The sequence below is a fragment of the Nocardioides luteus genome, assembly GCF_015752315.1.
GTDB lineage: Bacteria > Actinomycetota > Actinomycetes > Propionibacteriales > Nocardioidaceae > Nocardioides.
Map to the genome: position 1 here is coordinate 789064 of NZ_JADOVJ010000001.1, position 55987 is coordinate 845050.

Here is a 55987-nt window from a genome sequence, read left to right on the forward strand (position 1 = left end):
CCCGACGAGAGCCGCCCTCGGCGAGGCCAGGATCGAGGCGGCATCGACCACCGGCCCGCCGAACTCCTCGAAGAGCGCCACCTGCTGCGGCAGCCCGAGGTCCTCGAGCGTCGGCTCCTCGCGGACCTTCGCGTAGGAGGTCAGCACCCGCTCCGGGTCGCGGACCAGGAACGCGTGCGAGAGCCCGGCGAAGGCGCCGTGGTCCATCTCCGGCAGCAGGTGATGGGTCATGTGCTTCTGGTACTGCACCTCCGAGCCGACCGGACCGGAGGTGATCTCCTCGGCCACGACCCGCCAGTCGTTCGGCTGGGAGGCGAGCACCTCGTCACGTCCTGGATGGTCGAGGCCCGTCGCCGAGAGGTAGGCGGCGTAGAGCGGCTCGTCGACGACCGTGCAGTCCGGCCGGTTCTCGAACGAGCGCATCAGCGCCGTGGATAGGTTCCTCGGGCCTGACCACATGGCGATCCGCACTGTCACGGCGCCACGCTAGCCGGATCAGGCCTGGTCCGCGGGCTCCAGCGAGATCGAGATCGAGTTGATGCAGAACCGGTCGCCGGTCGGGGTGCCGTAGCCGTCGGGGAAGACGTGGCCGAGGTGGGAGCCGCAGTTGGCGCAGCGGACCTCCACCCGGTCCATCCCGTGCGACTTGTCCTCGACGTACTCGATCGTGTCGCTGATCGGCTGGTAGAACGACGGCCAGCCGCAGCCGGAGTGGAACTTGGTGTCCGACTCGAACAGCTTGGCCTTGCAGGCCTTGCAGGAGTAGACGCCCTTGGTCTCGGTGTCGGTGTATTCACCCGTGAACGCCCGCTCGGTGCCCGCCTGGCGCAGGACCGCGTACTCCTCGGGCGTCAGCTCTGCCCGCCACTCCTCGTCGGACTTCTCCACGTTGTAACCCATGGTTGAAATGGTACGTCTGGGGTGGGAGCAGCCCGCCATTGTCAGAGCCATTGCTAAAGTAGAGTGATCTACTATACTTAAACGTACGACGCTTCTGGAGGAGGCCACCATGAACGCACTTGCCACGCAGCCCCTGCTGGACGCCATCCGCACCTACGCCGACGAGGACCTGATCGCGCAGGTGCAGCCGCCCGAGACCGGGCGCGAGTTCCACCTCCTCCACCGCGACGACGCGGTCGAGGTGTGGCTGATCGCCTGGGCGCCCGGCGCCAGCACCGGCTTCCACGACCACGGCACCGCGACCACCGCCTTCACCGTGCTCACCGGCAGCCTGGTCGAGCACAACTGGCTCGGCGGCCTGCAGCTCGCCGACGTCGGCCCCGGCGATGCCCGCGCACACGCCGCCGGCCACGTCCATGACGTACGCAACGTCACCTCGCGCCCGGCGCTCAGCCTGCACGCGTACGCACCGCGGCTGGACGCGATGCACAACTACCACTTTCGCGGTGACCGAATCACTCTGATCGGCGCCGAGCCCGGGCGCGACTGAGCTGGTTGGGGGCCGGTCAGAAGCCGGTGATGCAGTAGGGCAGCGGACCGCCGTCGGCCATCGCCGCCCAGGTCTCGATCGCCTCGGGCGAGCCGGTGATCCGGCCGGCGGCCGCCAGGGTGCGTACGTCGACGCCGCCGAGATACAGGGCGCCGAGGGTGTCCGCGGCCAGCTCGACGGTCGGCGCGGCATCGGTGCGGGTCACCTCGGCGACACCGTCCGTGACCGTGATCCGCCAGGCGCCGTCGGCGTGCCCGAGCGGGTCGTCCACGCCGAGGACGATCTCGCCGGCGGCGTACCACGGCCGGGCCTGCAGGGCCGTCGGGACATCGAGCACGCGCAGCCACAGCATGTCGTCGAGCTCGGCGCTCTTGACCGCGAACGGCTCGGCGAGGGCCCAGTAGAGCGGGTCCTGCAGCGGAGCCCGGCGCCAGCCGACGCGCTCGACGAGGTCGATGTCGGCGAGGAACCGCCACAGCCGCAGGTAGGCCGCCGGGGTGAGCGCCACCAGGTCGACGACCCGGGCCATCCGCAGCCCGGAGTCGTTGCGCTCGTCGGCGGTCTTGTAGATCGCGTAGCCGTCCGGAGTGCCGGAGGCGTCCAGGTGCAGCACGGCGCGCTGCTTCGACTCACCCTTCGAGTCGCCGTCGAAGTCGTAGGCGCTGGAGAGCCACGGCTCGTAGAACTGCGGCCGGGTGACGGAGCCGCGGGTGCGCTCCTGGAACGTCGCGTAGATCTCGGCGACCGTCTTCCAGGCCTCGCCCGGCTCGATCAGCGTCACCGAGCCGTCGTCGGTCGGCACCTCCGGGCGAAAGCGGAACTTGGAGGTCACGTCGACCTCGATCTGGCGCAGGTGAGTGGCCGTGCCGAACCCGAAGCGACCGTAGATCGAGCCCTCCGAGACGGTCAGCGCCGCCAGCGGCACCCCGGCCGCGACCGCGTCGGCGAGCGAGACGGTCATCAGCTTGCGCAGCAGCCCTTGGCGCCGGTGGGTGGGGGAGACGGTCACGTCGCTGATCAGCAGCGTCGGCAGGCTGGCGCCACCGCCGACGTTGACCGGTGCGGTCCAGGAGGAGAACGTCGCGACCGGGATCGTGGCCGAGGAGAACTCCGAGCTCTCCGTCCACGCCCCGAGCAGCGTCACCGAGTCGGCGCGGGTGTGGTCGCGCCAGACCTGGATCCCGTCGTCGTTGCCGCGCGACTGGTGGAAGCCGCGCCGGGTGGCTTCGTACCAACCCTTCAGCTGGGCCTCGTCCCCGTCGAACGGGTCGAGGCTGCGGAAGACGAGACCGGGGTGCTCGAGCGCGCTCATGCTCAGAACGTACGCCGTCGGCACCCCGATCTCGACCGGTTATTCCTCCGCCGGGCCGGCGGCCGGCGCCGTCGCGACCACCTGCCTCCGGCGCCGGGAGAGGAGCCAGACGGGCGCGGCCAGGAGCAGCACGACCGGCGTCCACGGGATGATGGCGCCGAGGGCGACCGCGAGGACACGGGCCGAGGCGCCCAGGGCGTCCCAGCCGGCCCCCAGCCCGGCCAGGAAGCCGGGGTCGTCGTCGCCGGAGCCGCCGGGGCCGACGCGATCGATGCTGACGGTGATGGTCGACAGCGAGGTCTGGTCCTCGAGCGCCGCCTGCTGGGCCAGCAGCGAGTTGAGGTCGGCCTCGCGCCGGGCGAGCTCCGACTCGATCGAGATGACATCGCCGATCCGCTCGGCGCGGGAGAGGAGCGTACGGATCCGCTCGATGCTGGTGCGGGCGTTCTTCACCCGCACCTCGGTGTCGACGACCTGGGTGGTGACGTCGGTGGTCGTGGTGTTGGAGTCGACCAGGGTGGCGGTGTCCTCGAGGTCGGCCATCGCGTCGTCGAACGACTTCGACGGGATCCGCAGCACCATGCGGGCGAAGCGCGGACCGTCGTCGTCGCTGTCGCTGGTCTCCTGCTCGGTGACCTGTCCGGCGTACTTGTCGGTGACGTGCTGCACCTGCGTACGCGTCTTTCCGACGTCCTTCGCGCTGAGCGAGACGGAGCCGGTGGAGATGATCGATGGCTTCACGACGGCCTGGTTCGGTGCCGCCGCATCCGCATCCTGCTCGGCCATCTCCGGACCGGCCGCCTTCCCGGCCGATGTATCGGCCAACGACTCGACCGGAGCCGAGCCGGCGTCGGCGGACTCTCCGGAACCGTCCGACCCGCCGCACGCGCCGAGGACGAAGATGCTGACAATCACAAGGGCCGCACCCGAGATAGGCCTGACCTTTGCTGGTTTCATGCTCTCAGTACGCCCGGGGGCATGGAAACGGTGCGGGATCCGGCTGGTTTCTTCGGGCTATTTTCAGTTCGTCGCTGCCGCCACCACCAGGGCGAGGGTCTGGGAGACGATGTCGGCCCGCATGTCGGCGAGCGGCTCACCGCTGGAGTCCCCGGACAGCACCGGCACGTGGATGTGCCCCTGCTTGGTGTCCGCCTCGAGCGCGTCGCGGAGGGCAGTGGTGCGGTAGGCCGACTCGTTGGACAGGTAGTCGCCGCCACCACCGGCGACCGCCGTGGAGCCCGGCGTCGGGTCCTCCCGGGTGACCGGTGTGGTCGATCCGGCCGGGATCTCGGTGATGACCCGGTTGATGTTCACCGGGAAGGTGCCTGGGACGGCCGCCTTCATCGCCTCGACCGGCAGCGTGGTCCGGGTCCACTGCGGCTGCGGGTCGGTCCGAGGTACGTCCTCGGGGATCGGGATCGTCTCGTTGACGCTGACCCGGTCGTTGTCGGGGAAGGTGCCGCGGTGGGCGCCGTTCCAGACCTCGAGGTCGAAACGGCCCGCGCGCCCCTGGCTGATGGTGACGGCGGTGTCCACGTCGCGCTTGCCGGGGACCAGGTGCGGCAGGAAGGCGCGCTCGACGGTGCCCTGCGCGAACGGTCCCCACAGCACCGGGAACACCACGGCCTGGATCTCGACGGCGCCCTTCGCCGTCTGGACGACGCGCCCGTCCATCGCGAGCGCTGTCGCGCCGGACGGGTTGGACTGCCGGATGTTGCGGTCCAGGGTGAACGGGTCGAAACCGGAGGCGAGAACCTGCCGCTGCCTGCCCTGCTGCCCACCGCTGAACCGGGTCGTGTCGATGCCCCGCGAGGCCCGGTCGAAGGCCTGCGCCACCTTGCGCCGGGCATCCTCCGACCAGGTCGGGAAGCCCGGGGCCACCCGGGCGATCTCGAGCTCACCGGCGAGACGCGCCCAGTAGAGAGGCCGGTCGTCGCTGCGTGGCAGGTCGCCGCCGGCGTCGCCGCGGCCCTGCACGCGATCGACCGCTCGCTGCCAGAGCGCCTTGCCGGCGAGCCGTGCCGCAGCGGTCGCGGTCTTGCTGTCGCGCGCCTCGCAGAGGGCCGCCCGCACCGCGCCGGCGACGTCGTCGAAACCGGAGCGGGCCAGGATGTCGGTGACCGCCGGGTTGGTGAGCCGGGTGTGCTCCACCCGGATGTCGGGCGAGGCGACGGTCCCGCAGCCCGGAGCGGCGCCCGCCGTCGCGGGCGCGCCGGCGAGGCCGAGGGAGATGGCGGCGGCCAGGGCCGCCGTGGCGGCGGTCAGCGCCGTGGTTCGAGTCGACATGTGGGGGTCCTCCGAGATCGTGGCAGTCGCCGTACGTTGGAGCGGATCATGCCGGTCTCGAGACGTACTGGCCAGTGAGTTGCGGAAGTCGGCCGGGCGATTTCGCTGGGGGAGGGGCCTGGGGCGGGTTAGGTTGGCGCCATGGCGAAGACACCGGCGGCACACGTGCAGGCAGGCGAGCGCGAGGTGCGGATCTCCAGCCCGGACCGGGTGATCTACGAGCCGACCGACCGCACCCCTGAGGTCACCAAGCTGATGGTCGCGGAGTTCTTCGCGTCGGTCGGCGAACCGCTGATGCGGGCGCTGCGCGAGCGCCCGACCGCCCTGGAGCGCTGGCCCGACGGCTGGCGTGAGGGCATGAAGCTGGCCACCGGCCCCACCGACAAGGAGGGCGACGGCTTCTACCAGAAGCGCACGCCCAAGGGCGCGCCCGACTACCTCGAGGAGGTCGAGATCACCTTCCCGAGCGGGCGTAAGGCGCGAGAGATCTGCCCCACCGAACTTGCGATCCCGGTCTGGTGCGCCCAGATGGGCACCCTCACCTTCCACCCCTGGCCGGTCCGCCGCGCGGACGTCGACCACCCCGACGAGCTGCGCATCGACCTCGACCCCCAGCCCGGCACCGACTTCGCCGACGTCGTGCGGGTCGCCGGCGTCGCCCGGGAGACCCTGGAGGAGCTCGGCCTGCGCGGTTTCGCGAAGACCAGCGGAAACCGCGGCGTCCACATCTACGTACGCATCCGGCCCGAGTGGACCTTCGAGGAGCTGCGCCACGCCGCGATCGGCTTCGGTCGCGAGCTGGAGCGCCGCGACGGGGGAGTGACCACCGCGTGGTGGAAGGAGGAGCGCGGGGAGCGGGTCTTCGTCGATTTCAACCAGAACAACCGGGACCGGACCATCGCTTCGGCCTACTCGTTGCGCCCCAAGCCCGGCGCCCCGGTCTCCACGCCGCTCACCTGGGAGGAGCTGGCCGACCTGAAGGATCCGCGCGAGCTCAACCTCTTCACCGTCCCCGACTTCCTCGCCGACGGCGACCGCTGGGCGCAGATCGACGACGAGGCGTACGACCTCACGCCGCTGCTCGAGCTCTGGGAGAAGCTGCCCGGGGGCGAGCTCAACTTTCCGCCCGACTACCCGAAGATGCCGGGCGAGCCGCCGCGCGTGCAGCCGAGCAAGAAGGTCGCGTCCCACTGGGACGAGCAGGGCAACCGGATCGGCGACACATAGTAGAAGTGCCCGCTCAGCGCGGATCCCCCGATCGCACGAGCAGGCACTTCAGTCCGCTGGATCCCCCCGGAACAGCGGACCCCAAGATCCTAGGCGACTGCAGGCTACAACTGCCACGTGAAGCCGGTAACAGAGCGGTAACCTTTGATGTGGCGCCTATCACTTTTGCGGATTTCGCGGTAGTGGAGGCGATCCGCCTCACATTCCGTTGATTCCTTCGCCTTCGCCGGCCTGTTCGTCGAAGTTCTCGTGCTCGATCAGATGCAGCACCGGGACGTGGAGGTGTCGGCGGGCCTGGTGGGTCCAGTCGACGTGGAAGAACTCGGCCACGACGTGCGGCCGGGTCATGATGATCGCCTCCCGGCCGTCGACCGCGGCGACCTTGGCGCGCAGCGCCTTGACCGGGTCCTGGACGAGCTCGCCGTGGGCGGAGGCGCCCGAGGTCTTGAGGACCTTCAGGGTCTGGGCGAGGGCCTTCTCGGCCTCCTCCTTGGCCTCCTCGCGCACCGCGTCGAGGTCGATCTCGTTCATGATCATGGCCGAGCCCAGGTATTCGGCAGCGCTGAGCGTGCCCATCGCCGACTCGATCCGCGCGGCTGCGTCCTCCAGGGGCAGCAGCACGTGGTAGACCGGGTCCTCGACTCCCTCGTGGAGGGAGTGGACCCGGGTCGCGTCGTCGAGAGTGATTGCCTGCTCGACCAGGAGTACGACGTCGTAGCTCATGTCTCCGACACTAGCCGGATTTAACGGTGCTGTTTAGCGGGGCGCTCCGAGCACCTCGGACAGCTCGTACGCCACCGGCTCCTCGAGCTGCTCGTAGCCGCACGACTCCGGGTCGCGGTCGGGGCGCCAGCGCTTGAACTGCGCGGTGTGCCGGAACCGGCGCCCCTCCATGTGGTCGTAGCCCACCTCGACCACCCGCTCCGGGCGCAGCGGGGTGAAGGACAGGTCCTTCCCCTGCGACCAGCGGCTCTGGGTGCCGGGAACCCGGTCCGGGTTGGCCGTGAGGAACTCCTGCCAGCGGCCCCACGGGTGCTCCTCGATGGGGACGACCAGCTCTTGCAGCTCCTGCCACAGCTCGGCGCGTCGCGCGGCCGTGAAGGAGGCCGAGACCCCGATGTGCTGCAGCTCCGGCCGACCGTCCTCCCCGGGTGCGTACAGGCCCAGCAGCAGGCTCCCCAGCAGCGGCTTCTCCGGCGTGGAGGTCTTGTGCTCGCGGTAGCCCGCCACGACCACGTCGGCCGTACGCGAATGCTTGATCTTCAGCATCGTCCGCTTGTCGGGGGAGTAGGGCGCGTCCAGCGGCTTGGCCATCACCCCGTCCAGCCCGGCGCCCTCGAACCTGGTAAACCAGTCCTGGGCGACCGCGGGGTCGGTCGTCGTCGTGCACAGATGGACGTTGTCCGAGGTCACGGTCGAGAAGATCTCCTCGAGCGCCGCCCGTCGCTCGGTCAGCGGCTTCTCCACGAAGCTCTCCTCGCCGATCGCGAGCAGATCGAAGGCGGCGTACGCAGCGGGCGTCTCCTCCGCCAGCAGCGTGATCCGGGACGCGGCCGGGTGGATCCGCTGCTGCAGCACCTCGAACTCGAGCCGGTTGCCGATCGCCACGAAAATCTCCCCGTCGAGCACGATCTTCTCCGGCAGCGCCTTCCGCATCGCCTCGACCACCTCGGGGAAGTAGCGCGTCAGCGGCTTGGTGTTGCGCGAGGCCAGCTCCACCTCGTCGCCGTCCTTGAACACGATGCACCGGAAGCCGTCCCACTTCGGCTCGAACGCATAGCCGCCGTCGGTCGGCACGCCCTTCGCGGGCTTCGCGAGCATCGGCAGGATCGGCGGCATCACAGGGAGGTCCATGATCAGGACTCTAGTTCTGTAGACGAGATCGTCCACTCATGCAACTGTCGTTGCGGAAATGAAGTTGATCGGGCCAGGCTTCTCGATCCCAGTTTGAGACGCACGCAGTGTACGCAAACTCAAGCTAGCCGACGGGGTGCTTTGCGACTATTGACCACCTCCGGCCTCGGCTGCAAGGCCATCCAGGTACTCCTTCATGAGCAGGTTTCCACGAAACCATCGAACTGCGATGTTGCTCCAGGCATCAGTGTCGATGATGCCGTCTATGCGAAACACCTTTCGGTAGCGCGCGGCTGACTCACGGCCCGTCATGTAATTCTTGCTCGTGCGAATCTCGTACTGCTCGTTGGTGTATGCACGGACGGCGCCGTCGCAGTGAATGAAGAAGCCTTGCTCGATATCGCGGATCGCGTGCAGATACCGCACGAGACGTAGTCCAGCTCGACTTGAACCAGGATGATCCGAAAGTTCTTCGATTTGGACGACCTTCTGCCCCTCCTTGTTCATCGACCAATCGACGTATAGACGGGGGTACTCGTGCATAAGGCCAGATTTGGGATCGCCGTGTACGGTGACTCCGACGTGGTGACGATTGTCAAGCGTCTCGCGTGAGAGTGGCGGGCCCCACCAGTGGTCGCGTTCGAAGTAGGCGGAGAATGCTGATGCGGCCATGAAATGCTGCTCGTTTAGCGCCAGCCTCAGGGCCGCCGTTCCGTTGGACGCGACGCCAAGCAAAGTTTGGATGAGCTCGTCATTGACGTTGCCGTCGAAGTGACGGCGCAAGAATGGGTGATACGGAACCGCTGAGCCCCCATGGAACAGCACCTGCGGCTGTGCGTTGTAGTTGGCCACGCGAAGCAGACCATCCTTGTCGGTGTGGGTCGCCAATTCCGGATGGTTCAGGTAGAGGCGATCCAGCGGGTCGGCGGCAGAGAAGACGGCAGGATCAACGTTGTAGAAGCCATCCAGGGTGGCTACCTCTAGGATCGCGGCCAACAAGTGTCGGTCCTCCACCTCGGCTAGATGCCACGGTAACCAATCCCGGAGCTCGGATACCTCGTTGAGCGGCATGGCCGCGAGGTGTTCCTTGAGCCGACGTGCGCATTGGTCAAACGCAAGGACGAGGGCAGGCTGCCTCACTGAGATGTCATCTCCAGGTGGCAACATCCCGGGTTGGGTGAGGTGGTCGCGCATGGAGAATATGAGGTCGTCTAGCAGTGACCCGCATACACTCCGTACCAACCGCTCGATCTGCGCCTGGCCGCTATTCTTGGCGCTGTGTTCCTTCATGGCGGTCACGCCCTCTCCCTGATGGCCGCCTCCTGCTGCGGCGCTGATGTCGGCATCTCGAATGCTGAGCGCCCTACCTGTTGTTGGTCAGCGCGGCTGAGGACACCACCCGTACTGGTCTAATCGCGAACTAGGTGTAGCTGGGGCCGCGGGTCGGACTCTCCTAGTACGTCACTGAGGTGCGATGTCGCCCAACACAGTTCGTTCGCGAGGTCTGCTCGTGTGAGGCCGTGCTGTTCGGCGAGTGTCAGCGCCTCCCGCAGCAGGGATGGAACCTCTCCGGGGTAGGTAGCGATCGGCTCATCCCGACGGAACTCGGCCATGCTTCTCAGTCGTTGATACGCCCGACGCATGGAGACCTCGGACACGACTCTCAGCTCAGCCATCCTGCGGACAAGGGATTCGATCGACACACCCCATGTCTGGCTCAGTTGCTCCAAGGTGGCTAGGCGCATGGTGCGGGGCAACAATGGCTCGATCTCCGTGCGTGGTGTCAAAAGCTCAGCTGCGAACTCGTCGGCCTCGCGTTCCTGTTGACGATCTCCTGGAAGTGGGTTCGGGTGAAGCAGCAGATGTCCGACCTCGTGTGCACATGTGAAGCGATACCGCGAGACTGATACCGCGCGCTCTGGGGTAACAATGATGAGAGGTCTGCCAAGTGCATCTGTGGAGTATGCGCTTACCCTTGTAACGGCCGCGTTGGTGAGCGGGATCAGTGTCACGACGATGCCGTGGGCCTCGATCGTCGCTGCCAGATGGGGGAACGGACCAGGTCCGACCTCCCACGCTTGGCGTAGCAGTTGCGCAGCTTCGGCAGGCGTCGTTCCTTCCGGGATTTTCGGGAGGTCTACGTCTGGCAGACGAACGCGCTTCTCAAGGGCATACGTCAGTTCCCACACCTGTTCGGCATGGGTCGCTGCCTTCGCGCGGTCCTTCGCCCGGGTCGAGCGTAGGCTGCGAAAGTGAGCGTTGGCGGCGTCGAGCCGACCCAGGGGCCGTCCCGCTGCAAAGAAGTCGACTGGCACCTTGAGTTTGTTTGCCAAGAGCGGGAGCAGGTCAGCGCGAGGGGTCGATGCGCCCGCCTCATACTGTCCAACAGCTGCTGGTGAGACGCGGATCTCCTCAGCCAGTTCGGCCTTGGTCCACTCGCGGAGTACCCGTGCCTGAGTAAGTCTCGCGGGATCAAACGCCCTCGCCACGCCCGTATAACTACGACCGGGGGACGAGAAGAGCTCGAACTTGCCCTGTTTCTCGTCAGCCATCGCTAGATTCGCCGGAGGCCTGCTCGTCCTCATCCTCGCTGTGGAGGCTGATGTCCTTCTGTGGCAGGTCGCCACTCGTGAAGGTGCGCTCTTCGTCGGGAACTGCATTCGGCTTCGACTGGGGAGTCGGCTTTACATCCAGGAGACTCTCGCTGTAGCCAAACTCCAGGCAGCCGTCACTCGTGAGTGACACATCTCCCCACGTGATCTCGAACAGTCCGCTCGGTGAACTGGAGATCGCAACAACAACCACCTGGTCAGAGGTCACCAGATTTGACTCGCGGGTCTGCTTGAGAAGGTCGGCCAGCTCCTGCTCTTCCGCCGTGAGTTCAGGAGTGTGGATGCCAAGGTCGATCTCGCTCTGCACCTCGAGCTGGCTCAGGTCGAACATCGCCTCGCGTGCTGGGGACGTGGAGAACGGCGTGGTTGTGAAGTGACTGTCGCGGCTCTTGCTGTAGCGCCAAGGGAAGAGGGGCACGCCTTCGATTACAGGAATTCGGTACGGGGCATTGCCAGGCCGAAACAGCGTGGCACCGGGCAGGTTGCCGAAGGCCTCGAACTTCTCCAAGATGCCGCGCCAGAACTCGCCGTAAACGCCGAGGCTGCGGTGGCCGGACGCCTCCTGGGCATCAGCGGAGGCGATGTGCTCCGCACGAACCAGTTGCGGTACCTGTTCGCGAAGGTGGACCCCCTGCGCGCCGAACGTCTCGATTGCCCAGCGGCGACCCTTGTCCATCTGGCGTTCCTCTCAAGTGGATTGATCAGAAGGTACCAGACCGCTTTAGAAAATCTCAAGATTGGCACGAATTTGCTTCAGTCAGGCGTTTCGGTCGGGCGCCGGCGCGGTGGGCAGTCACGGACTTTCGACATATTCATGAGCCCGAGGCACCCAAGCTTCTATCAGCTCGGGTGCCTACTCGGCGGCACCGGCGGCCACGCGGTCATGTACGACTGTCCCCGACAGCGAGGGCCTCCAGCGCATCACCCGCGAGATCTTCGAGCGTGGCGGCATCGTCTCCTCGGTCTGCCACGGCTACTGCGGTCTCCTCAACACCCGTCTGTCCGACGGCTCCTACCTCATCGCCGGCCGGAAGATGACCGGCTTCGCCTGGCAGGAGGAGGTCCTCGCCCGGGTCGACAAGCTCGTCCCGTACAACGCCGAGGAGGAGGCCAAGGCTCGCGGCGCTCTCTACGAGAAGGCCAAGCTGCCGTTCGTCTCGTACGCCGTGGTCGACGGCAACCTCGTCACCGGTCAGAATCCGGGGTCGGCCAAGGAGACGGCCGAGAAGGTCGCCGAGCTTCTCTGATCCCGCTCGGGTCAGCGTTCGAGTGGACTCGGGTTGAGCAGGGACACGTCCAGGTCGCTGTTGCGGAGGCGATAGACCTGAAGCCTCAGGTCGTAGTACTTCTCCGTCTCCCCGACCCAGTCCATGCCGATGCGGCGTGCGGCGCGGATTCCGTGCTCGTTCCGGGGGCGTACGACGGCGAAGACCTCCTCCTCGCCGTTGGCGAACGCGTAGTGGGCGAGGGCGTGTCCCGCCTCTGAGCCCAGTCCCCGTCCCCATGCCCAGGGGGCGAGCTGGTAGCCCACCTCCAGGTCCTCGCCTTCCGGAGGGAGGGGGAGGATCTGGGCCGATCCCGCGACACGGCCGCTCTCGATCTCTTCGACCGCCCATCGGCCGCTCGCTCGGCCTGCGGGGCCGGGAGGTGCCGTGAGCCAGCTGCTGATCGTCGCGCGCATGGAGTCGAGGTCGGTGACCCGCTCCATGGCCGGCGCCAGCCAGCGGGAGACCTCGGCGCTGCCGTAGATCTCGAGTGCCCCAGGAGCGTCGTCCTCGCGCCATGGTCGAAGCCGCACCCGCGCCGTACGAATGATCGAACCGTCGATCGTGACTTCATCAGCCAACGTGAGCTCCTCGAAGGGGTGCGCCGCGTCCGCCGATCGCGTCGAGGAGGCGGTGCGACACAGGAAGTGACTCGACGATAGCGCGCCCCGCCCAGTCCGGCGATGGATCGTGCTGAGTCAGTGCGGTGAGCGCAGCCTCGGCCGTCTACAGTTGTCCCGTGCGTTTCGGCGTACGTTCCCCGGTTGGTCTGCCGGCAGGGCCCGCCTGACTTTGAATCAGGACTAGCGACGTAGGTTCGACTCCTACCCGGGGAGCAGGGAACGGCCCGAGGTCAGATGACCTCGGGCCGTTCGGTCTCTACAGATCTATGGGGAACCAGATGGAGGCCAAGCCGCATCGGTTTGCAGTGCGCTTGCCTTCCTCGAGCTTCGCGTAGAGTCGGCTGATCGACACCTTGTATCGACCAGGCGCAGCCGACTTGAAGTCGTGGCCGTACATGTCGCGGTCGTACGGGAAAATCTCCACGTACTCATCGAAATCGTCGTCCGCGTGACTAACGAGACACAACAGATGCCAGTCGGCATCCTCGGGAGCGGCCGTGCCCTCCACCCAGCCCTCAGCAGAGGGGAAACGTTCGCGATAGAAATCCAAGAGGTCCGCCTCTTGGGCGCTCCCCATATCGATCACGACCTCCCGGCCCCGCATGGGGTCGTCGTCGTCCCAGCCCTTCGCTTCCGCAACGACCGTCCCCTCAGGCGGGACTGGCGGCTCGTTCGGGTAATCGAAACCCACACCGAAGATGGGACCGCAGGCGGTCAGAGCGGTCACGGCGACGACGCAAGCAGTCAAGACAAGCGCGTGCAGTGGTTCGCGACTCCTCACACGGTCACCCAATCATCCGGGCGCGAACTGCGCACTCGAACGGCACAAACGCGCGAGCCCGTGCTGGTAGGGCCGCCAGACTTTGAATCAGAACTAGCGACGTAGGTTCGACTCCTACCCGGGGAGCAGAGAGCCGCCCTGACCTGCGCTCTGGCAGCTTGAGGCCGGCCTTGACCTTTCGGATGGCACACGGATGGCACACGGCGGCTCGGAAACGGCCCCGGTTGCTCGCCCTGGCCGACTCCAACCTGTCGCGCTGCAAGAAAGCTTGGCGATCGGGCCGCAGCGTACGGGATCGTGATGTCTGTGGAGGAGGACTTGATCGACTGGCTCATGTCCAGCGTCATCGAACCAATGCTGAGCAGCGTGTTCAGCTCGGCAGAGCGGCAAGGGTTGAAGGTCTCGACGATGCTGGGTACTGAACTCGATCCGACCCGCGAGTATGGAGGACCCGGTCCAGAACTCGAGGACTACGTCTGGCTGTCGCTGAAGGTCCGTTCCGCTGGTGACGCGGGAGCGTGGCGGATATGCCAGGTCATCGAAATTGCCGACGTCGACGAGATCTCCAACCGGGCATTGGAGTTCGGTTGGCACCTGGAGCAGTGGATCGCTGAGTCGTCGACGTGGTGGGGGCAGGAGCGACATGTTCATCTCCCGGAACTGGGTGGTCCCTGAGGTTCGACGCGTGCGACGCGGTCGCGGCGCGACAGGACCCGACAGCTCACCTCGGGTCTATCGAGCTCGCGACCGTCGCGCTGTCTTGTACGCGGGCGCTCGTAGGCGGCGGTGCCATTCGTAGATCTCGAGCCCGGGTGGTGTCGAGCGGGTCGGGTCGAAGGAGAGCAGGGAGTCGTGGTCGGACTCGGCGGTCAGCTCGAGCGTCGCAAACCACGTCCAGTCCGTGCCGGGTCGTGCCCACGCCAGCTGCCACGTGGAATCGCCGACGAACTGGGCTCCGAGCCAGACCGGTCCGGCGGGCGTGCGGTACGGGAGCAGCGTGCTGAAGAAACCGTGGGACAGCCGGGTCCGGGGAGCCAGCAGGAACCGGGTCCATCGACCGTGACCGGTGGTCGCGAACAGGAGATCGGCGTGTTCGCCGTGGGTGGTGGGAACGCGCAGGGCGAGCCCGTTGACATCGGGCACCGGCTCGGGCAGACCCACCGCGCGGGAGAGTCGTACCACCACCTCGTCCGACCCGCTTTCGTCGAGGAACGCCGCGCCCGTGGTTTCTCCGGGGTGCCGCCGGAGCACGGCCAGGTGCACCGTGCCCTGCGGGTGCAGGGGCTTGTCGGCGGGGCGCAGGTGGGCGAGTACGCCGACGCCGGCCTGCAGCACGCGGCCGGCCGTTCGCGCGATCGAGCCGGTGACGGCGGGGGCCAGCCTGTGCCTGCTCGGACGGTCGTCAGCAGGAACCACAACATCGGCTGGTTTCACGCGGTTGGCCTTCCTGAGGAGGCGTGGTCACCTCGAGCGGCACGCAGGATGAACGTCGATGCTCGGATCGGTACCCGTGAACGACGACGTCATGTGCGGCGGAGGAAGAAGCGGAGGATGTCGTTGAACGCCTGAGGGGCCTCGAGGTTGCTGACGTGGCCGCAGCCGGGGATGACGGCGAGGTCCGCGCCCGGGATGAGGCGCTCGAACTCGTGGGCGACGGAGAGGGGTGAGCGGGCGTCGAGGGCACCCCAGACGAGCTGGGTGGGCACCCGGATCGTGCCGAGCACGTCGGTCAGGTCGGCGTGGGCCATCGCGGTCAGGGCGGTGAGCATGCTGTGGCGGCGTACGTCGGCCGACATCGCCTCCATAAGCGGCACGAACTCCGCCGGAGGAGCGCCGGCGAAGAGGTTCGGGAGGGTCGGGTCGAAGGAGCCCTCCGGCTGGCCGCGCAGGCCGGCAAGGCGGGCGTCGGCCTCCTCGGCGCCGAGCGAGCCGCGCCAGCCGGCGTAGCCGTCCGCGAGGACGAGGTTGCGGACGACGCCGGGGTGGCGTCGATACAGCTCGAGGATGACGGTGACTCCCCAGGAGATCCCGGCGACGGTGCAGGGAGAGACGTCGAGCGCGCGGATCAGTCCCGCCAGGCAGTCGCCGTAGTCGCTCAGCCCGAACCCGTCGGGTACGTCGGAGGAGCCGCCCGCGCCCGGCTCGTCCCACGCGATGACGGTGAACTCGTCAGCCAGGGCGTCGAGCTGCGGCGTCCAGGTGCGGCCGTCCTCGGCGCCGCCGTGGACGAAGACGACCGCAGGGCCGTTGCCGGCCCGGCGGAAGGCGAGGTTCAGTCCGTCGATCTCGACGACATCCATGGTTCGACGCTAGCTCAGCGGGCCCGATTCGTCTTGACACATCGGGCAACAATGGCCACGCGCTGTTCATCTTCGTGTAAGGTCGCCGGGCTTCCTGTGCGTGTCCGCGTGTCGCGTTGCTGATTGCGGAGATGCGCAGGGTGGTATGGATACTGGCCTCATATCGAGGTCGTGGGGGAGCAGGGTGTAAAGTCGCCCAAACTAATCGACAAACACTTGGAGGAAGCGTGGGCATGGGACCGATCATCGGTTACGTACCTGGCGTGTTCGATCTCTTCCACATCGGTCACCTCAACATGCTGCGTCAGGCGCGTGAGCGCTGCGACACGTTGATCGCAGGTGTGGTCTCCGACGAGGTCTGCGAGACGACGAAGGGGATCATCCCGACCGTCCCGCTCGTCGAGAGGCTGGAGATCGTCGAGGCGATCGGGATCGTGGACGCGGTCTACGCCGAGCGCACCACCGACAAGGTCGACTCCTGGCGCGAGGTCGGGTTCACCCACCTCTTCAAGGGCGATGACTGGAAGGGCACCGAGAAGGGCGACGCGCTCGAGAAGAAGATGGCGTCGGTCGGTGTCGAGGTCATCTACTTCCCCTACACGCTCCAGACCAGCAGCACCGCCCTGCGCAAGGCGATCGCGCGAGAAGGTGCCCAGGTCTCGTGACCGTCGGCACCTCCACATCGGGCGGACAGTTCGAGATCTCCGACGAAGGGGTCCTCGTCCGAGACTCCTCGACACAGGTCCTGATCCTCTCCGTCGACGGTCAGTACGTCTGGTCCCTTACGCCCGACCGCGACGGCCACCCGGCCGACAAGGGCACCATGGTGCCGTGGCCGAACGTGCTCACCCGGTTCCTGAACGGCTCCGCGACGATCACCATCGCCGACTACGACGGTGAGGTGCTCTTCGAGGAGAAGGTCTCCCTCGGCACCGGCGAGGGCGCGATCTCGATCGTCGACGGCAGCGGCCACCCGCTGAGCGTCGACAAGGTCGGCCACCTGACCCGCTCGTTCGAGGCCACCGACGAGAGCATCCGCGCGGAGATCCTCGAGGGCACCCAGCGGGTCCTCGCCGACCTCCGCGACGTCGTCGGCGTCGAGGCCTACCTCAACTACGGTGCGCTCCTCGGCGCGATCCGCGAGGGCCGGATGCTCGGCCACGACTCCGACACCGACGTCTGCTACCTCTCCAGGCACACCGTCCCCGCCGAGATCATCACCGAGTCGTACGCCATCGAGCGCACCATGCGGGAGCGCGGCTGGAGCATCCTGCGGATGTCCGGCGGCGACATCAAGGTGCTGCTCGAGGTCTCCGACGGCCGCAAGGTGCACATCGACATCTTCGTGGCGTTCTACGTGCCCGACAAGGACGGCGAGCCGGTCTTCTACCAGCTCGGTAACCGCTCCGGCCGGCTGCGCCGCGAGGCGATCGTGCCGGTCTCCACGATCAACCTGCACGGCTACGACTTCCCGGCTCCCGCCGAGCCCGAGGAGATGCTGGCCTTCATCTACGGCCCGAAGTGGCGCACCCCGGACCCGTCGTTCAAGTACGCGGACCCGCCCGCCGGCGTACGTCGCCTGGATGGCTGGCTGCGTGGGTTCCGCACCGACATGGGCTTCTGGACCGAGTTCCACAACACCCACGGCAGCGAGCTGGAGACCAAGCAGTCTCCCTTCGCGTCCTGGGTGATCAAGCAGCTGCCCGAGGACGCCAAGGTGGTCGACATCGGCTCCGGCTCCGTCGGGCGTGACGGTCGCTTCTTCGCCCGCAACGGGCACCAGGTGCGCTCGGTGGACTTCTCCCGCGCCGCGGTCGCCGCCGTACGCCGCCGGGCCGAGCGCCACAAGCTCTCCCTGGTCTCCGACCAGCTCATCCTGGGCGAGCTCCGCTCGACGCTGACGCTGGGTGCGCGGCTGGCCCGCGACCCGCACCACCTCTACGCCCGTGACCTGATCGGCTGCCTCGACAAGGCGGCCCGGCATCAGCTCTGGACGCTGGCGAAGATGGCGCTGCGTCCCGGCGGAGGCAAGCTCTTCCTCGAGTTCGCGGCCACCGGTGAGAACCTCCCCGAGCCGAAGCCCGAAGGCCTCGTACGCCGCGTCGACCCCGCCCTGGTCCAGGCCGAGATCGAGGCGGCCGGCGGTGTCGTCGAGCACCTCGAGATCGTCGACGGCCGGGACATGCTCGAGGACCCGCTGCCGCGGGTCGCGCGGCTGCGTGCCTCCTGGCCCTCCCTCAAGTCTGCAGAAGGAAACTGACATGTCCGACGAATCCGGCATCAAGAACATCGCCCGCGGTGCCCGCGACGCGGCCCGTACGCGTGCTTCGCTGGTCCGCCGCATCGAGGCGCTCGAGGCCGAGGTGCAGGAGCAGCGTCAGCTCAACCGTCGCGTCGCCGAGCTCACCGACGTGGTCGCCGAGCTGCTCATCCCGCTGCAGGACGCCGACAAGGAGAAGGCGGAGAAGATCCTCGCCGAGTACCGCGCGAAGATCTGACCCGGGCTGATCACTCCAGCGCTTCGAGGGCTTGCTTGAGGTCGTCGATCCGCTGGCCCAGCCGACGGCGGGCGTCGCCACCGGGGCCCATGTCGGCACCGACGTCCAGGTCGGCGACCGCCTCCTCCACGCCCGCGAGCCGGGAACGGAGATCGGCGACGACATCGACGTCGACCCGGCCGGGCACCGAGGACCGGCGCTCGTCCAGTGACCGCCGCAGCAGGTCGGCCTGGGTGCTGAGCTTACGGCTGGCGTGCCACAGGTCGACGAAGACCTGCACCTTCGCGCGCAGCAGCCACGGGTCGAACGGCTTGGCGAGGAAGTCGGCGGCGCCGGTCGCGTAGCCGCGATAGGCGAGATGGGTGTCGAAGTCGTTCGCGGTCAGGAAGATGATCGGGACGTCCTTGGTGCGCTCCCGGGCCTTGATCCGGGTGGCGGTCTCGAAGCCGTCCATCCCGGGCATCTGCGCATCGAGCAGGATCAGCGCGAAGTCGTCGTGGAGCAGGGCGCGTAGCGCGTCCTCGCCGGAGCCGGCGCGGACGAGGGTCTGGTTGAGCGAGCCGAGGATGGCCTCGAGCGCGACCAGGTTGGCCGCCCGGTCGTCGACCAGCAGGATCTTGGCGCGCATGCTCGTGGCGAGGCCCATCGGGGCCGCGGTGGTCTCCTTCACGCTGCCGCCTCCGTCGTGAGACGCGGAGAACACGGAAGCGGCGGCCTGAATCCTGGTGTCCCTCGCCGGCGCTCACTCATGGAAGCCACACCCGGAACAGCGAGAGCAGGTCGGCGACGTCGACGGGCTTGGTGATGTACTCCGAGGCGCCGGCGGCGAGGCTGTCCTCGCGGTCGCCCGTCATCGCCTTGGCGGTGAGCGCGATCATCGGCAGGCTCTTGAACTGCGGGATGTCGCGGATCAGGCGCATCGCGGTCAGGCCGTCCATGCCCGGCATCATGATGTCCATCAGGACGAGGTCGACACCCGGCTCCCGCTGCAGCGCCTCGATCCCGGCCTCGCCGGACTCGGCGTAGAGGACGTCGATGCCGTGCTGCTCGAGAGCGCTGGTGAGCGCGAAGACGTTGCGTACGTCGTCATCGACGATGAGGATCCGCCGGCCCACGAACTGGCCGGTGGTGTCGGTCGGCTCGGTGACGTACGCCCGGGAGAGCTGCATCCCGGTGCGACCCAGCAGCACGCTCACGTCGTCGATGGCCTCCTCGGTGGTCGCCGGGGTCTTCAGGGTCATCGCCTCGGCGTATCTGTCCAGCCGGTTCTGCTGAGCCTTGGTCACCTCGCCGACCCTACTCAGCACGACCGGGATGTCCTTGGAGCGCTTGTGGGTGCGCATCCAGCGGAGCACGTCGAAGCCACCCTCGGCCAGCGGAAGGTCGAGCACCACACAGTCGACCTCGCGGTCGGCCAGGACCGCCTGGGCCTCCTCGGGGGATGAGCCGAAGACGGTCTCGACCTCGTCGACCGACCCGAACAGGGCCTCCACCACGGCGCTGGTGCCGGGGCCGGACTCGTCGCTGCCGCCGCTGAGGACCAGCAGGAGCTGGTCTGCTCTCCGGCCAGGCGTCTCCAGCTGGAGCTGACTACGAGACGACGAGTCCTGGTCACCGAGGGCGGTCGCGGGCTGGGCATCGATCAGGTCGGAGCTGATCCTCGGGACGTACAACGTGAACGAGCTGCCGTGGCCGGGCTCGCTCTTGACCTGGATCTCACCGCCGATGAGATGGGCGACCTCGCGGCTGATCGACAGCCCCAGGCCGGTGCCGCCGAACTTGCGGCTGATGGTGCCGTCGGCCTGCTGGAACGCCTCGAAGATGACCTTCAGCTTCTCCGGCGGGATGCCGATGCCGGTGTCGATCACCGAGAAGGCCAGCACCGCGTCGGCCTGCTGCAGGCTGCGCGTCGAGAAGCGCTCGCCCGAGGCGTTGCGGATCAGCAGGCGTACGCCGCCGCTGTCGGTGAACTTCACCGCGTTGGAGAGCAGGTTGCGCAGCACCTGCTGCAGACGGTGCTGGTCCGAGCGCAGCAGGCGGGGCACGTCGGGGTCGACGCTGACGATGAAGTCGAGGTCCTTCTCGGCGGTCAGCGGCCGGAAGGTCGCCTCGACGTACTCGACCACCGAGGTCACGTCCACGTCGGTGACGTGGACGTCCATCTTGCCGGCCTCGACCTTGGACAGGTCGAGGATGTCGTTGATCAGCTGGAGGAGGTCGGTGCCGGCGCCGTGGATGGTGCGCGAGTACTCCACCTGGCGGGCGTTGAGGTTGCCGTCGACGTTGTCGGAGAGCAACCGGGCCAGGATGAGCAGCGAGTTGAGCGGCGTACGCAGCTCGTGCGACATGTTGGCCAGGAACTCCGACTTGTAGCGCGAGGAGAGGGCGAGCTGCTCGGCGCGCTCCTCCAGGCCGCGCCGGGCCTCCTCGATCTCGAGGTTCTTGATCTCGATCGCCTGGTTCTGGTCGGCGAGCTGGCGGGCCTTCTCCTCGAGCGCGGCGTTGGTCTGCTGCAGCTCCACCTGCTGGCGTTCGCCCTCGTCCTGCTTGTCCTGGAGCTCGGCGGCGAGGCGCTGTGACTCGACCAGCAGCTCCTCGGTGCGGGAGCTGGCCATGATCGCGTTGAGCGAGACCCCGATCGACTCGGCGAGCTGCTCGAGGAACTGCATGTGGACGGCGCTGAACGGCCGGAAGGAGGCCAGCTCGACGACGCCGATCACCTTCTCCTCGAAGACCACCGGAAGCACCACGATCGAGGTCGGGGCCGCCGACCCGTGGCCGGAGGAGATCCGCAGGAAGCCGGCCGGGACGTCGCGCACGATGATCGGCTGGCGGTCGTAGGCCGCCTGGCCGACCAGGCCCTCGCCGACGGCGAAGACGTCGGGGACGTCGGGGCTAGGCTGATAGCCGTAGGCGGCGATCCGGCGCAGTACCTTCGGGCCGCTCTGCTCGGGCGTCTGGTCGGTGAGGAAGATCGAGCCGTGCTGGGCGCCGACCAGCGGGGTGAGCTCGGAGACGATCAGCCGGGCGACCTCGAGCAGGTCGCGACCGCCCTGCATGTGGCCGGTGAACCGGGCCAGGTTGGTCTTGAGCCAGTCCTGGTCCTCGTTGGCCCTGGTCGTCTCGCGGAGCGAGTCGATCATCTCGTTGAGGTTGTCCTTCAGCTCGGCGACCTCGCCCTCGGCGCCGACAGTGATCTGCCGGCTGAGGTCGCCCTGGGTCACCGCGGCGGAGACCTCGGCGATCGCGCGGAGCTGGGTGGTCAGCGTCGAGGCGAGCTGGTTGACGTTCTCCGTCAGGCCGCGCCAGGTGCCGGAGACGTCGGCGACCTCCGCCTGGCCGCCGAGCTTGCCCTCGGTGCCGACCTCACGGGCGACGCGGGTGACCTCGTCGGCGAAGGAGGAGAGCTGGTCGACCATGGTGTTGACCGTGGACTTGAGCTCGAGGATCTCGCCTCGGGCGTCGACGGTGATCTTCTGGGTCAGGTCGCCGCGGGCGACGGCGGTGGTGACCTGGGCGATGTTGCGGACCTGGGAGGTCAGGTTGGACGCCATCGAGTTGACCGAGTCGGTGAGGTCCTTCCAGGTGCCGGCCACGCCGCGTACGTGGGCCTGGCCGCCCAGCGATCCCTCGGTGCCGACCTCGCGGGCGACACGGGTGACCTCGTCGGCGAAGGTACGCAGCGTGTCGACCATCGCGTTGAGGGTGCCGGCCAGGGCGGCGACCTCGCCGCGGGCCTCGATGGAGATCTTCTGCGACAGGTCGCCCTGCGAGACCGCCTTGGCGACCTGGGCGATGCTGCGGACCTGGTTGGTCAGGTTGGAGGCCATCGAGTTCACCGAGACGGTCAGGTCGCGCCAGGTGCCGGCGACGCCGGGCACCTGGGCCTGGCCGCCGAGGGCACCCTCGGTGCCGACCTCCCGGGCCACACGGGTGACCTCGTCGGCGAAGGACCCGAGCTGGTCGACCATGGTGTTGATGGTCGACTTGAGCTCGAGGATCTCGCCGCGGGCGTCGACGGTGATCTTCTGGGTCAGGTCGCCGCGGGCGACGGCGGTGGTGACCTGGGCGATGTTGCGGACCTGGGAGGTCAGGTTGGAGGCCATCGAGTTGACGGAGTCGGTCAGGTCCTTCCAGGTGCCCGAGACGTCGTGGACGTCGGCCTGGCCGCCGAGGCGGCCCTCGGTGCCGACCTCGCGGGCGACGCGGGTGACCTCGTCGGCGAAGGAGGAGAGCTGGTCGACCATGGTGTTGATGGTCGACTTGAGCTCGAGGATCTCGCCGCGCGCGTCGACGGTGATCTGCCGGCTCAGGTCGCCGCGGGCGACCGCGGTGGTGACCTGGGCGATGTTGCGGACCTGGGCGGTCAGCGTGCCGGCCATGAAGTTCACCGAGTCGGTCAGGTCGCGCCAGGTGCCGGAGACACCGGGCACCGCTGCCTGGCCGCCGAGCTGACCCTCGCCACCGACCTCACGGGCGACACGGGTGACCTCGTCGGCGAAGGCGGAGAGCTGGTCGACCATGGTGTTGACGGTGGTCTTGAGCTCGGCGAGCTCGCCGCGTACGTCGACGGTGATCTTCTGTGAGAGGTCGCCGCCCGCGACGGCGGTGGTGACCTGGGCGATGTTGCGGACCTGGTTGGTCAGGTTGGTCGCCATCGAGTTGACCGAGTCGGTGAGGTCCTTCCACCGGCCGCCGACGCCCGGCACCTCGGCCTGGCCGCCCAGCATGCCCTCGGTGCCGACCTCGCGGGCCACACGCGTCACCTCGTCGGCGAAGGCGGAAAGCTGGTCGACCATGGTGTTGACGGTGGTCTTGAGCTCGGCCAGCTCGCCGCGTACGTCGACGGTGATCTTCTGTGAGAGGTCGCCGCCCGCGACGGCGGTGGTGACCTGGGCGATGTCGCGGACCTGGTTGGTCAGGTTGGAGGCCATCGAGTTCACCGAGTCGGTGAGGTCCTTCCACCGGCCGGCGACGCCGGGGACCTCGGCCTGACCGCCCAGCCGGCCCTCGGTGCCGACCTCACGGGCGACGCGGGTGACCTCGTCGGCGAAGGTCTGCAGGGTGGCGGTCATCGAGTTGAGCGTCTCGGCGAGCTCGGCGACCTCACCACGCGCGGTGACCGTGATCTGCTGCGAGAGGTCGCCACGGGCGACGGCCTTGGCGACCGAGGAGATCCCGCGCACCTGGGAGGTCAGGTTGGAGGCCATCGTGTTGACCGAGTCGGTCAGGTCGCGCCAGGTGCCGGAGACCCCGCGTACGTCGGCCTGACCGCCCAGCCGGCCCTCGGTGCCGACCTCGCGGGCGACGCGGGTGACCTCGGCGGCGAACGAGGACAGCTGGCCGACCATCCGGTCGACGGTGTCCTTGAGCTGCGCCATCTCGCCGGAGACCTCGATGGTCACCGTGCGGGACAGGTCGCCGTTGGCGACCGCGGTGGTGACCTCTGCGATGTCACGGACCTGGGCGGTCAGCCGCGAGGACATCGTGTTGACCGCGTCGATGAGGTCGCGCCACGTGCCGGTGGCGTTGCGCACCCGCGCGCGGCCACCGAGCTTGCCCTCGGTGCCGACCTCGCGGGTGACCCGGGCGATCTCCTCGGTGATCGTGGCGAGCTGGGCGACCAGGCCGTTCACGCTCTTGGCGACCAGCAGCGGGTCGCCCTTGAGGGCGCGGCTGCCGTGGCGTACGGCCATCGTCTGGGTGAGGTCGCCCGCGGAGACCGCCGCGACGACCCGGGCGACCTCGGCGGTCGGGCGGGCCAGGTCGGCGACCAGGCCGTTGGCGTCCTCGACGGCCCCGGCCCAGGCGCCGCCGCCGATGCTCGGCCGGAGCCGCTCGTCGTGGTGGCCGTCGCGACCTGCTTCGCGACGCACGCGCGCGAGCTCGCCGCTCAGCTGGCTCAGCCGCTCGGCGATCTCGTTGTGGAGGGAGGCGAGGTCACCGAGCGGGCCGTCGACGGTCTCGAGACGTCCGGTGAAGATGCCGTCGCGCATCGCGCCCATCGCGTCCTTGAGCTGGCGCAGTGCGATCGGATCGACCGGCACCGGCTCGGGGAGCCTGGTGTCAGTCGCTGCGTCCGCCGATGTGCCCGGCGATGAGGGCATCTCGCCTCCTCTCGCGCTGAACTGCGTGTCTGCTGAAGTGTCCCACTCCTCTGCTGGTCCCGGCCGACAAACGGTCGTTCGCCATCGATTCTGGTCATTCCGTGACCTACCCGTTGTTTTCCTTCGTCTGATAGTGCCTGTTCGACGGCAAAGGGGTGCACAATCAGCGGTGGCTATGAGCACCGGAGTCACAACGATCTCGCGCACGTTCGAGCCGGCACCGACGTCGGTCGGCGAGGCGCGCCATTTCGCGCGGAGGGTGCTGGCCGACTGGGGTTTCGACGACCTCCTCGACGACGCGGTGCTGCTGACCAGCGAGTTGGTCACCAACGCCGTGACCCACGCCGGCACGCCGATGACCGTCGCGGTCGTACGCGAGGAGGACCGGCTCCGCATCGACGTGTTCGACCAGCACCCGACCCGCGTGCTCCCGGTCGGCGCCAACGCCCACCCCGGGACCGGCGAGCACGGTCGCGGGCTGCTCATCACCTCGGCGCTGTCGACCGCGTGGGGCGTGGAGTACCGCAAGGACCACAAGCGGGTCTGGGCGGCGTTCGCGCTGGTCGAGGAGACCCTCGGCGCCGAGGCACCTGCCGGTGGCGGCCCGGAGGACCAGGACGTACGCCGCCGCGGCCCCGCGTCCGCCGCCGGCCAGGACCCGCTGGGACTGAGCGGGCTGGCGCTCAACCAGCTGCCGCTGGCGGACACGCTCGAGCTGGTGGTGGAGCAGACGCGGGACCGCTTCGGCGCCGATGCCGCGTACCTGCTGCTCGAGGACGAGATGGAGGACCGGTTCGTGGTGGCCGCCACGAGCGGGTCCGCCGCGCCGATCCAGGGGCGAGGCGTGCGGCGTGGTGAGGCCGGCGCGCCGAGCCTCAAGGCGTCGTTCCGGCCGCTGTCGATCGGGGATCTGCGGGCGACGCCGGTCGAGCTGCTCCGGGGGCTCGAGCTGCGCTCGCTGGCGACCGCGACGGTGGCCTTCGACGGGCGCGTGATCGGCACGCTGGCCATCGCGCAGGCCGAGCCGGGCGCCTTCACGACCGAGGACGGCGCGCAGCTGCAGCGGATCGCCGATTGGGCCGCGCCCAGCGTCGACCGCGCCTCCACCAGAGCCGCGGACACCGAGCGGCGGGCGTGGCTGGCGTTCCAGGGGGAGGCCAGCGTGATGCTGGCCTCGTCGCTGGACCTGGAGACGACGACCGCGATGACCGGCCAGATCCTGGTGCCGAGGCTGGCGACGTGGTGCGGCATCTATCTCAACGACGCCCGCGAGCAGCCGCGGCTCCAGTTCGCGTGGCACGCCGACGAGCACCAGCTCGACGCGGTGCAGGAGGCCCTGGAGCGGGCGGCGCCGGACGGTCGCGAGGCGCCGGCCGAGCCCGACTTCCCGGGTGAGGTCGCGATCCTCCCGCTCGAGGCGCGCAACCGGATCATCGGCTGGCTCACCCTCGGGAGGCCCGCCGGCCAGCCGCTGCGCCGCGAGCGACTGCTGGTGGCGGAATCGCTGACCCGCCGGGCGGCGCTGGCCATCGACAACGCCCGCGCCCACACCGAGCTGCAGGACATCGGCCAGTCGCTGCAGCGCAGCCTGCTGCCGGCGGTGCTGCCGGAGATCCCCGGCGTGGACATCGGGGTGGGCTATGAGCCGACGGGCGAGTTCAACGACGCCGGCGGCGACTTCTACGACATCTTCCCGCTCGGCGCCGGGCGCTGGGGCTTCATGGTGGGCGACGTGTGCGGGGTCGGGCCCGAAGCGGCCGCGGTCGCCGGCATGTCGCGCCACACGGTGCGCGCGCTGATGCGGGCCGGCATCCCGATCGCGCCGACCCTGGAGCGGCTCAACGCCGCGATCTGCGATGAGGGCCCACGGGGCCGGTTCGTCACGATGGTCTGCGGCACCATCGAGGTCACCGCGGCCTCGCGGTTCCGGCTTCGGCTCGTCTGTGCCGGCCACCCGCCGCCCTTCCTGGTCACCCGGTCCCAGCCCGGCCTCCCGACCCGCCGGGTGGGCCGGCCGCAGGTCCTCCTCGGAGTGGTCGACGCCGTCGACTACATCGAGGAGGAGGTGGCGGTGACGCGCGGCGACCGGCTCGTCGTCGTCACCGACGGCGTCCTGGAGCGGAGGGCAGGGGAGCCGATGTTCGAGGAGGCCGGGGTCGAGGCCGTTCTCGCCGCCGGCATCGGCGCCGGGGCTCAGGCCGTCGCCGACCGGCTGCTGCGCGCGGTCGCCGACTTCTCCACCACGCCGCCCTCGGACGACATGGCCGTTCTCGTGCTCGACCTGGGCAAGGGCGCCGTCTCTCAGCCCTAGGTCGTGCTGAACTCCTCCTGGCCGAGCACCCCGAGCAGCCGGATCTTCTCCTCCGCCTCGCTGCCCGGCACGGGGGTCAGCACCAGCAGCGCCTGGCCCATGTCCTGGGTGGTCAGCACCTGGCAGTCGACGTCGATCCGGCCGACCTGTGGGTGCAGCAGCGTCTTGTGGTCCTCGAAGCGGTAGGTGACCTCGTGCCGTTCCCACAGCTCGCGGAACTCCTCGGAGCGGGTCTCCAGGAGGCGTACGAGGTCGCCGGCGCGGGATCGCTCACCCATGGCTCCGTAGGCCACCCGCAGGGTCGCCACCAGACCGTGGCCGTGCCGGTCGTGGAGCTCGGGCGGGTAGACGTCCCGCGTCGCGGGGTCGGTGAACCAGCGGTACGCCTCGAACCGGTCCCAGCCGGTCAGCGCCGGGCGGTCGCCGAAGATCGAGACCGCGAGCCGGTTCGCGACCAGCGTCTCGCCGAGCGCGGACATGATCATCGCCGGGGTGTCCTCGAGCCGGTCGAGCACACGCAGCAGCGCCGGGGCGACGTGGCCGTCGTCGAACGTACGCCGCGGGGCGTTGTGCCCGGCCAGCCGGTAGAGGTGGTCGCGCTCGTCGATGCTCAGGCGCAGCGCCCGGGCGAGCGCCGACAGCATCTGGTCGGAGGGCTGCGGGCCGCGCTGCTGCTCGAGGCGGACGTAGTAGTCGGTCGACATCCCGGTCAGCGCCGCGACCTCCTCGCGGCGCAGGCCGGGCGTACGCCGACGAGGCCCGGCGACCAGGCCGACGTCCTGCGGGCGAAGGGCCTCACGGCGGCGGCGGAGGAAGTCGGCGAGCGAGGCGCGGTCCATGGCGACCATCATGCGGTGCACGCTCGCGCGCAGCCAGGGATCGCCGATCCCTGGCACCCGCTGACCCCGGCTCGGCTCCGGGAACCCGCGCCCTAGACTGAGCCAACATGAGCGAGCTCACCGTGATCGTGCTGGCCGCCGGTGGCGGCACCCGGATGAAGTCCAAGACTCCCAAGATGCTCCACCAGATCGCGGGCCGGAGTCTCGTGGGCCATGTCCTGGCCGCGGTCTCGGAGGCCGGGGCGTCCCGCGTCGTCGCGGTCGTGGGCCACCAGCGCGAGCTGGTCGAGCCCCACATCGCCGAGATCCTCCCCGAGGCTGTGATCGCCGTCCAGACCGAGCAGCTCGGCACCGCCCACGCGGTGCGGGTCGCGGTCGAGGCCGGCGCGGTCTCCGGCGGGACCGTCCTGGTGACCTATGGCGACACCCCTCTGCTGCGCGGTGAGTCGCTGCGCGCGCTCGTGGCCGACCACGAGTCCGCCGGCCGGGCCGCGACGATCCTGAGCGGGATCGTCCCGGAGCCCTTCGGCTACGGCCGGATCCTGCGCGGTGACGGCGGCGTCAGCGGGATCGTCGAGGAGAAGGACGCGACCGACGAGGAGCGGGCGATCACCGAGATCAACTCGGGGATCATCGCCTTCGACGGGGCCTTCCTCGCCGGCGTACTGCCCCGGATCGGCAACGACAACGCCAAGAAGGAGTTCTACCTCACCGACGCGATCGCGCTGGCGGTCTCCGACGGGCTGGCGGTGGACGCGTTCGTCCTCGACGACGTCACCGAGGCCGAGGGCGCCAACGACCGGGCCCAGCTCGCCGCGCTCGGGAAGATCCTCAACGACCGGATCGTGACCCGGTGGATGAAGGACGGGGTCACGGTCATGGACCCGGCCACGACCTGGATCGACGCCGACGTCGAGCTCGCCCCCGACGTCACCATCCTGCCCGGCACCCAGCTCATCGGTGCCACCCGGATCGACGAGGACGCGGTGGTCGGTCCGGACTGCACGCTGAAGGACACCGAGGTCGGCCACGGCGCCCGGGTGGTGCGTACGCAGGCCGAGCTCGCCGTCGTCGGACCGGGTGCCAACGTGGGGCCGTTCTCCTACCTGCGCCCCGGCACGGTGCTCGGCGAGGAGGGGAAGATCGGCGGGTTCGTCGAGGTCAAGAACTCCACCATCGGCCCCGGCGCCAAGGTGCCGCACCTGTCCTACGTCGGCGACGCGACGATCGGGGAGGGCTCCAACATCGGGGCCGGCACGATCTTCGCCAACTACGACGGGGTCAACAAGCACAAGACCCGGATCGGGCGCCACGTGAAGTCCGGATCCGGTGTGACCTTTGTCGCGCCGGTGGTCGTCGGAGACGGTGCGACGACCGGTGGCGAGGCCCTCATCCGGGAGGACGTTCCGCCCGGTGCGCTGGCCGTCTCCGCAGGTCAGCAGCGGATCATCGAGGGATGGGCACTGGCGAAGAGGGCAGGCACGCCGCAGGCGGCGGCGGCCGAGGAGGCGCTCGAGGCGGGCGTACCGATCCTCGGTGAACCCTCGGCGACCGGCGAGTAACCGCCGGGGTTGGGCGCGGCGGCGATGTTGATGGACAATCCAAGTGCAGTGACCCCGGGGGTAGGAGCCAGCACATGACCAAGCGCACCACCGAGAAGCAGTTGATGCTCTTCAGCGGCCGGGCTCACCCGGTCCTCGCCGAGGAGGTCGCCGACCTTTTGGGTACGAAGCTGACGCCGACCTCGGCCTACGACTTCGCCAACTCCGAGATCTACGTCCGCTACGAGGAGTCGGTGCGCGGCTCGGACGCGTTCGTGATCCAGTCGCACACGGCGCCGATCAACCAGTGGCTCATGGAGCACCTGATCATGGTCGACGCGCTCAAACGCGCCTCGGCCAAGCGGATCACCGTCGTGATGCCGTTCTGGGGCTACTCCCGCCAGGACAAGAAGCACCGCGGTCGCGAGCCGATCTCGGCCCGTCTGGTCGCCGACATGTTCAAGACCGCGGGTGCGGACCGGATCATCTCCGTCGACCTCCACGCCGACCAGCTCCAGGGCTACTTCGACGGCCCGGTCGACCACCTGATGGCGCTGCCGCTGCTGACCGACTACATCAAGGACAAGTACGGCAACCAGCCGCTCGCGGTCGTCTCTCCCGACGCCGGCCGGATCAAGGTCGCCGAGCGCTGGGCCGCGCGGCTCGGTGGGGCGCCGCTGGCGTTCATCCACAAGACCCGTGACATCAACCGGCCCAACGAGACCGTCGCCAACCGCGTCGTCGGTGAGGTCAAGGACCGCATCTGCATCCTCACCGACGACATGATCGACACCGGTGGCACGATCGTGAAGGCCGCCGACGCGCTGATGGCCGACGGTGCGGCCGGCGTGATCATCTGCGCCACCCACGCGATCCTCTCCGACCCGGCCGTCGACCGGCTGAAGAACTCCACCGCCACCGAGGTCGTCATCACCAACACCCTCCCGGTGCCGGAGGAGAAGCAGTTCGACAAGCTCACCACGCTCTCCATCGCCCCGATGGTCGCGCGTGCGATCCGCGAGGTCTTCGAGGACGGCTCGGTGACCTCGATGTTCGACGGTCACGCCTGATCCTGCGTCCTCCGTGGCCGACGACTTCGAGCTGACGACCGACGAGCTCCGGGTCGTCGCCCGCTACGTCGCGGAGACCGCCGCCGAGGTCCTGCCGCTCTTCGAGGCGGCGGTGCCCGGCGACCCCCGCCCGCGTCTCGCGCTCGATGCGGCCTGGGAGTTCGTCGGTGGGGCGAGACGTACGAAGCTGCAGCGGGTCACCTCCCTGGATGCTCACCGAGCCGCGGCCGAGGCGCCGACCGAGGCCACCCGGCTGGCGGCGCGCAGCGCCGGTGACGCCGCGTCGGCCGCCTACCTCCACCCCCTCGCCGACGCCGCCCAGGTCGGGCACATCCTGCGGGCCTCGGCGAACGTCGCCCGGATCGCCGAGCTCGAGGCATCGGGTGATCCCGAGGCCGCGGCCGAGGCTTCCCTCGACCGGGCTGTCGAGCGGGCGACCCCGGAGCTGATCGAGGTGCTCATGCGCTATCCCTCGGTGCCTTCCGGTGGGAACCGTGTCGCTTCGCTCATGAGCACTCTCGACGGTCGGTTGCGGTCTCTGCGCTGACGGTCGTCAGACGCTGAACCGTGCGGCGACCTCGCCGGAGAGGACGGCGTCGATCCGCGCCCGGAGCTCGGAGGGCATCTCCGGGAGATCGTCCACGTGGAACCAGCCGACGTCCACCGACTCGTCATCGGCCACGTACGCCTCGCCCGAGAGCCACGTGCAGCTGAAGGTGAGGTCCATGTAGACGGCCCGGTCGCCGTTGGGATAGACCATCGGATCCGTTGCCCCTGCTGACGCCAGACGGTCGACCGAGATGTCCACCCCGGTCTCCTCCTTCGCCTCCCGCACCGCTGCGGTCCCCGGCTGTTCGCCGGGGTCGACGATTCCGGTGATCGGTGTCCATCTGCCGTTGTCCGCTCGCCGGACCAGGAGGATCTCGTCGTCTCTGCGCACCACTGCCGTCACGCCGGGGAGCCAGAGCAGTTCTGTGCCTATCTTGCGGCGAAGGGCGACGATGAAGTCTGGGATCGGCATGTTCTTCACGGTATCCGGGATGCCTCGACCGACGGCGGGCACCAGCCCCGAGAGACCCTCAGCTCACCGTCTTGCCCGTGAGGACCTCAGGATTCCGAGCCAGCCAGTCCTCCACCTCGTCCTCCCGCACAGCCGCCCAGAGGCGCCGGCCCTTGCGCGCATCGAGGTGGACGACGCTCTGCGCACCCTCCCTGCCCAGGCCGGCCACCGGAGCGGTGAAGAAGGTCAGGTCCTCGGAAGGCATCCGGGCGAGATCGAGGGCGAGGCCGCGCAGGTCGCCGCCGGAGAAGCCGGAGTCGACGGTGAGGTGGCGGGTGATGATGTCGAGGAGGTCGTAGGCCTTCTTGGGGTCCTTCGGGTCGACGCTCTGCCGCAGGCCGCGGAGGATGGAGCGCAGGACGTACTGCTGGCGCTTCACCCGATCGAGGTCGCCGCCGGGGAGGCCGTAGCGCTGGCGTACGTAGAGCAGGGCCTCCTCGCCCGTGAGCAGGTGCTTGCCCTTGGTCCAGGTGCGGTGGCGCGCGGAGTCGTGGACGGTCTCGGGGATGTAGACCTCGACGCCGCCGAGGAGGTCGCCGATCTCCTCGAAGCCGGCCCAGTCGACCCAGGCGACATGGTCGATGCGTACGCCGGTGAGCTTCTCGATGGTCTGCACGCTGAGTCGTGGCCCACCCTGGGAGAAGGCGGCGTTGACCTTGGCCTTGCCGTGGCCGGGGATCCGCACCCAGGCGTCGCGCGGGATCGAGACGACCGAGGCCGAGCGGCGGTCCGCGCTGAGGTGGAGCAGCATCATCGTGTCGGCACGCTGCTCGCCGGGGGTCCACGACGCGGTGGCCTCGCTGCCGGTGGTGGCCTCGCCGCCGGTGCGACCGTCGGTGCCGAGCAGCAGGATGTTCATCGCGCCCGCGGCGTCGGTGGCGGGCTCCGGGCGCTCCTCGAGCCCGCTGAAGACGTCGACGGTCCGGACCTGGTCGTCGAGGCGGTGGGCGAGGTACCAGCCGGTGCCGGTGACGGCCCCGACGAGAACGACGAACGCGATCCCGACGCCGAGCCAGATGCGCGACTTCTTCATGGCCGTCCTCAGGTGTGGGGGTCGAGGGCGCCTAGAGGCTAGTGGTCGCTACTCGCGGTCGTCGAAGTGGTCCTCCCAGGAACGCCGCAGGATCGTCGGTACGCCGTCGGCCAGCGCTGCTCGCAGCGCATCGAGCTGGCCGGCGTCGAGAGCGATCCGCGGGAAGGCGCGGCCGACCTCGAGGGCGAAGGCCTGGCCACGGGTGGCCAGCTTCGGCGCCTCGGCGAGATAGGCGGCGACGTAGGGACGCAGCAGGTGGGCCTGCTCCGCGATCCACATCCCCGACGCCAGCGCACCGAAGCGGCGGTTGTCGACCCCGGGGGCGAGCATCGCCTCCCAGGCGGCGTCCTTCGCGATCGTCGAAGGTCGCGCGGCGAGGGCGCGAAGCGCCCCGAGGTCTCCCTCGACGGTGCCGTCGCGGTCGCGCTCGGCGGCGATGAAGCGCGCGTCGGCCTCACCGAGCGCGGCGAGGCGCGCGACCGCCTCCCAGCGGGTGGTCGGCAGCAGCGCGATCCCGGTGGCGACCTTGTCGGCGTCGAGCCAGCCGCGCAGCAACCCGGCGTCGGCGCTGGTCGCGGCCAGCGCGGTGGCCCAGGCCAGGGCGCGCTGCTCGTCGTCCTCGGAGGCCTTCAGGCCCGCGGCGGCCGCGGTGGCGACCCGCGCCACCGCACCGGCGGCGCGCGAGGCAGGCACCCGATGCGGGATCACCACGGACCTGGCCTCCGAGAGCACGCCCTCGATGATGTCCGCTCGGCTCTCTGCGGGCAGATGGGTCTCGACCAGGTCGAGGAACTCGTCGGCGGAGAGGTCGCGCGAGCGCACCTGGAGAGCGGCGGAGGACCAGAGCACGGCGCGCACGAGCGGGTCCTCGACCCGGGACAGCCCGTCGGAGAGCGCCTCCCACGACTCCGGGTCGAGCCGGAGCGCGGCGAAGGTCTCGCCACCGGCGTTGGGCACGACGACATGGCCGGCGAGCTCCGGCAGCGGCATCGGGTCGGCACCGAGCTCCACCCGCCGGCGTCCGACGAGCCGGAGCGAGGAGTCGTAGCCGGCGACCGTGAACGCGTGCGGCCTGTTTCCCTCGCGCACCAGGACCGGTACGTCGCCGTCGCGCCGCACCGACACGGTGTCGAAGCCCGGCTGCCGCAGCCAGGCCTCCACCCAGCCGCGTATGTCCTTCGACGAGGTCTCCGCGAGCGACTCGACGAAGTCGGCCAGGGTGGCGTTGGCGAAGCGGAAGCGGGTCAGGTGACGGTTGACCCCGGCCATGAACTCCTCGTCGCCGAGCCAGAACGCGAGCTGCACGAGGCAGGCGCCGCCCTTGGCGTAGGAGATCCCGTCGAAGATGGTGGCGGCGGTGTCCACGTCCGGTACGTCCTCGGCCAGCGGGGCCACCGGATGGGTGGAGCGGCGCGCGTCGGAGCGGTAGCCCCACGGCTTGCTGCGGATCTCCACCTCGACCCGTAGGTCCGAGAAGCCGGCACCCGCCTCGGCGACCCGGTAGCCCATGTAGTCGGCGAACGACTCCTGCAGCCAGGTGTCCTCCCACCAGGTCATCGTCATCGAGTCGCCGAACCACATGTGGGACATCTCGTGGGCGATGATCACCGCGCGGATCGCGCGCTGGGCGTCGGTGATCGCGCCGCGCGGCAGCAGCTCGTCGCGGTAGGTCACGCACCCCGGCATCTCCTGCGCACCCCAGTTGAGCCCGGGCACGAAGACCTGGTCGTAGGAGTCGAAGGGGTAGGGCTCGTCGATGAGATCGGCGTAGTGGGCGTAGCACGCCTCGGTCGTACGCCGCAGCTCCTCCGCGTCCCGGTCGAGCTCGGTCGCCAGCGACCGCCGGGCGTGCCAGCCGAAGTCGAGCCCCGCGTGTGACCAGCGCACCGAGTGCCACGGGCCGGCGGCGACCACCAGCAGCGCCGGCGGGATCGGGGGAGTGGCCGCGAAGACCCAGCGGCCGGCGTCGTGCGAGACGACGGCCCCGTTGGCGAGGACGGTGTCGGCCGGGTCGGCGGTGACCGCGACCGAGAACGACGCCTTGAGATCGTTCTGGTCGAAGCAGGCGAAGACCTTCGAGGCGTTGTCCATGCCCAGGTAGGCCGACACGTAGCGCGACCCGTCGACGGGATCGGTGAACGTGTGCATCCCGTCGCCGTCGGTCGTGAACGGCAGCGTCGCGGTCACCTCCACCTCGTTGACCGCCTCCTCGGACAGCCCGGTCAGACCCACCCGCGCACCGTCGTACGCAGCCTCGACCGCCTCCCCGTTGACGACCAGCGACACCGAGAGCGCGCCCTTCAGGTCCAGGAACGTCTCGGTCGCCGTGGAGGCGAACCGGACCCGGCTGTGGCTCCGAAAGGTCTCGAGGCCGGTGAGGTCGAGATCGAGGGTGTAGGAGACGGAGCTGATCACGCCGGCCCGCGCGCGGGCCTCGTCGAGTGTGAGGGACACGACCTCCAACGTACGTCCTCGCAGGTCAGCACGCGCGCGCATTTCGCTGTGAGCGTGATCCGGGGATAGTCTGTGGCAGTTGCCTCGGCGAGGGAGCGCCTCGCGCTCCGTGATCGACAAGGTGGACGTCTCCTCAAAGGGACGCCGTGCCTTCGTCGCACGGCCTTCGTTGGACCAGCCGGGCGCCATTGACGTCAGCACCACTCATCGAGGAGTTCAACGCATGTCCAGCGAGAAGATCGTCGCCGAGAAGCGCACCGAGTTCGGCAAGGGTGCCGCTCGCCGCATCCGCCGTGAGAACAAGATTCCGGCGGTCGTCTACGGCCACGGCGCCGACCCGATCCACCTGACCCTGCCGGGCCACGCCACCATGATGGCGCTCAAGCACCACGGTGCCAACGCGCTGCTGGAGCTGGACATCGACGGCAAGAAGCAGCTCGCCCTGACCAAGCAGGTCCAGGTCGACGACGTCCGCCGTGTCATCGAGCACGTCGACTTCGTCGCCGTCCGCGCGGGCGAGAAGGTCACCGTCGACATCGTCGTCAACGTCGTGGGCGACGCCGCCTCCGGCACCATGGTCGTCACCGACGCCAACACCCTGACCGTCGAGGCCGAGGCCACCCACGTGCCGGAGAGCCTCGAGATCAGCATCGAGGGCCTCGAGATCGGCACCCAGATCCTGGCCGGCCAGGTCGAGCTGCCCAAGGGCACCACCCTGGTGACCGACCCGGAGACCCTGGTCGTCAACATCACCGAGGCCCGCACCATCGAGGAGCCCGTCGCCGACGAGGCCGCCGAGGGTGAGACCGCTGAGGCCGCCGAGGCCGCTGAGGCCGCCGACGCCGAGTGACCTCGGACTTGATGACCGACGGCGTCTGGCTGGTCGTCGGCCTGGGCAACCCTGGGCCGACGTACGCCGGACACCGTCACAACATCGGCTACCTCGTCACCGACGAGCTGGCCAACCGGCTGGGCAGCAAGTGGCGTGCCCACAAGTCCGGCCGTGCTGACGTCGTGGAAGGGCGCCTCCGGGGTACGACCCCGGGGGTGCCCGGCCCGCGCGTCGTGCTCGCCCGTTCCCGGACCTACATGAACGAGTCCGGCGGGCCGGTCAAGGCGCTGGCGACCTTCTACAAGGTCCAGCCCGACCACGTGATCGCCATCCATGACGAGCTCGACATCGCCTTCGACACGATGCGGGTCAAGCTGGGCGGCGGCGACAACGGCCACAACGGCCTCAAGTCGATGCGGTCCTCTCTCGGGACCGGCGACTTCCACCGGGTGCGCGTCGGCATCGGCCGCCCGCCCGGGCGTCAGGAGGTGCACGACTTCGTGCTCTCCAACTTCTCCACCACCGAGCGCAAGGTGCTGCCGTTCGTGGTCGACACGGCCGCCGACGCCATCGAGACGCTGATCACCGAGGGCCTGGAGAAGACCCAGCAGCGGTTCAACTCCTAGGGTCAGCTCCTGGGCGGCCGCAGAAACCGGTCGTACGCCGCGACCGCGGCCAGTTGCGAGCCGACGCCGAACTTGCGCAGGATCGACTTCACCTGGGTCCGCACCGTCGTCTGTGCCACCCCGAAGCGGTCCGCGATCTGGGCGACGGGCGTGCCGGCGTAGAGCAGCTCGAGCACCTCGTGCTCGCGTGCGGTCAGCGAGCCGACGAGGCGGCGCATCCGTGCCAGCCCGTCCCGCATCAGGTGCCACTGCGCGACCAGACCCTCGACCTCCGCCGGGGAGTGCCCCTGGCGGCCTTCCGCGGCGTCGCGCAGGGAGTCCTCGATCCTGTCCGAGTCGGTGTCGGCGGGCAGCACCTCCACCGCGCCGGCCTCGATCAGCGCACCCCACAGCCCGCCGCGCGGAGCGGTGGTGAGCGCGACCCCCGGCAGGCGTACGCCACGCACGAGCGCGCACACCCGGTCGAGCTGCGCCCACTCGTCGATGTCGGTGACCACCAGCCAGGCGGCGGGGTCACCGACGAGGAGCTCGGCCGGGTCGGCGTCGGTGGCAGCGGTCGCCGTCACGATGATGCCGCGCTCGTCGAGCGTGACCCTCACCGCGTCGATGGTCATCGTCTCGTCGGCCGAGACGGCGACCCTGAGTCGTACGGTCGAGCCTGCCATGTCTGGTGCGCCGTTCGGTCGTCTCGGGGGCCCTGCCAGATATCCCTGGGGGTATCAGTAGTCTGGTGGGTCACAGCCAGGGATCAGAAACCTGTTCTACAGTGCCCCAAGTTTGGGGATGACCTGGGACAACGCTTCCCGCACTGTAGATTGCGGACGACCTCGGAAATCTTTGACTCCTCAATTCTCGGTATTGCCCCGAAATGCGGTCGCGCGGCGATAACGTGCTGATTACGTTTCCTTCAGCGAAGGAATCGGTCACAACATTCAAATTGGGACGGCCCGACAACTCGGGCTGGGGGAGAAGGGCCCGACAACGGCCCGCTTCGGGGACTCACACCTCACTGGCCGACCCGTCATGGGGAGCAGTATGTCTACGTCCATTTTCAAGCGGATCAACTCGGGCTGGCTAGGCACCGCCTACGCAACCACGACTGCCGTCTTCATCGGCGTCCAGAGCTTTCTCATCGCCGTCCTCCAGGGCCCCTGGGTCTCCTTCCACTCCCACGGAGCGGTCCTCTGGATCCTCCTCACGGTGATCGTCGTCGCCACCTCGCTGGCGGCATCCGCGGGCCTGGTGCACGGCGCCGTACGCATCTACCGGCGCGTGTGCGCTGCGGAGGCGAAGGCGGCCGACGAGATCTACCTCGACCTGCTCAGCGCGCGGGAGACGCAGCGTCTCCAGCGGGCCCGGATGCACGAGGTGACCTCGACCCTCGCCGGCGTCCGCTCGGCCAGCGAGCTGCTGTGCAACTCCGAGACGCTCGACCCCGAGCGCCGGGTAGCGATGCTGACCATGATGGGCAGCGAGCTCAGGCGTCTGGAGCGTCTCGTCCGGGCACAGCGCGGCGGCGCCGACACGATGCCGGTCGACAACGGCGTGATCGACGTCGACGCGGTGATCCACAACCTCGCCCTGGCCCACGAGGCCAGTGGCACCACGGTCGTCCACCATCGCAGCAACGCGCTCGCCACCGGCAGCTCGGACGCGGCGGCGGAGATCGTCAACATTCTTCTCGACAACGCGGCCAAGCACGGCTCCGGCGCTGTCGAGGTCGTGGTCCGGCACGAGCCGGGCGAGTCGGGCCAGATGGTCGTGATCGAGGTCTCCGACGACGGTGCCGGGGTGGCCCCCGAGGTGCGCGACCGGATCTTCGAGTGGGGTGTCCGTGGCCCGGACTCGGCCGGCCAGGGGATCGGGCTCAACGAAGCCTGCACCCTCGCCGAGCGGATGGGCGGATCGCTCCGCCTCGCCGCCTCGGACCGTACGACCTTCGTGGTCACCCTTCCCAGTGCAGTGATCGAACGCTCCGAGGTCGGAGCAGAGAACGAAGGTGCCTCCGATGGCGTTGTCGCCGCGTAGCCAGTACCGAGTCGTCATCGTCGAGGACCACGTCCTCTTCGCCGAGTCGCTCGAGCTCGCCGTCTCGATGGAGGGTTACGACGTACGCCGCATCCCGATGCCCAGCGAGCCCGTCTCCACCGCCACGATGGTCTCCGTCGTGCTCCGCAACAAGCCGAAGGTCGTGCTCCTCGACCTCGACCTCGGGCGCTACGGCGACGGCGTACGCCTCATCGAGCCGCTCGCCAAGGCCGGCGTCGACGTGGTCGTCGTGACGGGCGCGATCGAGGAGGCGCGCTGGGGGCAGGCGCTGCGCAACGGTGCCCGCACGGTGCTGTCCAAGTCCCGCCCGCTCGGCGAGATCCTGGGCACCGTCAGGCGGCTCTACCAGGGCGCCTGCGTGCTCGCGGTCAGCGACCGCGAGCGGCTGATCAGGATCTGGTTCGAGCGCCAGCACGAGGTCGCCGAGCTGAGCCGCCGCATCGAGCTGCTCACCAAGCGTGAGTCGCAGGTGCTCGGCCACCTGATGCTCGGCCGCACCGTCCACGAGATCGCCGTCATCGGCGTCGTCTCCGAGGCGACCGTGCGTACGCAGGTGAAGTCGATCCTGGCCAAGCTCCAGGTGACCTCCCAGATCGCCGCGGTCGGTCTCGCGCACCGTCTCGGCTGGCGATCGCCGCAGTCGCTGGAGTGACTCAACTGGTCTGGACCAGTGGGTTCCGGTTCCCTCATTTGGTCTAACCGGACCCCCATCGGCCCCCAACGATCGCTTCCGTCCCGCATTGTTCTGGCATGAAGTAGCGTTCGGGCGCCCAGCAGCCATGGGGGAGATGAATGACGATAGAGCTGGCGTCGGTGGAGACAGTAGTCCCGCTCGACATCAACCGCCGGAGGGTGTCCGCCAAGGCACCCTCCCTTCGGTTGCAGGCCTCGATGCTCGACGGGCTGGCATTGATGGTCCTGGCGCCGCTTCTCGTGGGACAGGAGATCGCCAACGCGCTGGCGTGGGGGCTGGTCTGGGGTCTGGCCACCAGGATCACCGCGCCGAAGATCCTGCCCGGTGCTGAGCGCCTGCGGGCGACGGTCTCGGGGGTCTTCAAGGCGTTCATGGCGATGAGCATGGCCACCTGGCTGCTGGGTGCGGTGGTCGAGCTGCCGCAGGCGCAGCTGGTCGTGCAGACGATCCTCGGGCTGGTGACCGCGCTCGCGTTCCGGGTGGTCGGCTACATCTTCAGCTCCCGGCCGCGCAACCCGCTGCGGGTCGTCGTGGTCGAGGCCGCCCATGACCACGGGGCGATCCCGGAGTGGACCCACCGGCTCAGCGGCGGCCTGATGGAGGCGGCGGCGGTCTGCCGCGCCGACGGGCTCTCCGGCGCGATCGCTTCGGTCGCACCCGATGCCGTGCTGGTCGTTCCCGGGCCCGACCTCGCCGGCCGCGAGATCCAGCGGCTGGCCTGGACGAGCGAGTCCTTCGGGCTCCCGCTGCTGGTCAGCACCCGGATGCAGGACGTCACCCCGCAGCGTACGGCCTCGATGCGGCTCGGCTCGATGACCCTTCTCTACGTCGACGAGGCCCTGCGGGCCCGGCTGACCCGGGTCGCCAAGTACGTGTGGGAGTGGCTGGCCGCGGTGGCCGCCGTCGCCGTGCTCCTCCCGGTGTTCCTGGTCATGGCGGTCGTGATCAAGCTCGACTCGCAGGGGCCGGTCTTCTTCCGGCAGGTGCGCGTGGGCCGCAACGGCAAGCAGTTCCGGATCTGGAAGTTCCGCACCATGGTCGTCGACGCGGAGTCGCTGCTCCGCACCCTCGACCACCGGCCGGGACACGTGCTCTTCAAGCTCCGCGCTGACCCGCGGGTGACCCGGGTGGGGCGGGTGCTGCGGAAGTACTCCCTCGACGAGCTGCCCCAGCTGTTCAACATCGTGCTGGGCCAGATGTCGCTGGTGGGGCCGAGGCCTGGACTGCCCAGCGAGGTGGCGATGTACGATCGGGACGGCCATCGCCGACTCGCGGTTGCTCCCGGTCTGACCGGGCTGTGGCAGGTCTCGGGGCGTTCGGACCTCTCCTGGGAGGACACGGTCAGGCTCGACCTGGACTACGTCGACAACTGGACACTTCTGCGGGACTTCGGGATCGTCGTTCGTACGGTTAAAGCCGTTGTGCGTGGCTCTGGCGCCTACTAGTGAGTGTCCCCTAAACTCCCAGGCCGTTGTGTGAGCAACCCAACACGAATGAACAACTGGATCCTCGACGGGAACGTCCCCCATGCAAACCTCCCCCCACCCCAAGATTGCCGGCCGTTATGAGCTGCACCGCCTGATCGGGCGAGGCGGTATGGGCGAGGTATGGCAGGCCATGGACCTCACCCTGCAACGGTGGGTCGCGGTCAAGGTCGTGAGGACGTCGGCCGACCCGACCATGATCGAGCGGTTCCGTCGGGAGTCGCTCTCGACCGCGGCCGCCAGCCACCCCGGGACCGTGCAGGTCCACGACGCCGGGATCGAGCGCACCGGCAACGGGCCGATGGCCTTCCTCGTCATGGAGCTCCTGACCGGTCCCGACCTCGGCGAACGCCTGCGCTCGCACGGCCCGCTGGTCGCCCGGGAGGCCGGCGAGGTCATCGTCCAGGCCGCGCGTACGCTCGCCGCGGTCCACGGCCAGGGGATCGTCCACCGCGACATCAAGCCGTCCAACCTCGTCTACGACAGCGACCGCCGGATCCGGATCGTCGACTTCGGGATCGCCCAGCTCGCTCGGCTGGGCGACCAGCGGCTGACCTCCACCCACGACGTCGTCGGGAGCCTCGGCTACCTCTCGCCCGAGCGCGGCTCGGGTGGCGAGGTCGGCCCGCCGAGCGACATCTACTCGCTGGGCTGTGTCTTCTACGAGATGCTCACCGGGCGCACCCCCTACTCCGGCGGCGCCCCGGCGACGATGGTCTACCAGCACGCCACCGCGCCCATCCCGCGGGTCAGCGACACCGTCCAGGTGCCGGGGATCATCGACGACCTGGTCGCGATGATGATGGCCAAGGAGCCCGAGCGCCGGCCGAGGGCGCAGGACGTCGTCGCGGTGCTCACCGGCTCGGGTCCGCTGCCGGTCTTCGACGCGCAGGCGCCCAGGTCGCGCGCGACCCATGCGTCCGGCCCGATCAGCACCTCCGGTGCCTTCGAGGCGTACGCCGGCAGCGGCTCGTTCCCGGCCGCGGGCGCCACCGGGTCGACCGGTGGGTTCGCGAAGATCGGCGCGAGCGGTCCGATCCCGACCGGCGGGGCCCGGGCGGCAGAGCGCGCCGGCGGTGGTCGCCGGGTGCTGAGCATCCTGCTGGCGGTCGCGCTCGTCGGTGTGGCCGTCGGCGGTTGGGCGACGTTCGCCGCCTTCCAGAACACCTCGGAGACGGGCCGTGCGGCCGCGCTGAGCGAGTCGCTCCCGGAGACCATCGAGCTCGCCGTCGACGTGATCTTCGAGCGGGACGCGCTGCAGCCGGTCGCGCAGGCGCCGGTCAACGTACGCTCCACCTACCTGCACACCACCGACGTCGCGGTCGAGGAGTGGCAGACCGCCTCGGCCGAGATCGACGTCGACGGCGACGCCGAGCTGCGCGCGCTCCGCCACGACATCACCGAGGTGCTCGACGACTTCGAGCTCTACCGGGTCGAGATGCAGGAGGGCGACAAGGCCAGCCAGGACGCCGCCCGCGAGGTCTACACCGGGCTGGCGAGCAACCTGCTGATGCTCGCGGCGCAGCTGCCGGAGCTGGAGGACGACGAGACCGCCGACCAGATCCGCAACCTCAGCAACCTGACGGCAGCAGCCGAGGCGTTCAGCATCGAGCGCGAGCTCATGGTCGTGGCGCTGTCGGAGAACGAGATCAGCACCAAGTCGGTCAAGGACCTCACCGACGCCGAGGCCGCGTGGGTGAAGGCCTCCTCGGCGTTCTACTCGGGTGCCTCGCCGGAGCTGCAGGCCGAGCTCGACCGGGTCTCCGACGGCACCTTCGACAAGGGCTCGGGCGCGATGATGGCGCAGCGTACGGTCCGCGACGTCGCCGCCAAGGGCACCATCGAGGGAGTCGCCAAGGAGATGCGGGCGGCGTCGAAGGGGGAGCCGATCGTACGCACCTGGTCCGACGGCGCCGTGGAATACATCCAGAGCCTTCGCGAGGTCATCGTGAAGTCGACCGAGACCATGGCCGACGCGGTCACCGACGAGCACGAGCAGGCCAAGACCGGGCTGATCCTGCGCTCGGTGCTGACCGGGGTCGCGCTGGTCGCCGCGATCGGGCTCGGCTTGGGCCTATATCGGGCTCAGTACAGGTCCGGGCGCCGGTCTCGCTAGAGTGCCGCGGGTGACCTTCGAAGCTGGTGTGCCCACTCCCGAGACCCTCGCCTCCGACCACCTGCTGGCCGCCTGGCTGGCCGAGACCGCCGGCCGCCGGCTGCTCGAGGTGCGCGCCACCTCAGGGCTCGAGGGCAAGGAGCTCAAGGACGCCGGTGACCTGGCGGCCCACGAGCTGCTGATGGAGCTCGTCGCCGAATACCGTCCGGAGGACGCGGTCCTGTCCGAGGAGGGCAAGGACTCCAAGGAGCGGCTCACCAAGGACCGGGTGTGGATCATCGACCCGCTCGACGGTACCCGTGAGTTCTCCGAGCCGCCGCGCGACGACTGGGCCGTGCACGTGGCGCTGTGGGGCTCCTCCAACGGCGGTGAGCTGATCGCGGGTGCGGTCGCGCAGCCGGCGCTCGCGGACGCGTCCGTGCAGAGCACCTTCCACACCGGTGCCGCTCCGGTCGTCCCGCCGTCGACCGCGACCCGCCCCCGGATCGCGGTCTCCCGCAGCCGCCCGCCGGCGTTCGTCGAGGCGCTGGCCGAGGAGCTCGGCGCCGAGCTGGTGCCGATGGGATCCGCCGGTGTGAAGATGATGTCGGTCGTGCGCGACATCTCCGATGCGTACGTCCACGCGGGTGGGCAGTACGAGTGGGACTCCGCTGCGCCTGTGGCCGTTGCTGCCGCTGCCGGGCTGTTCACGTCTCGGATCGACGGCTCGCCGTTGCGCTACAACCAGGACGACGTCTACCTGCCTGATGTCATCGTGTGCCGGCCTGAGCTCTCCGAGCAGATTCTTTCGTTCATCAAGCGGCACGGGGTGGAGTGACGCGGCTTCGGCCGTCTTGGTTCGCCGCGGGTTCGCGACTGTGTTTTCGTCGGCTGTGGGCCGCCGACCCTGTCCTCGAGTGTTTCTCGACCTGCCCCGGAGTCAAGGACGGCCTGCGGCCGCCGGCTGACGCCGGTCGCCTTCGGCGATCCTTGACACCGGACCATGTCGAGAAAGATTTGGCTGGCTATCAGGGGCGGCGGCCCTAGTGTGGCCGGGAGACAGTCGCTCCTCGGGAGGTAGACGCTCCACGGTGAACGAAAATTCGTTCACCGCCAATCAGCCCAGCTCCTCCAGCTGAAAGAGAATTTTCTTTCACGGACTCAGCCACCCTGGGGGCCCGGTCGCAACGCAGTGAACGAAAATTCGTTCACCCCGGATCCCAAGCCCCTACCCAACCCACATCACCGCGGCAACACCAACCACAAAACACACCAACCCGCCGGCGTGCCAATCAAGAGCCAAGCAAAGCTCAGGCGCCGACCAACAGCTCCTCGAGCGCCTCCAGACTCTGCCGCGCGTACCCCTTCCACATCCACCCGAACACGGGCATCGCGAGCGAGGCGGCGGACGAGGTGGGGGTGACGTCCCAGGACCAGGTGACCCGGGTGCCGGTGCCGGCCGGGGCGAAGGACCAGCGGCCGGCGACGTGGCCGACCAGCAGCTTGAGCGGGCCCGAGAGCGGCGTGATCTCGTAGGTGAACGACGACGGGGCGTCGATGCCGGTCAGGGTCTCGCGCATCGTCGCGCCGTCGGAGAGGACGATGGTGCGGGTCTCGCCGACGGAGTCCCAACCGCCGGCCTGGTCACGGACCTCGGCGATCGGGCCGATCGCGGCGTACCGGTGGCCGAAGATCTGGGGCAGCGGGGCGGGGAGGACGCGGGCGAGGGCGGTCTCGTAGGCGACCGGGACCGCTCGGGAGGACTCGAGGTGCAGCGCATCAAGGTGCTGGGTCATGACTACGAGCATGGCAGTAGCGTGATCGGCGTGGTTGAACAGATCGAGATCCAGACGCCCGACGGCACCGCCGAGGCCTACCTTGCCCGGCACGGGAGCGCACCGAAGGGTGGCGTGCTCGTCTACATGGACGCCATCGGCCTGCGGCCGCGGCTGGCCGAGATGATCGAGCGGGTCGCGTCCTGGGGCTACGTCGTGCTCGCGCCCCACGTGTTCTACCGCGACGGCGGCGTGGCCGAGCTGGCGCCGACCGCCGACCTCCGCGAGCCGGCGGCGCGGGACGCGTTCTTCGCGAACGGTGCGATGGCCCGGGTGCGGGGCCTCACCGTGGACCGGCTGGCGCTCGACATCCCGGCGTACGTCCAGACCCTCCAGACGTACGTCACCGGCCCGCTCGCGACCCACGGCTACTGCATGGGGGCGCGGATCGCAGTGCGGACCGCGGGGCGGTTCCCCGACGAGTTCGTCGCGGTCGGCGGGTTCCACGGCGGTGGGCTGGTGACCGCGGACGAGGACTCGCCGCACACCTGCATCGCCGGGACGCAGGCGGAGTACTACTTCGGGCACGCCGACCACGACCGCTCGATGACACCGGAGAACGTCGCCGACCTCGGCCGGGCGCTCGAGGACGCCGGGGTGGCCCACACCAACCTCATCTACCCCGACGCTCCGCACGGCTACACGATGGCGGACACGTCCTCCTACCAGGAGGCGGGAACGAAGCGACACTTCACCGACCTCGAGCTCCTCTACGCCCGTACGATGGCCTGATGGCGAAACCGGTGCTGGTCGTGATGGGTGTCTCGGGTTCGGGGAAGTCGACCATCGGCGCGGCGATCGCGGGCAGGCTGCGGGTGCCGTTCGAGGACGCCGACGACCTGCATCCGCCGGCGAACATCGAGAAGATGACCGCCGGGGTCCCGCTGGACGACGACGACCGCTACCCGTGGCTGGAGGCCGTGGGGGAGTGGCTCGCCAGGCACGAGGAGCGTGGCGGCGTGATGAGCTGCTCGGCGCTGAAGCGGAAGTACCGCGACCAGCTCCGCCGGCACAGCCCGGAGGTGACCTTCCTCCACCTGGAGGGCACCCGCGAGGTGATCGCCAGCCGCCAGGCGAGCCGGCCGGGCCACTTCATGCCGGCCTCGCTCCTGGACAGCCAGTTCCGCACGCTGGAGCCGCTCGAGCCCGACGAGGCCGGGATCGCCATCGACGTCGACCAGCCGGTCGACGCGATCGTCGAGGAGTACGCACGCCGGGTCGGCGCCTAGCACCGAGAGGCGGCCGACACGCGCCCATCTCGGGTTAGGCGTTGCGTGCCGGCCGCGGCCACACCCGGGTGAGGGACCAGCGGGCGGGCCCACTTTCGACGGTAACGCAGGATCCCCCGGCACAACAGGGGGTTCGCGGCTATCGCTGCAGGTCAGAGCGTAAAAAGACGTCCGGGACCTCGGAGCCTTTCGCGGTGAACTCCGGGGCTCGCTTCTCCAGGAACGCCGCGACCCCCTCCTTGCCGTCGCCGATCGAGGCGTAGAACATCGCCAGGGAGTCGCTCAGGTGCGCCTCGAGCGGGTGACGCGCGGAGGCGTTGCGGGTGATCAGCTGGCGCACGAGCGCCGTGCCGACCGGCGACCGGTTCTGGGTGAACCTCCGGGCCAGCTCGAAGGCGGCGGGCAGCAGCTCGTCGGGCAGGTGGATGCTGCGGACCAGGCCACCGTCGAGGGCCTGGTCGGGATCGAGGATCTCCGCGGTGTAGAGCCATTCCAGGGCCCGGGGCACGCCCACCACGCGCGGCAGGAAGTAGGACGAGCAGGCCTCGGGGACGATGCCGAGCTTGCCGAAGACGAAGCCGATCTTCGCCTTGGAGGAGGCCAGGCGCGCGTCCATCGCGCACAGCATCGTGGCGCCGATCCCGACCGCCGGGCCGTTGACCGCGGCGATCACCGGCTTGGGGAGCGCGTGGATGGCCAGGGTGACCTTGCCACCGGTGTCGCGTACGCCCTCGGCGTACTCGGGGTGCTTGGCCGGGTCGGCGAGGTGCTCGGCGAGCTTCTCGGGGGTCGGGTGCAGCGACTCGTCGAGGCCGAAGACGTTGCCCTCGGCCGAGAGGTCCATCCCCGCGCAGAACGCCCGCCCCGCGCCGGTCACGATCACCGCGCGCACCTCGTCGGCCATCGCGTCGGTCGTGAACACCTCCTCCAGCTCGCGTGCCATCGTCACCGTGAACGAGTTGAGCGCGTCCGGTCGGTTCAGAGTCAGGAGCGCGATGCCGTCGGCGTCCACGTCGAAGGTCAGGGTCTCGTAAGCCATGGGTCACAGTCTGCACCGGTGGTCGAGCTTGTCGAGACCCCCTGCCCGGGGATTGGTTCTGTTCGGCCGCGGACGGGTCGGGTTCACCTACTGTCGAAAGTCGGTACAGCCCGGGCAGGGCGGCAACTACCGTGGGGAGCGTGAGTCTGCTGCGCCGGCCCCGGGTCTGGGAGTCGATCCTTTCGGGACTGCTGGTCGTCGCGGTCGCCGCCGAGCACCTCTACATGAGCGGCGCCGGCCATCCGCAGTGGTCGGGCTGGTCGGCCGTGGCGGGCGTCGTCGGTGTCGCGCTCGCGATGTGGCTGCGGCGCAGGCACCCGGCGGTCGCGGTGGCACTGGTGTGCGTCCTGGTCGGCGGCACGGTGGTGGCCAACGACGGCTGGATACTGATCAGCTACGTCGCGTTCGCGGCCCTGGTGAGCTTCCTCGTCGGCAGATGGGCCGACCGAGCCTGGCCGTCGGTGGCCGTGGTGGGCGTCGCCGTGGTGACGCTGACCGTGCTCGACGCCGCCGTCAACGGCGGTGGTGTGCAGGTGGCGATGGCCGGCAACATGATCATCTTCATGGCGCTGCCGTGGCTCAGCGGCCGCTACCTGCGCCAGGTCGCCCGCCACCACTCGACCGAGATCGAGCAGGCCCAGCTCACCGAGCGGGCCCGGATCGCCCAGGAGATGCACGACTCCCTGGGCCACGAGCTCAGTCTGATCGCGCTGCGCGCCGGTGCGCTCGAGGTGGCGCCGGGACTCTCCGCGGCCCACCAGAAGGCGGCCGGCGACATCCGGGAGGCCGCCGCCGGGGCCACCGAGCGACTCGGTGAGATCGTCGGCGTCCTCCGTCCTGCCGCCGAGGAGGCTCCTCTGACCCCCGCCGCGACCGGGATCGCCGGCCTGGTCGAGCGCGCTCGTGAGTCGGGGATGGACGTACGCCTGGTGGGCTCGCTCACCGAGGGCACCGCCCCGGTGCGGGACGCCGCTGCGCACCGGATCGTGCAGGAGGCGCTCACCAACGCCGCCCGGCACGCTCCGGGGTCGTCGGTGACGGTCTCGGTGGAGGAGCGTGAACCCGATGGCGTACGCCTCTCGGTGAGCAACGGCCGAGCGACGCTTCCGCCGCGGGCAGGAGCGACGACCGGGTTGGGTCTGGCGGGGCTCGACGAGGCGGCGCGGGCCGCCGGTGGCACGCTGCGCCACGGCCCGGTCCAGGGCGGAGGCTTCGAGGTCGTCGCCGACCTGCCCGCCCGCGCCGACCGCCGAAGCGTCGAGCGGCGCGAGGTGGCGCGTTGATCCGGGTCCTGCTCGCCGACGACGAGGCGATGGTCAGAGCCGGCGTACGCGCGATCCTGGAGACCGACGAGGCGATCGAGGTGGTCGCGGAGGCGGCCGACGGGCGCGAGGCTGTCGAGGCTGCCCAGCGCCACCGGCCCGACGTGGCGCTGCTCGACGTCAGGATGCCGCGGATGGACGGGCTGGCGGCCGCGGCCGAGATCGCCCGGACCGCCCCTGAGACCGCGCGGGTCATGCTGACCACCTTCTCAGAGGACGCCTACATCGCCCGGGCGCTGGGCGACGGTGCGAGCGGGTTCCTGCTCAAGTCGGGAGACCCGCGCGAGCTGCTCGCGGGCGTGCACGCGGTCGCCGAAGGCGCCGCCTTCCTCTCCCCGCGGGTGGCCCAGCGGGTCATCGCCGAGCTCGGCGCCGGGGCCGGCGACCGGATGTCGCGGGCAGCCGACGCGCGGGCCAAGGTCGCCGCCCTCACCGCCCGCGAGCGCGACGTGATGGCGCTGGTCGGCGCCGGGCTCTCCAACGCCGAGATCGGCCGCCGGCTCCATGTCGTGGAGGGCACCGTGAAGGCCTATCTGAGCAGCGCCTTCGGTCGTCTCGACGTACGCAACCGGGTGCAGGCAGCGGTCCTCGCCCACGAGGCAGGGCTCGTGAGCGAGGACCAAGCGCGCCGGTGATCGAGCTTGTCGAGATTCAGGCGTCCCGCCGGCGGAACACCAGATGGCCGGCCAGCAGCGTGACGATCGACCACGCGGCGAGGAGACCGAGGCCGCCGTTGCCGTCGTAGGGGAGCCCGTCGTCGAGGCCGAAGAGGGTCGCGATCCCGATCCCGAGATACTCCGTGCCGGCGGTGCCCGGCAGGTAGTAGGACACCTCGGTCATCAGGTCCATCCCGCTCATCATCAGCACCATCGGCAGGAGGAAGAGCACCAGGAAGGCCACGACGAGCGCGCCCGCCGTGCTGCGCAGTGCCACCGCCAGCCCGATGGCCAGGGCGACGACCACGCCCAGGTAGACGCTGACCTTCCCCGCCACCGTGGCCACCGCGGAGACGTCGAAGACGCCGTAGTCACCCGCCGTCAGGTAGCCGAGGGTCGCGCCCAGGAGCGCGAGGAGTGCGCCGACGACCAGGGCGACCACCTCGACCACGACGAGCTTCGCGACCAGCACCCGGCCGCGTCGGGGCTCGCACTGCAGCGTCGTACGCATGCTGCCGGAGGCGTACTCAGAGGTCACGGTCAGCAGGGCCAGCGCGATCAGCGCGAACTGGGTGAACAGCAGCCCCGCGGTGGCGACGTCCTCGACGTGGAGGAGTTGATCCGCGTAGGACATGTCTGGGTTGGGCTCGGCCGCGTCGAGGCCCAACGGGACCGCGTAGAGCGCCATCAGCGCGGCGGCCCCGATCAGGCACCACCAGGTCGAGCGGACCGACCAGAGCTTGGTCCATTCGGACGAGATCGCAGCAAGCATCAGGCCACCTCCCCGGCGTACTCGACGCTTCCCGCGGTCAGCCGGAAGTAGGCCTCTTCCAGCGAGGAGTGCCCGGCGAGGAACGAGGCCATCGAGGAATCCGCGAGCAACCGCCCACGGCCCAGCACGACCAGGTGATCGGCAGTCTGCTGCATCTCGCTCATCAGGTGGCTGGAGACGAGGACCGTACGCCCCTCCGCGGCGAGCGACCTCAGCAGCCTCCGGATCCACAGCACGCCGTCGGGATCGAGCCCGTTGACCGGCTCGTCGAAGAGCATCACCCGCGGGTCGCCGAGCAGCACGCCCGCGATCCCGAGCCGCTGGCTCATCCCGAGCGAGAGGCTCCCCGCCCGCCGCCGGCCGACGCCTGCCAGGCCGACCCGCTCGAGCACCTCGTCGACCCGGGCCACCGGGATCGAGTTGCTCCGCGCCATCGCCACCAGATGCGTACGCACCCGGCGGCCGGGGTGCACGGCCTTGGCGTCCAGCAGCGCACCGACCTCGCGCAGCGGACGCCGCAGCGAGGCGTAGGGGCGGCCGTCGATCGTGGCGGTCCCCGACGTCGGCCGGTCCAGGCCGAGGATCATCCGCATCGTGGTCGACTTCCCGGCGCCGTTCGGGCCGAGGAAGCCGGTGACCCGGCCGGGCTGTATCTGCAGGGTGAGATCGTCGACCGCGGTGGTCGCGCCGTATCTCTTGGTCAGGTGGTCCAGAGTGATCATGCCTCGAACCTAGGGACGTACGCGGCCGGGGACAGTGGACGAAAAGCAGCCGTCCCTACCGACGAAAGTCAGTAGGGACGGCTGCGAATGGTCCGAGGCTCAGCCGGTGACGCTCTTCGGGAGGCCGGTGGGAGTGCAGATGTCCGCGGGGATGTCGTCCACGGTGTCCTCCTTGATGTGGCCGAACATCGTCAGCGCGTCCTCCTTGCGCCAGTTGACCGCGAAGTCCTTGATCGGGACGCCGCAGGTCATCGCCGAGCCGCCGGCGAGCGCCTTGAACGCCCACAGGAACTTCGCGCCGCCGATGACGCTCATGCCTTCGCCGACCTTGAGGCCTTCGGCCCCCTTGCCCATCTCGGCGAGCTTGAATGGGTTGAGCAGCGTGCCCGGGTTGGTCGCCTTCTTGCCGATCGCCGAGATGACCTCGGTCTGGTTGACGCCGCGGGCCAGGTCGCCGGTGCTCTCGACGTGACGAGAGCGGGCATAGGCGAGCGCGGTGGCGCCGTTGGCTTCCTGGCAACCCTTCTTGATGTCCAGGCCGGCCAACGGGTCCTTCATGTCGCTCTTGGGGCAGATCTCGATGCCGCCGACGCCGTCGACCAGGCGGGCCAGGCCGCCCATGCCGATCTCGACATAGCCGTCGATGCGTACGCCGGTGTTCTGCTCGATCGTCTGCACCAGCAGCTCAGGGCCGCCGTAGGCGAAAGCCGCGTTGATCTTGGTCGTGCCGTGGCCCGGGATCGGGACCAGCGAGTCGCGAGGGAGGGTCACCACGATCGTCTTGCCGGCGCCGGTGTGCAGCAGCTTGATGGTGTCGGTGCGGCTGCCAGCGGCATCGCCGGTGTGCAGCTTCTTCTTCTCCTCGGCGGTCAGGCCCTCCCGTGAGTCGCTGGCGACGACGAGGTAGGTCGTGCCGGGCTGGTCCGCCGGCCGCTCGCCCGCGGTGGGCTCGTAAGGGACCTTGTCGACCTTGTTCCAGGCGCTGATGCCGATCCAGGCGACGGCGCCGACCAGGATCAGCACCGGGATCATCACGATGGCCACGAACTTGCGGAACGGGTGGCGCTTCTTGGGCCTCGGCTGACGGCCCCCGCGACCGCCGCCGTAGCCATCGCCGTAGCCATCGCCCGGCCCGCCATAGCCCCCGTTGCCGCCGTACTCGCTCGGCTGGCTCCAGCCCTGGTTGTAGCCCTGGTTGTAGCCGCCCTGGCCATAGCCCTGGTTGCCGTAGCCGCCCTGCCCAGGGGTGGGGGCGATCTCGCCGGGCTGGGGCAGCGGCCGGTCGTAGCCGCCACGAGGCGGCGCCGGGGGCGGCGAGCCGGCCTGAGGCCGACGGACGGTGGGCATGACGTTGGTCGGCTCCGGACCAGAGTTCTGAGCAGGCTGGCCACCGCCGTACGCCCAGCCGTACTGCTGCGACCGGGGATCGTTCGGGTTGCCAGGGTTGCGGGGGTTTGGCATGGGCTCAAACGTACCGTGCCCGACGACTAGAGTTGGTCGGCGCGTCGCGTCACTCTGTTACCTGTGTGACTAGTGATACTGGCGGTGCAAACTCATCACCCGAGGGACCCGAGATGGCTGACCAGAACTACCGGCCGCAGCGTACGGCCGCCGAGCGCGCCTCCCGCGTGCGGTTCCGCCGCGCGATGGCGCTGCTGCTGATCACGCTGCTCCTGCCGGGGTCGGCCCAGCTCGTCGCCGGCAACCGCCGGGTCGGCCGGATCGCGATCTGGACCGTCATCGGTCTCGCGATCACCGCCGGGCTGGTCTTCGGGATCTCCCTGCTCTGGCACGGCCTGATCTTCCGTCTGGGCACCACGCCCTGGCTGCTCGGGCTCTTCCGGATCGCGCTCATCGCCGGTGCGATCTCCTGGGCGGCGCTCTTCATCGACGCCTGGCGGCTGGGCCGCCCGCTCGAGCTCGACCTCAAGCAGCGCCGGATCGTGGTCGCGATCAACGGCGCGCTGGCCTTCTCCGTGGCCGCGACCCTGATCTTCGGCGCCCACCTGGTCGGGGTCCACAAGGGCATGGTCGAGGCGATCTTCGCCGGCGCGGAGGCCGCCGAGGCCCACAACGGCCGTTTCAACGTGCTGCTCGCCGGAGCCGACTCCGACGGCGGGAAGACCCGCTGGGGCCTGCGGCCCGACTCGCTGACGGTCGCCTCGATCGACGCGGTCACCGGACGTACCGTCCTCATCGGCCTGCCCCGCAACATGCAGAACTTCACCTTCGACGACGGCTCCCCGATGGACAAGGAGTTCCCACGCGGCTTCGACTGCGACGGCTGCTACCTCAACGGCGTGAGCACCTGGGCAGGGGAGCACAAGGAGCTCTACAAGGGTGAGAAGGACCCCGGCATGGCCGCCACCGTCGACGCCGTCGAAGGCATCACCGACCTGCAGATCAGCTACTACGCGATCGTCGACCTCAACGGCTTCCAGGAGATCGTCGACGCCATCGGGGGCGTCACCCTGAAGGTGCGCCAGCCGATCCCGGTCGGCATCCCCTCCGACAGCTTCTACACCCACATCCAGCCCGGCACGAGGAAGCTCGACGGCTGGGAGACCCTCTGGTACGCCCGGGCCCGCCACGACTCCGACGACTACTCCCGGATGGCCCGCCAGAAGTGCGTCCTGAACGCGATCCTGCAACAGACCAGCCCGGCCGACGTCGTACGCCACTACCAGGACGTCGCGAAGGCGACCGGCTCCACGATCACCACCTCGGTCCCGCCGAGCGAGATCGAGCGGTTCTCGGCGCTGGCGCTCAAGGCGAAGTCGCAGAAGATCTCGACGCTCTCGCTGGTGCCGCCGCTGGTCAACACCGCCGACCCGGACATGTCCGACATCCACGCCGAGGTGCGCAAGGCGGTGAAGAAGGCGACCCCGAAGATGGAGGAGGCCCTCAAACAGCAGAGCGCCTCGCCCAGCACCGGCGACGACGGCGAGACCAAGGCGCCCGCCCCCAAGAACAAGACGAAGGCCTCCGGCGACTCCGACAAGGGCGGCCCCGTGGCCGGCGGTTCGCTGGGTTCGCGCAACAAGGGCTACCAGGCCAACGAGACCGACGACCTCGCCTCGGCGTGCTGAGCGTGCCACGCGTGTTGAACAACGCGTTAACGGGGCGTCACGGCGACTCGCTGATTCCCGGGATACCCCGCGGTCGCGGCTAGTCTGGATCCGTGCCAGGGAGCAATCGCGTCGCCGCCGTCGTGGTGACCTTCAACCGTCTCGAGCTGCTGCAGCGACTGCTGGAGCGGCTCGACGTGGTCGACGGGATCGACGAGGTGATCGTCATCGACAACGCCTCCACCGACGGTACGTCGCAGTGGCTCGCCGAGCTCGACGGTGCCGAGGAGCCCGGCCAGCGCCAGGTCCCGGTGGTCGCGCGCACGCTGCAGCGCAACAGCGGCGGCGCCGGCGGCTTCCACGACGGCCTGGAGCTGGCGGTCGAGCGCGGCGCCGACCTGGTCTGGCTGATGGACGACGACGGCCTGCCCGACCCCGACTGCCTGGCCCTCCTCCTCAAGCAGACCGACCTCGACTTCTGGGGGCCGCTCGTCGTCGACGAGGGCGACCCCGGACGCCTGGTCTTCCCGATCCGGCTCCCCGGCCGCTCCAAGGTCGTGCACCAGCTCGCCGACGTCGAGGCCGCGGCCACCGACGGACTGATCAAGGACATCGTGATCCCGTTCAACGGGGTCCTGGTCACCCGCGACCTGGTGGAGCGGATCGGCTACCCCCGGGCGGAGTACTTCATCTGGGGCGACGACCACGAGTACCGCCTCCGGGCCGAGCAGGCGGGGGCCCGGATCGCGACCGTCGTCGGGGCTCAGGTGCGCCACCCGGCCGTCGGTGATCTCGGCACCCCGATGGCGTGGGGGAGGGCGACGTACAACCACACGCCCAGCGATCTGAAGCACTACTGCATGGCACGCAACAACCTGCTCAACCTGCGCGACTACCGAGGGTGGCCCTTCGCTTTGGCTTTCGTGGCCAAGACTCTATGGTTCTACCTGCTCACCAAGCCGCAGCCGAAGCGGATCCGGCTCTCTGCGCAGGCGTGGTGGGCGGCTATCCGGGGGGACTTCAGTGGACACGAGAGGTTCCTTCGTTGAGCACCACCCGTGAGACGGTCGCGATCGTCGTCGTCACCTACAACCGCGCCGACATGCTGCGTGGGCTGCTCGACGGGCTCACCAAGCTCGATCAGCCCGCCGACGCCGTGATCGTCGTCAACAACGCTTCCACGGACCACACCGCGCAGGTCCTCGCCGAGGCGGTCACGCCCAACCTCCAGGTCATCGACAGCCCGGAGAACCTCGGTGGCGCCGGTGGGTTCCACCTCGGCACCAAGGCCGCGGTCGAGCAGGGCTGGGACCGGCTCTACCTGATCGACGACGACGTCGTCCCGGCCCACGACTGTCTCGAGGTGCTGCTCGCCCAGGACGAGGACTGCCTCTTCTCGGTGCGCGAGGACCGCAACGGCAACCTGATCGAGCTGGCCGCGCTGAAGTTCGACCTGCGCAACCCGCTCGCGATCAAGCCCAAGACCGCCGCGGTGATGGACACCTACCCGACCCGTGACGCCATGCCCGAGCGTGTCCCGGTGGAGAACGTCGCCTTCGAGGGCTTCATGATCCGCCGCACCGTCCTGGAGGAGATCGGCCTCCCGGACCCGACCTACTTCATCTTCTACGACGACGTGGACCTCGCGATCCGCGCCCGCCGCGCCGGCCGCACCATCTGGGCCGTACGCGACGCGGTGCTCGTGCGTCAGCTCGACTTCAGCCAGCAGCACGACCTGGCCGGCTGGAAGGGCTTCTACATGTACCGCAACCTCTTCGTCGTCCACCTCCGCTACGGCGAGAACGTCCTCGTACGTCTCAAGCCCTGGCTCATCACCGCGGCTGTGGTCCTCCTCAGCCCGCTGCGAGGCGGCAAGCACGAAGCCGTCAACGTGATCAAGGCCCTGCGCGCCGCGCGGGGTATGCGAACCGTCCCGACCACCTCCTCCTGACCGACCCCTTACCCACAGAGACCTAGACTGAGCGATCGTGTCCTCCCCTGAAACCACTCCTGACCTCGTCGTCGTCGGCTCCGGCCTCTTCGGCCTGACCATCGCCGAGCGCGCCGCCTCCGAGCTGGACAAGAAGGTGCTCATCATCGAGCGCCGCCCCCACATCGGTGGCAACGCCTACTCCGAGTTCGACGAGGAGACCGGCATCGAGGTGCACAAGTACGGCACCCACCTCTTCCACACCTCCAACGAGAAGGTGTGGGACTACGTGCGGAAGTTCACCGACTTCACCGACTACAAGCACAAGGTCTTCGGCAAGTACAAGGGACAGGTCTACTCCCTGCCGATGAACCTCGCGCTGATCAACCAGTTCTTCGGGAAGTCGCACACGCCCGACGAGGCGCGCGCGCTGATCGCCGAGCAGGCCAGCGAGTTCAAGACCGAGGAGGCCCAGAACCTCGAGGAGAAGGCGATCTCGCTGATCGGCCGCCCGCTCTACGAGGCGTTCATCAAGGGCTACACCGCCAAGCAGTGGGAGAAGGACCCCAAGGAGTTGTCGCCGGACATCATCACGCGCCTCCCGGTCCGCTACACCTTCGACAACCGCTACTTCAACGACAAGTACGAGGGTCTGCCGGTCGACGGCTACACCGCGTGGCTCGAGCGGATGGCCGACCACCCGAACATCACGGTCCTGCTCGACACCGACTTCTTCACGGTCGTCGACGACTACAAGGGCAAGGTCCCGATCGTCTACACCGGCCCGGTCGACGAGTACTTCGACTTCTCCGCCGGCAAGCTGTCGTGGCGGACCGTGGACCTCGAGTCCGAGATCCTCGACGTCGACGACTACCAGGGCACCGGCGTGGTCAACGCCAACGACCCCGAGGTCCCGTTCACCCGTGAGCTGGAGTTCAAGCACCTCCACCCCGAGCGTGCCGACCGCTACAAGCCGGGCAAGACCATCGTCGTGAAGGAGTACAGCCGCTT

Annotated in this window: 52 protein-coding genes and 1 tRNA gene (2 of these 53 running past the window's edge); 27 read left to right on the forward strand and 26 right to left on the reverse strand. The window is 69.3% G+C overall.

Going from position 1 to position 55987, the window contains the following annotated elements:
• Positions 1-459, reverse strand: partial view of a sulfotransferase-like domain-containing protein gene (locus tag HD557_RS03845; protein ID WP_269210699.1) — the 5' portion only. 237 nt of this gene lie to the left of the window's left edge; 459 of the gene's 696 nt are visible here — the first part of the coding sequence; the start codon lies at positions 457-459; the stop codon falls past the left edge of the window.
• Positions 460-495: 36 nt separating this feature from the next.
• A complete protein-coding gene (gene msrB, locus HD557_RS03850) occupies positions 496-900 on the reverse strand; it encodes a peptide-methionine (R)-S-oxide reductase MsrB (protein WP_008361154.1) in 405 nt (134 codons plus the stop codon).
• Between the two features lie 109 nt (positions 901-1009).
• Here msrB and HD557_RS03855 point away from each other — a divergent pair, with 109 nt between their 5' ends.
• Entirely contained in the window at positions 1010-1450 is a 441-nt protein-coding gene (locus HD557_RS03855; protein WP_196872865.1) for a cysteine dioxygenase, read from the forward strand.
• A gap of 16 nt (positions 1451-1466) precedes the next feature.
• On the opposite strand, the gene HD557_RS03860 is transcribed toward HD557_RS03855, so the two are convergent.
• From HD557_RS03860 to HD557_RS03870, 3 genes are all read right to left on the reverse strand, one after another.
• Complete coding sequence (locus HD557_RS03860) at positions 1467-2762, reverse strand: GNAT family N-acetyltransferase (RefSeq protein WP_196872866.1); 1296 nt, start codon at positions 2760-2762, stop codon at positions 1467-1469.
• A gap of 39 nt (positions 2763-2801) precedes the next feature.
• A complete protein-coding gene (locus tag HD557_RS03865; protein WP_196872867.1) occupies positions 2802-3677 on the reverse strand; it encodes a DUF4349 domain-containing protein in 876 nt (291 codons plus the stop codon).
• Between the two features lie 105 nt (positions 3678-3782).
• Positions 3783-5048: a hypothetical protein gene (locus HD557_RS03870; RefSeq protein ID WP_196872868.1), complete on the reverse strand. Its 1266-nt coding sequence runs from the start codon at positions 5046-5048 to the stop codon at positions 3783-3785.
• Between the two features lie 141 nt (positions 5049-5189).
• Here HD557_RS03870 and HD557_RS03875 point away from each other — a divergent pair, with 141 nt between their 5' ends.
• Positions 5190-6275 carry a DNA polymerase domain-containing protein gene (locus tag HD557_RS03875; protein WP_196872869.1) on the forward strand — a complete coding sequence of 362 codons (1086 nt, stop codon included), beginning with the start codon at positions 5190-5192 and terminating at the stop codon, positions 6273-6275.
• 198 nt (positions 6276-6473) lie between these two features.
• Here the strand turns inward: HD557_RS03875 and HD557_RS03880 are convergent, their stop codons facing one another.
• From HD557_RS03880 to HD557_RS03900, 5 genes are all read right to left on the reverse strand, one after another.
• On the reverse strand, positions 6474-6998 hold the full coding sequence (locus HD557_RS03880) for a hypothetical protein (RefSeq protein ID WP_008361160.1): 525 nt from the start codon (positions 6996-6998) through the stop codon (positions 6474-6476).
• Between the two features lie 33 nt (positions 6999-7031).
• Positions 7032-8129, reverse strand: coding sequence for an ATP-dependent DNA ligase (locus HD557_RS03885; protein ID WP_196872870.1), 1098 nt, complete (start codon positions 8127-8129; stop codon positions 7032-7034).
• A 147-nt stretch (positions 8130-8276) separates the two neighbouring features.
• Positions 8277-9428, reverse strand: coding sequence for a hypothetical protein (locus HD557_RS03890; protein ID WP_196872871.1), 1152 nt, complete (start codon positions 9426-9428; stop codon positions 8277-8279).
• Positions 9429-9538: 110 nt separating this feature from the next.
• Positions 9539-10681 (reverse strand): helix-turn-helix domain-containing protein, encoded by a 1143-nt coding sequence (locus tag HD557_RS03895; RefSeq protein ID WP_196872872.1) that lies wholly within the window; start codon positions 10679-10681, stop codon positions 9539-9541.
• Positions 10674-11417: a hypothetical protein gene (locus HD557_RS03900; RefSeq protein ID WP_196872873.1), complete on the reverse strand. Its 744-nt coding sequence runs from the start codon at positions 11415-11417 to the stop codon at positions 10674-10676. The genes HD557_RS03895 and HD557_RS03900 overlap by 8 nt, the downstream gene beginning before the upstream one ends.
• A gap of 163 nt (positions 11418-11580) precedes the next feature.
• Here HD557_RS03900 and HD557_RS03905 point away from each other — a divergent pair, with 163 nt between their 5' ends.
• Entirely contained in the window at positions 11581-11988 is a 408-nt protein-coding gene (locus HD557_RS03905) for a type 1 glutamine amidotransferase domain-containing protein (protein ID WP_445321545.1), read from the forward strand.
• An 11-nt stretch (positions 11989-11999) separates the two neighbouring features.
• On the opposite strand, the gene HD557_RS03910 is transcribed toward HD557_RS03905, so the two are convergent.
• A complete protein-coding gene (locus HD557_RS03910) occupies positions 12000-12587 on the reverse strand; it encodes a GNAT family N-acetyltransferase (RefSeq protein ID WP_231380167.1) in 588 nt (195 codons plus the stop codon).
• A 176-nt stretch (positions 12588-12763) separates the two neighbouring features.
• Here HD557_RS03910 and HD557_RS03915 point away from each other — a divergent pair.
• Positions 12764-12842, forward strand: a tRNA-Gln gene (locus HD557_RS03915).
• 43 nt (positions 12843-12885) lie between these two features.
• On the opposite strand, the gene HD557_RS03920 is transcribed toward HD557_RS03915, so the two are convergent.
• The gene (locus HD557_RS03920; protein WP_196872874.1) at positions 12886-13356 is read right to left on the reverse strand and encodes a hypothetical protein; all 471 of its coding nucleotides are present in this window, start codon (positions 13354-13356) and stop codon (positions 12886-12888) included.
• Positions 13357-13728: 372 nt separating this feature from the next.
• On the opposite strand from HD557_RS03920, the gene HD557_RS03925 reads away from it, so the two are divergent.
• Positions 13729-14085 (forward strand): hypothetical protein, encoded by a 357-nt coding sequence (locus HD557_RS03925; RefSeq protein WP_196872875.1) that lies wholly within the window; start codon positions 13729-13731, stop codon positions 14083-14085.
• A 57-nt stretch (positions 14086-14142) separates the two neighbouring features.
• Here the strand turns inward: HD557_RS03925 and HD557_RS03930 are convergent, their stop codons facing one another.
• Positions 14143-14844: a hypothetical protein gene (locus tag HD557_RS03930; RefSeq protein ID WP_196872876.1), complete on the reverse strand. Its 702-nt coding sequence runs from the start codon at positions 14842-14844 to the stop codon at positions 14143-14145.
• Positions 14845-14933: 89 nt separating this feature from the next.
• Positions 14934-15710, reverse strand: coding sequence for an alpha/beta fold hydrolase (locus tag HD557_RS03935; RefSeq protein ID WP_196872877.1), 777 nt, complete (start codon positions 15708-15710; stop codon positions 14934-14936).
• A gap of 233 nt (positions 15711-15943) precedes the next feature.
• Here HD557_RS03935 and HD557_RS03940 point away from each other — a divergent pair, with 233 nt between their 5' ends.
• From HD557_RS03940 to HD557_RS03950, 3 genes are read left to right on the forward strand one after another with little or no spacing between them, the layout of a single operon-like run.
• The gene (locus HD557_RS03940; protein ID WP_008361171.1) at positions 15944-16375 is read left to right on the forward strand and encodes an adenylyltransferase/cytidyltransferase family protein; all 432 of its coding nucleotides are present in this window, start codon (positions 15944-15946) and stop codon (positions 16373-16375) included.
• Positions 16372-17970, forward strand: a complete 1599-nt coding sequence (locus HD557_RS03945) for a class I SAM-dependent methyltransferase (RefSeq protein ID WP_196872878.1) — start codon at positions 16372-16374, stop codon at positions 17968-17970. Before HD557_RS03940 ends, HD557_RS03945 begins: the two co-directional genes overlap by 4 nt.
• Before the next feature lies 1 nt (position 17971).
• The gene (locus HD557_RS03950) at positions 17972-18208 is read left to right on the forward strand and encodes a DUF6752 domain-containing protein (protein WP_040756014.1); all 237 of its coding nucleotides are present in this window, start codon (positions 17972-17974) and stop codon (positions 18206-18208) included.
• A gap of 10 nt (positions 18209-18218) precedes the next feature.
• Here HD557_RS03950 and HD557_RS03955 read toward each other — a convergent pair whose 3' ends face one another.
• Complete coding sequence (locus HD557_RS03955) at positions 18219-18878, reverse strand: response regulator (protein ID WP_307785530.1); 660 nt, start codon at positions 18876-18878, stop codon at positions 18219-18221.
• 76 nt (positions 18879-18954) lie between these two features.
• Positions 18955-24315: a HAMP domain-containing protein gene (locus HD557_RS03960; RefSeq protein WP_196872879.1), complete on the reverse strand. Its 5361-nt coding sequence runs from the start codon at positions 24313-24315 to the stop codon at positions 18955-18957.
• Between the two features lie 175 nt (positions 24316-24490).
• Between HD557_RS03960 and HD557_RS03965 the strand changes: the two genes are divergently transcribed.
• Positions 24491-26626 (forward strand): SpoIIE family protein phosphatase, encoded by a 2136-nt coding sequence (locus HD557_RS03965; RefSeq protein ID WP_196872880.1) that lies wholly within the window; start codon positions 24491-24493, stop codon positions 26624-26626.
• Here HD557_RS03965 and HD557_RS03970 read toward each other — a convergent pair.
• Positions 26623-27477 (reverse strand): helix-turn-helix transcriptional regulator, encoded by an 855-nt coding sequence (locus tag HD557_RS03970; RefSeq protein WP_231380168.1) that lies wholly within the window; start codon positions 27475-27477, stop codon positions 26623-26625. The genes HD557_RS03965 and HD557_RS03970 overlap by 4 nt on opposite strands.
• A gap of 95 nt (positions 27478-27572) precedes the next feature.
• On the opposite strand from HD557_RS03970, the gene glmU reads away from it, so the two are divergent.
• The 3 genes from glmU (at position 27573) to HD557_RS03985 (ending at position 30623) form a co-directional block, all read left to right on the forward strand.
• Complete coding sequence (gene glmU, locus HD557_RS03975) at positions 27573-29027, forward strand: bifunctional UDP-N-acetylglucosamine diphosphorylase/glucosamine-1-phosphate N-acetyltransferase GlmU (protein WP_008361182.1); 1455 nt, start codon at positions 27573-27575, stop codon at positions 29025-29027.
• Positions 29028-29101: 74 nt separating this feature from the next.
• Entirely contained in the window at positions 29102-30076 is a 975-nt protein-coding gene (locus HD557_RS03980) for a ribose-phosphate diphosphokinase (protein ID WP_008361184.1), read from the forward strand.
• Between the two features lie 13 nt (positions 30077-30089).
• On the forward strand, positions 30090-30623 hold the full coding sequence (locus tag HD557_RS03985) for a putative immunity protein (RefSeq protein ID WP_008361187.1): 534 nt from the start codon (positions 30090-30092) through the stop codon (positions 30621-30623).
• 6 nt (positions 30624-30629) lie between these two features.
• Here HD557_RS03985 and HD557_RS03990 read toward each other — a convergent pair whose 3' ends face one another.
• From HD557_RS03990 to pepN, 3 genes are read right to left on the reverse strand one after another with little or no spacing between them, the layout of a single operon-like run.
• The gene (locus HD557_RS03990) at positions 30630-31097 is read right to left on the reverse strand and encodes an NUDIX hydrolase (RefSeq protein WP_040756194.1); all 468 of its coding nucleotides are present in this window, start codon (positions 31095-31097) and stop codon (positions 30630-30632) included.
• A gap of 58 nt (positions 31098-31155) precedes the next feature.
• Positions 31156-32169 carry an LCP family protein gene (locus HD557_RS03995; RefSeq protein WP_008361189.1) on the reverse strand — a complete coding sequence of 338 codons (1014 nt, stop codon included), beginning with the start codon at positions 32167-32169 and terminating at the stop codon, positions 31156-31158.
• Between the two features lie 48 nt (positions 32170-32217).
• A complete protein-coding gene (pepN, locus tag HD557_RS04000; RefSeq protein ID WP_196872881.1) occupies positions 32218-34623 on the reverse strand; it encodes an aminopeptidase N in 2406 nt (801 codons plus the stop codon).
• Positions 34624-34846: 223 nt separating this feature from the next.
• Here pepN and HD557_RS04005 point away from each other — a divergent pair, with 223 nt between their 5' ends.
• Positions 34847-35473: a 50S ribosomal protein L25/general stress protein Ctc gene (locus HD557_RS04005; RefSeq protein WP_008361191.1), complete on the forward strand. Its 627-nt coding sequence runs from the start codon at positions 34847-34849 to the stop codon at positions 35471-35473.
• An 11-nt stretch (positions 35474-35484) separates the two neighbouring features.
• On the forward strand, positions 35485-36081 hold the full coding sequence (pth, locus tag HD557_RS04010; protein ID WP_040756195.1) for an aminoacyl-tRNA hydrolase: 597 nt from the start codon (positions 35485-35487) through the stop codon (positions 36079-36081).
• 2 nt (positions 36082-36083) lie between these two features.
• Here the strand turns inward: pth and HD557_RS04015 are convergent, their stop codons facing one another.
• A complete protein-coding gene (locus tag HD557_RS04015; RefSeq protein ID WP_008361193.1) occupies positions 36084-36746 on the reverse strand; it encodes a helix-turn-helix transcriptional regulator in 663 nt (220 codons plus the stop codon).
• Positions 36747-37116: 370 nt separating this feature from the next.
• Here HD557_RS04015 and HD557_RS04020 point away from each other — a divergent pair, with 370 nt between their 5' ends.
• The 5 genes from HD557_RS04020 to HD557_RS04040 all read left to right on the forward strand — a co-directional run bounded on the left by HD557_RS04020 (position 37117) and on the right by HD557_RS04040 (position 43241).
• Positions 37117-38109 carry a sensor histidine kinase gene (locus HD557_RS04020; protein WP_040756018.1) on the forward strand — a complete coding sequence of 331 codons (993 nt, stop codon included), beginning with the start codon at positions 37117-37119 and terminating at the stop codon, positions 38107-38109.
• On the forward strand, positions 38090-38782 hold the full coding sequence (locus HD557_RS04025; protein WP_008361195.1) for a response regulator: 693 nt from the start codon (positions 38090-38092) through the stop codon (positions 38780-38782). Before HD557_RS04020 ends, HD557_RS04025 begins: the two co-directional genes overlap by 20 nt.
• 140 nt (positions 38783-38922) lie before the next feature.
• Positions 38923-40269 (forward strand): exopolysaccharide biosynthesis polyprenyl glycosylphosphotransferase, encoded by a 1347-nt coding sequence (locus tag HD557_RS04030; protein ID WP_008361197.1) that lies wholly within the window; start codon positions 38923-38925, stop codon positions 40267-40269.
• A gap of 82 nt (positions 40270-40351) precedes the next feature.
• A complete protein-coding gene (locus tag HD557_RS04035; RefSeq protein WP_269210630.1) occupies positions 40352-42424 on the forward strand; it encodes a protein kinase domain-containing protein in 2073 nt (690 codons plus the stop codon).
• A gap of 10 nt (positions 42425-42434) precedes the next feature.
• The gene (locus HD557_RS04040) at positions 42435-43241 is read left to right on the forward strand and encodes a 3'(2'),5'-bisphosphate nucleotidase CysQ (protein ID WP_307785531.1); all 807 of its coding nucleotides are present in this window, start codon (positions 42435-42437) and stop codon (positions 43239-43241) included.
• 472 nt (positions 43242-43713) lie between these two features.
• On the opposite strand, the gene HD557_RS04045 is transcribed toward HD557_RS04040, so the two are convergent.
• A complete protein-coding gene (locus HD557_RS04045; RefSeq protein ID WP_008361205.1) occupies positions 43714-44199 on the reverse strand; it encodes an SRPBCC family protein in 486 nt (161 codons plus the stop codon).
• A gap of 30 nt (positions 44200-44229) precedes the next feature.
• On the opposite strand from HD557_RS04045, the gene HD557_RS04050 reads away from it, so the two are divergent.
• Both HD557_RS04050 and HD557_RS04055 read left to right on the forward strand, forming a co-directional pair.
• Positions 44230-44970, forward strand: a complete 741-nt coding sequence (locus HD557_RS04050) for a dienelactone hydrolase family protein (RefSeq protein WP_307785532.1) — start codon at positions 44230-44232, stop codon at positions 44968-44970.
• Positions 44970-45467 (forward strand): gluconokinase, encoded by a 498-nt coding sequence (locus tag HD557_RS04055; RefSeq protein ID WP_196872884.1) that lies wholly within the window; start codon positions 44970-44972, stop codon positions 45465-45467. Before HD557_RS04050 ends, HD557_RS04055 begins: the two co-directional genes overlap by 1 nt.
• Before the next feature lie 139 nt (positions 45468-45606).
• Here HD557_RS04055 and HD557_RS04060 read toward each other — a convergent pair whose 3' ends face one another.
• Positions 45607-46506, reverse strand: a complete 900-nt coding sequence (locus tag HD557_RS04060; RefSeq protein ID WP_196872885.1) for a crotonase/enoyl-CoA hydratase family protein — start codon at positions 46504-46506, stop codon at positions 45607-45609.
• Positions 46507-46646: 140 nt separating this feature from the next.
• On the opposite strand from HD557_RS04060, the gene HD557_RS04065 reads away from it, so the two are divergent.
• Positions 46647-47789, forward strand: coding sequence for a sensor histidine kinase (locus HD557_RS04065; protein ID WP_196872886.1), 1143 nt, complete (start codon positions 46647-46649; stop codon positions 47787-47789).
• The gene (locus tag HD557_RS04070; RefSeq protein WP_196872887.1) at positions 47786-48463 is read left to right on the forward strand and encodes a response regulator; all 678 of its coding nucleotides are present in this window, start codon (positions 47786-47788) and stop codon (positions 48461-48463) included. Before HD557_RS04065 ends, HD557_RS04070 begins: the two co-directional genes overlap by 4 nt.
• A 16-nt stretch (positions 48464-48479) precedes the next feature.
• Here HD557_RS04070 and HD557_RS04075 read toward each other — a convergent pair whose 3' ends face one another.
• The 3 genes from HD557_RS04075 to HD557_RS04085 form a co-directional block, all read right to left on the reverse strand.
• On the reverse strand, positions 48480-49256 hold the full coding sequence (locus HD557_RS04075) for an ABC transporter permease subunit (protein WP_196872888.1): 777 nt from the start codon (positions 49254-49256) through the stop codon (positions 48480-48482).
• Entirely contained in the window at positions 49256-49978 is a 723-nt protein-coding gene (locus tag HD557_RS04080; protein WP_196872889.1) for an ATP-binding cassette domain-containing protein, read from the reverse strand. Before HD557_RS04080 ends, HD557_RS04075 begins: the two co-directional genes overlap by 1 nt.
• Positions 49979-50077: 99 nt before the next feature.
• Complete coding sequence (locus HD557_RS04085; RefSeq protein WP_196872890.1) at positions 50078-51439, reverse strand: LCP family protein; 1362 nt, start codon at positions 51437-51439, stop codon at positions 50078-50080.
• Between the two features lie 113 nt (positions 51440-51552).
• On the opposite strand from HD557_RS04085, the gene HD557_RS04090 reads away from it, so the two are divergent.
• The 4 genes from HD557_RS04090 to glf form a co-directional block, all read left to right on the forward strand.
• Positions 51553-53067 carry an LCP family protein gene (locus HD557_RS04090; RefSeq protein WP_196872891.1) on the forward strand — a complete coding sequence of 505 codons (1515 nt, stop codon included), beginning with the start codon at positions 51553-51555 and terminating at the stop codon, positions 53065-53067.
• A gap of 92 nt (positions 53068-53159) precedes the next feature.
• Entirely contained in the window at positions 53160-54095 is a 936-nt protein-coding gene (locus tag HD557_RS04095; protein ID WP_196872892.1) for a glycosyltransferase family 2 protein, read from the forward strand.
• Positions 54092-54997 carry a glycosyltransferase gene (locus HD557_RS04100; protein WP_008361223.1) on the forward strand — a complete coding sequence of 302 codons (906 nt, stop codon included), beginning with the start codon at positions 54092-54094 and terminating at the stop codon, positions 54995-54997. The genes HD557_RS04095 and HD557_RS04100 overlap by 4 nt, the downstream gene beginning before the upstream one ends.
• A gap of 37 nt (positions 54998-55034) precedes the next feature.
• Positions 55035-55987: the 5' portion of a UDP-galactopyranose mutase gene (gene glf / locus HD557_RS04105; RefSeq protein ID WP_008361225.1), read on the forward strand. 241 nt of this gene lie beyond the right edge of the window; 953 of the gene's 1194 nt are visible here — the first part of the coding sequence; it begins with the start codon at positions 55035-55037; the stop codon falls past the right edge of the window.

What these genes read in the sequence shown, in the direction of transcription:
- msrB (WP_008361154.1), bottom strand. Translation starts at nt 900, where the DNA reads ATGGGTTACAACGTGGAGAAGTCCGACGAGGAGTGGCGGGCAGAGCTG.
- HD557_RS03855 (WP_196872865.1), top strand. Translation starts at nt 1,010, where the DNA reads ATGAACGCACTTGCCACGCAGCCCCTGCTGGACGCCATCCGCACCTAC.
- HD557_RS03860 (WP_196872866.1), bottom strand. Translation starts at nt 2,762, where the DNA reads ATGAGCGCGCTCGAGCACCCCGGTCTCGTCTTCCGCAGCCTCGACCCG.
- HD557_RS03870 (WP_196872868.1), bottom strand. Translation starts at nt 5,048, where the DNA reads ATGTCGACTCGAACCACGGCGCTGACCGCCGCCACGGCGGCCCTGGCC.
- HD557_RS03875 (WP_196872869.1), top strand. Translation starts at nt 5,190, where the DNA reads ATGGCGAAGACACCGGCGGCACACGTGCAGGCAGGCGAGCGCGAGGTG.
- HD557_RS03880 (WP_008361160.1), bottom strand. Translation starts at nt 6,998, where the DNA reads ATGAGCTACGACGTCGTACTCCTGGTCGAGCAGGCAATCACTCTCGAC.
- HD557_RS03885 (WP_196872870.1), bottom strand. Translation starts at nt 8,129, where the DNA reads ATGGACCTCCCTGTGATGCCGCCGATCCTGCCGATGCTCGCGAAGCCC.
- HD557_RS03895 (WP_196872872.1), bottom strand. Translation starts at nt 10,681, where the DNA reads ATGGCTGACGAGAAACAGGGCAAGTTCGAGCTCTTCTCGTCCCCCGGT.
- HD557_RS03900 (WP_196872873.1), bottom strand. Translation starts at nt 11,417, where the DNA reads ATGGACAAGGGTCGCCGCTGGGCAATCGAGACGTTCGGCGCGCAGGGG.
- HD557_RS03935 (WP_196872877.1), bottom strand. Translation starts at nt 15,710, where the DNA reads ATGGATGTCGTCGAGATCGACGGACTGAACCTCGCCTTCCGCCGGGCC.
- HD557_RS03940 (WP_008361171.1), top strand. Translation starts at nt 15,944, where the DNA reads ATGGGACCGATCATCGGTTACGTACCTGGCGTGTTCGATCTCTTCCAC.
- HD557_RS03950 (WP_040756014.1), top strand. Translation starts at nt 17,972, where the DNA reads ATGTCCGACGAATCCGGCATCAAGAACATCGCCCGCGGTGCCCGCGAC.
- HD557_RS03960 (WP_196872879.1), bottom strand. Translation starts at nt 24,315, where the DNA reads ATGCCCTCATCGCCGGGCACATCGGCGGACGCAGCGACTGACACCAGG.
- HD557_RS03965 (WP_196872880.1), top strand. Translation starts at nt 24,491, where the DNA reads ATGAGCACCGGAGTCACAACGATCTCGCGCACGTTCGAGCCGGCACCG.
- HD557_RS03970 (WP_231380168.1), bottom strand. Translation starts at nt 27,477, where the DNA reads ATGATGGTCGCCATGGACCGCGCCTCGCTCGCCGACTTCCTCCGCCGC.
- glmU (WP_008361182.1), top strand. Translation starts at nt 27,573, where the DNA reads ATGAGCGAGCTCACCGTGATCGTGCTGGCCGCCGGTGGCGGCACCCGG.
- HD557_RS03980 (WP_008361184.1), top strand. Translation starts at nt 29,102, where the DNA reads ATGACCAAGCGCACCACCGAGAAGCAGTTGATGCTCTTCAGCGGCCGG.
- HD557_RS03990 (WP_040756194.1), bottom strand. Translation starts at nt 31,097, where the DNA reads ATGCCGATCCCAGACTTCATCGTCGCCCTTCGCCGCAAGATAGGCACA.
- HD557_RS03995 (WP_008361189.1), bottom strand. Translation starts at nt 32,169, where the DNA reads ATGAAGAAGTCGCGCATCTGGCTCGGCGTCGGGATCGCGTTCGTCGTT.
- HD557_RS04005 (WP_008361191.1), top strand. Translation starts at nt 34,847, where the DNA reads ATGTCCAGCGAGAAGATCGTCGCCGAGAAGCGCACCGAGTTCGGCAAG.
- pth (WP_040756195.1), top strand. Translation starts at nt 35,485, where the DNA reads ATGACCGACGGCGTCTGGCTGGTCGTCGGCCTGGGCAACCCTGGGCCG.
- HD557_RS04015 (WP_008361193.1), bottom strand. Translation starts at nt 36,746, where the DNA reads ATGGCAGGCTCGACCGTACGACTCAGGGTCGCCGTCTCGGCCGACGAG.
- HD557_RS04020 (WP_040756018.1), top strand. Translation starts at nt 37,117, where the DNA reads ATGTCTACGTCCATTTTCAAGCGGATCAACTCGGGCTGGCTAGGCACC.
- HD557_RS04025 (WP_008361195.1), top strand. Translation starts at nt 38,090, where the DNA reads ATGGCGTTGTCGCCGCGTAGCCAGTACCGAGTCGTCATCGTCGAGGAC.
- HD557_RS04030 (WP_008361197.1), top strand. Translation starts at nt 38,923, where the DNA reads ATGACGATAGAGCTGGCGTCGGTGGAGACAGTAGTCCCGCTCGACATC.
- HD557_RS04035 (WP_269210630.1), top strand. Translation starts at nt 40,352, where the DNA reads ATGCAAACCTCCCCCCACCCCAAGATTGCCGGCCGTTATGAGCTGCAC.
- HD557_RS04045 (WP_008361205.1), bottom strand. Translation starts at nt 44,199, where the DNA reads ATGACCCAGCACCTTGATGCGCTGCACCTCGAGTCCTCCCGAGCGGTC.
- HD557_RS04055 (WP_196872884.1), top strand. Translation starts at nt 44,970, where the DNA reads ATGGCGAAACCGGTGCTGGTCGTGATGGGTGTCTCGGGTTCGGGGAAG.
- HD557_RS04060 (WP_196872885.1), bottom strand. Translation starts at nt 46,506, where the DNA reads ATGGCTTACGAGACCCTGACCTTCGACGTGGACGCCGACGGCATCGCG.
- HD557_RS04075 (WP_196872888.1), bottom strand. Translation starts at nt 49,256, where the DNA reads ATGCTTGCTGCGATCTCGTCCGAATGGACCAAGCTCTGGTCGGTCCGC.
- HD557_RS04080 (WP_196872889.1), bottom strand. Translation starts at nt 49,978, where the DNA reads ATGATCACTCTGGACCACCTGACCAAGAGATACGGCGCGACCACCGCG.
- HD557_RS04085 (WP_196872890.1), bottom strand. Translation starts at nt 51,439, where the DNA reads ATGCCAAACCCCCGCAACCCTGGCAACCCGAACGATCCCCGGTCGCAG.
- HD557_RS04090 (WP_196872891.1), top strand. Translation starts at nt 51,553, where the DNA reads ATGGCTGACCAGAACTACCGGCCGCAGCGTACGGCCGCCGAGCGCGCC.